The 56,688-nt window shown below is 44.3% G+C and carries 58 protein-coding genes and 1 pseudogene (1 of these 59 running past the window's edge); 19 read left to right on the forward strand and 40 right to left on the reverse strand.

Annotated features, from left to right (window positions below; all coding sequences use genetic code 11):
• Positions 1-593, forward strand: partial view of a hypothetical protein gene (locus tag ACFGVS_RS10565; RefSeq protein ID WP_090648804.1) — the 3' portion only. It extends 22 nt beyond the left edge of the window; the window shows 593 of its 615 coding nt (coding positions 23-615); its start codon lies beyond the left edge, outside the window; its stop codon occupies positions 591-593.
• Positions 594-600: 7 nt separating this feature from the next.
• A complete protein-coding gene (locus tag ACFGVS_RS10570) occupies positions 601-999 on the forward strand; it encodes a hypothetical protein (protein ID WP_439698583.1) in 399 nt (132 codons plus the stop codon).
• A 226-nt stretch (positions 1,000-1,225) separates the two neighbouring features.
• Here the strand turns inward: ACFGVS_RS10570 and ACFGVS_RS10575 are convergent, their stop codons facing one another.
• Positions 1,226-2,053, reverse strand: coding sequence for an SDR family oxidoreductase (locus tag ACFGVS_RS10575; protein ID WP_439698584.1), 828 nt, complete (start codon positions 2,051-2,053; stop codon positions 1,226-1,228).
• Positions 2,054-2,196: 143 nt separating this feature from the next.
• On the reverse strand, positions 2,197-2,592 hold the full coding sequence (locus ACFGVS_RS10580) for a hypothetical protein (protein ID WP_439698585.1): 396 nt from the start codon (positions 2,590-2,592) through the stop codon (positions 2,197-2,199).
• 504 nt (positions 2,593-3,096) lie between these two features.
• Here ACFGVS_RS10580 and ACFGVS_RS10585 point away from each other — a divergent pair.
• Both ACFGVS_RS10585 and ACFGVS_RS10590 read left to right on the forward strand, forming a co-directional pair.
• Positions 3,097-4,161 carry an alpha/beta hydrolase family protein gene (locus tag ACFGVS_RS10585; protein WP_439698586.1) on the forward strand — a complete coding sequence of 355 codons (1,065 nt, stop codon included), beginning with the start codon at positions 3,097-3,099 and terminating at the stop codon, positions 4,159-4,161.
• A gap of 73 nt (positions 4,162-4,234) precedes the next feature.
• Entirely contained in the window at positions 4,235-4,789 is a 555-nt protein-coding gene (locus tag ACFGVS_RS10590) for a hypothetical protein (protein WP_439698587.1), read from the forward strand.
• A 210-nt stretch (positions 4,790-4,999) separates the two neighbouring features.
• Here the strand turns inward: ACFGVS_RS10590 and ACFGVS_RS10595 are convergent, their stop codons facing one another.
• From ACFGVS_RS10595 to ACFGVS_RS10620, 6 genes are all read right to left on the reverse strand, one after another.
• Positions 5,000-5,596, reverse strand: coding sequence for a hypothetical protein (locus tag ACFGVS_RS10595; protein ID WP_439698588.1), 597 nt, complete (start codon positions 5,594-5,596; stop codon positions 5,000-5,002).
• Entirely contained in the window at positions 5,597-5,767 is a 171-nt protein-coding gene (locus ACFGVS_RS10600) for a hypothetical protein (RefSeq protein WP_274212464.1), read from the reverse strand. It abuts the gene before it with no gap.
• Positions 5,768-5,982: 215 nt separating this feature from the next.
• Positions 5,983-8,697 (reverse strand): DUF5686 family protein, encoded by a 2,715-nt coding sequence (locus ACFGVS_RS10605; protein ID WP_439698589.1) that lies wholly within the window; start codon positions 8,695-8,697, stop codon positions 5,983-5,985.
• A gap of 55 nt (positions 8,698-8,752) precedes the next feature.
• Positions 8,753-10,567, reverse strand: coding sequence for a hypothetical protein (locus ACFGVS_RS10610; protein ID WP_439698590.1), 1,815 nt, complete (start codon positions 10,565-10,567; stop codon positions 8,753-8,755).
• Between the two features lie 212 nt (positions 10,568-10,779).
• Positions 10,780-10,971, reverse strand: coding sequence for a cold-shock protein (locus ACFGVS_RS10615; RefSeq protein ID WP_090648758.1), 192 nt, complete (start codon positions 10,969-10,971; stop codon positions 10,780-10,782).
• Positions 10,972-11,081: 110 nt separating this feature from the next.
• On the reverse strand, positions 11,082-11,609 hold the full coding sequence (locus tag ACFGVS_RS10620; RefSeq protein ID WP_090648753.1) for a hypothetical protein: 528 nt from the start codon (positions 11,607-11,609) through the stop codon (positions 11,082-11,084).
• Positions 11,610-11,779: 170 nt separating this feature from the next.
• Here ACFGVS_RS10620 and ACFGVS_RS10625 point away from each other — a divergent pair, with 170 nt between their 5' ends.
• Together ACFGVS_RS10625 and ACFGVS_RS10630 are read left to right on the forward strand one after the other, a co-directional pair.
• On the forward strand, positions 11,780-12,235 hold the full coding sequence (locus ACFGVS_RS10625; RefSeq protein WP_439698591.1) for a GNAT family N-acetyltransferase: 456 nt from the start codon (positions 11,780-11,782) through the stop codon (positions 12,233-12,235).
• A 21-nt stretch (positions 12,236-12,256) separates the two neighbouring features.
• Positions 12,257-13,057, forward strand: a complete 801-nt coding sequence (locus ACFGVS_RS10630) for a GNAT family N-acetyltransferase (protein WP_439698592.1) — start codon at positions 12,257-12,259, stop codon at positions 13,055-13,057.
• A 164-nt stretch (positions 13,058-13,221) separates the two neighbouring features.
• On the opposite strand, the gene ACFGVS_RS10635 is transcribed toward ACFGVS_RS10630, so the two are convergent.
• The 3 genes from ACFGVS_RS10635 to ACFGVS_RS10645 form a co-directional block, all read right to left on the reverse strand.
• Positions 13,222-14,046, reverse strand: a complete 825-nt coding sequence (locus tag ACFGVS_RS10635) for an energy transducer TonB (RefSeq protein WP_439698593.1) — start codon at positions 14,044-14,046, stop codon at positions 13,222-13,224.
• Positions 14,047-14,372: 326 nt separating this feature from the next.
• A complete protein-coding gene (locus tag ACFGVS_RS10640) occupies positions 14,373-15,203 on the reverse strand; it encodes an energy transducer TonB (protein WP_439698594.1) in 831 nt (276 codons plus the stop codon).
• 205 nt (positions 15,204-15,408) lie between these two features.
• On the reverse strand, positions 15,409-16,275 hold the full coding sequence (locus ACFGVS_RS10645; protein ID WP_439698595.1) for an energy transducer TonB: 867 nt from the start codon (positions 16,273-16,275) through the stop codon (positions 15,409-15,411).
• A 297-nt stretch (positions 16,276-16,572) separates the two neighbouring features.
• Here ACFGVS_RS10645 and ACFGVS_RS10650 point away from each other — a divergent pair, with 297 nt between their 5' ends.
• Together ACFGVS_RS10650 and ACFGVS_RS10655 are read left to right on the forward strand one after the other, a co-directional pair.
• Positions 16,573-16,929 carry a hypothetical protein gene (locus ACFGVS_RS10650; protein ID WP_090648727.1) on the forward strand — a complete coding sequence of 119 codons (357 nt, stop codon included), beginning with the start codon at positions 16,573-16,575 and terminating at the stop codon, positions 16,927-16,929.
• A 372-nt stretch (positions 16,930-17,301) separates the two neighbouring features.
• Complete coding sequence (locus ACFGVS_RS10655; RefSeq protein ID WP_090648721.1) at positions 17,302-18,609, forward strand: ammonium transporter; 1,308 nt, start codon at positions 17,302-17,304, stop codon at positions 18,607-18,609.
• A gap of 524 nt (positions 18,610-19,133) precedes the next feature.
• On the opposite strand, the gene ACFGVS_RS10660 is transcribed toward ACFGVS_RS10655, so the two are convergent.
• From ACFGVS_RS10660 to ACFGVS_RS10670, 3 genes are all read right to left on the reverse strand, one after another.
• Positions 19,134-19,727, reverse strand: coding sequence for a DUF4468 domain-containing protein (locus ACFGVS_RS10660; protein ID WP_439698596.1), 594 nt, complete (start codon positions 19,725-19,727; stop codon positions 19,134-19,136).
• Positions 19,728-19,950: 223 nt separating this feature from the next.
• A complete protein-coding gene (locus ACFGVS_RS10665; RefSeq protein ID WP_090648712.1) occupies positions 19,951-21,018 on the reverse strand; it encodes a porin in 1,068 nt (355 codons plus the stop codon).
• 184 nt (positions 21,019-21,202) lie between these two features.
• The gene (locus tag ACFGVS_RS10670; protein WP_439698597.1) at positions 21,203-22,825 is read right to left on the reverse strand and encodes an ammonium transporter; all 1,623 of its coding nucleotides are present in this window, start codon (positions 22,823-22,825) and stop codon (positions 21,203-21,205) included.
• A gap of 624 nt (positions 22,826-23,449) precedes the next feature.
• Between ACFGVS_RS10670 and ACFGVS_RS10675 the strand changes: the two genes are divergently transcribed.
• The gene (locus tag ACFGVS_RS10675) at positions 23,450-25,624 is read left to right on the forward strand and encodes a glutamine synthetase III family protein (protein WP_439698598.1); all 2,175 of its coding nucleotides are present in this window, start codon (positions 23,450-23,452) and stop codon (positions 25,622-25,624) included.
• Positions 25,625-25,968: 344 nt separating this feature from the next.
• Here ACFGVS_RS10675 and ACFGVS_RS10680 read toward each other — a convergent pair whose 3' ends face one another.
• Positions 25,969-26,187, reverse strand: a complete 219-nt coding sequence (locus tag ACFGVS_RS10680) for a hypothetical protein (protein ID WP_439698599.1) — start codon at positions 26,185-26,187, stop codon at positions 25,969-25,971.
• Positions 26,188-26,637: 450 nt separating this feature from the next.
• Between ACFGVS_RS10680 and ACFGVS_RS10685 the strand changes: the two genes are divergently transcribed.
• Positions 26,638-26,892 carry a DUF4974 domain-containing protein gene (locus ACFGVS_RS10685; RefSeq protein ID WP_439698600.1) on the forward strand — a complete coding sequence of 85 codons (255 nt, stop codon included), beginning with the start codon at positions 26,638-26,640 and terminating at the stop codon, positions 26,890-26,892.
• A gap of 721 nt (positions 26,893-27,613) precedes the next feature.
• Here ACFGVS_RS10685 and ACFGVS_RS10690 read toward each other — a convergent pair.
• The 6 genes and pseudogenes from ACFGVS_RS10690 to ACFGVS_RS10715 all read right to left on the reverse strand — a co-directional run bounded on the left by ACFGVS_RS10690 (position 27,614) and on the right by ACFGVS_RS10715 (position 30,899).
• Positions 27,614-28,018 carry a cupin domain-containing protein gene (locus ACFGVS_RS10690; RefSeq protein WP_439698601.1) on the reverse strand — a complete coding sequence of 135 codons (405 nt, stop codon included), beginning with the start codon at positions 28,016-28,018 and terminating at the stop codon, positions 27,614-27,616.
• Positions 28,019-28,090: 72 nt separating this feature from the next.
• Positions 28,091-28,483, reverse strand: a complete 393-nt coding sequence (locus tag ACFGVS_RS10695; protein WP_439698602.1) for a DUF2255 family protein — start codon at positions 28,481-28,483, stop codon at positions 28,091-28,093.
• Between the two features lie 23 nt (positions 28,484-28,506).
• Positions 28,507-28,743, reverse strand: a pseudogene (locus ACFGVS_RS10700) (putative quinol monooxygenase); the annotation flags it as partial.
• 170 nt (positions 28,744-28,913) lie between these two features.
• On the reverse strand, positions 28,914-29,639 hold the full coding sequence (locus ACFGVS_RS10705; RefSeq protein WP_439698603.1) for a carboxymuconolactone decarboxylase family protein: 726 nt from the start codon (positions 29,637-29,639) through the stop codon (positions 28,914-28,916).
• A gap of 10 nt (positions 29,640-29,649) precedes the next feature.
• Complete coding sequence (locus tag ACFGVS_RS10710; RefSeq protein WP_439698604.1) at positions 29,650-30,126, reverse strand: (R)-mandelonitrile lyase; 477 nt, start codon at positions 30,124-30,126, stop codon at positions 29,650-29,652.
• Positions 30,127-30,149: 23 nt separating this feature from the next.
• Complete coding sequence (locus ACFGVS_RS10715; RefSeq protein ID WP_439698605.1) at positions 30,150-30,899, reverse strand: glucose 1-dehydrogenase; 750 nt, start codon at positions 30,897-30,899, stop codon at positions 30,150-30,152.
• A gap of 169 nt (positions 30,900-31,068) precedes the next feature.
• Here ACFGVS_RS10715 and ACFGVS_RS10720 point away from each other — a divergent pair, with 169 nt between their 5' ends.
• The gene (locus ACFGVS_RS10720; RefSeq protein ID WP_090648651.1) at positions 31,069-31,965 is read left to right on the forward strand and encodes a helix-turn-helix domain-containing protein; all 897 of its coding nucleotides are present in this window, start codon (positions 31,069-31,071) and stop codon (positions 31,963-31,965) included.
• Positions 31,966-32,554: 589 nt separating this feature from the next.
• On the opposite strand, the gene ACFGVS_RS10725 is transcribed toward ACFGVS_RS10720, so the two are convergent.
• Entirely contained in the window at positions 32,555-33,949 is a 1,395-nt protein-coding gene (locus ACFGVS_RS10725) for a sensor histidine kinase (protein ID WP_439698606.1), read from the reverse strand.
• 232 nt (positions 33,950-34,181) lie between these two features.
• On the opposite strand from ACFGVS_RS10725, the gene ACFGVS_RS10730 reads away from it, so the two are divergent.
• Positions 34,182-34,412, forward strand: a complete 231-nt coding sequence (locus ACFGVS_RS10730) for a hypothetical protein (protein ID WP_439698607.1) — start codon at positions 34,182-34,184, stop codon at positions 34,410-34,412.
• 46 nt (positions 34,413-34,458) lie between these two features.
• Positions 34,459-34,896 carry a helix-turn-helix domain-containing protein gene (locus ACFGVS_RS10735; RefSeq protein WP_439698608.1) on the forward strand — a complete coding sequence of 146 codons (438 nt, stop codon included), beginning with the start codon at positions 34,459-34,461 and terminating at the stop codon, positions 34,894-34,896.
• Positions 34,897-35,126: 230 nt separating this feature from the next.
• Here ACFGVS_RS10735 and ACFGVS_RS10740 read toward each other — a convergent pair whose 3' ends face one another.
• From ACFGVS_RS10740 to ACFGVS_RS10820, 17 genes are all read right to left on the reverse strand, one after another.
• The gene (locus tag ACFGVS_RS10740; protein WP_274212444.1) at positions 35,127-35,501 is read right to left on the reverse strand and encodes a response regulator transcription factor; all 375 of its coding nucleotides are present in this window, start codon (positions 35,499-35,501) and stop codon (positions 35,127-35,129) included.
• Positions 35,498-36,652 (reverse strand): PAS domain-containing sensor histidine kinase, encoded by a 1,155-nt coding sequence (locus ACFGVS_RS10745; RefSeq protein WP_439698609.1) that lies wholly within the window; start codon positions 36,650-36,652, stop codon positions 35,498-35,500. The genes ACFGVS_RS10740 and ACFGVS_RS10745 overlap by 4 nt, the downstream gene beginning before the upstream one ends.
• 665 nt (positions 36,653-37,317) lie before the next feature.
• A complete protein-coding gene (locus tag ACFGVS_RS10750; protein WP_439698610.1) occupies positions 37,318-37,827 on the reverse strand; it encodes a hypothetical protein in 510 nt (169 codons plus the stop codon).
• Positions 37,828-37,845: 18 nt separating this feature from the next.
• Entirely contained in the window at positions 37,846-38,514 is a 669-nt protein-coding gene (locus tag ACFGVS_RS10755) for a BON domain-containing protein (RefSeq protein WP_439698611.1), read from the reverse strand.
• A gap of 304 nt (positions 38,515-38,818) precedes the next feature.
• Complete coding sequence (locus ACFGVS_RS10760; RefSeq protein ID WP_439698612.1) at positions 38,819-39,451, reverse strand: phosphoribosyltransferase; 633 nt, start codon at positions 39,449-39,451, stop codon at positions 38,819-38,821.
• Positions 39,452-39,474: 23 nt separating this feature from the next.
• On the reverse strand, positions 39,475-40,188 hold the full coding sequence (locus tag ACFGVS_RS10765) for a dienelactone hydrolase family protein (RefSeq protein ID WP_439698613.1): 714 nt from the start codon (positions 40,186-40,188) through the stop codon (positions 39,475-39,477).
• A 361-nt stretch (positions 40,189-40,549) separates the two neighbouring features.
• Positions 40,550-41,233 carry a DUF998 domain-containing protein gene (locus ACFGVS_RS10770; protein WP_439698614.1) on the reverse strand — a complete coding sequence of 228 codons (684 nt, stop codon included), beginning with the start codon at positions 41,231-41,233 and terminating at the stop codon, positions 40,550-40,552.
• A 78-nt stretch (positions 41,234-41,311) separates the two neighbouring features.
• Positions 41,312-41,776 (reverse strand): Hsp20/alpha crystallin family protein, encoded by a 465-nt coding sequence (locus ACFGVS_RS10775; RefSeq protein WP_274212438.1) that lies wholly within the window; start codon positions 41,774-41,776, stop codon positions 41,312-41,314.
• A gap of 98 nt (positions 41,777-41,874) precedes the next feature.
• Entirely contained in the window at positions 41,875-42,975 is a 1,101-nt protein-coding gene (locus ACFGVS_RS10780) for a baeRF3 domain-containing protein (protein WP_439698615.1), read from the reverse strand.
• A gap of 27 nt (positions 42,976-43,002) precedes the next feature.
• Entirely contained in the window at positions 43,003-43,524 is a 522-nt protein-coding gene (locus ACFGVS_RS10785) for a YciE/YciF ferroxidase family protein (RefSeq protein ID WP_439698616.1), read from the reverse strand.
• Positions 43,525-43,970: 446 nt separating this feature from the next.
• On the reverse strand, positions 43,971-44,978 hold the full coding sequence (locus ACFGVS_RS10790; protein ID WP_439698617.1) for a hypothetical protein: 1,008 nt from the start codon (positions 44,976-44,978) through the stop codon (positions 43,971-43,973).
• Complete coding sequence (locus ACFGVS_RS10795; RefSeq protein ID WP_274212434.1) at positions 44,965-45,468, reverse strand: AAA family ATPase; 504 nt, start codon at positions 45,466-45,468, stop codon at positions 44,965-44,967. Before ACFGVS_RS10795 ends, ACFGVS_RS10790 begins: the two co-directional genes overlap by 14 nt.
• Entirely contained in the window at positions 45,465-46,322 is an 858-nt protein-coding gene (locus ACFGVS_RS10800) for a universal stress protein (RefSeq protein ID WP_439698618.1), read from the reverse strand. The genes ACFGVS_RS10795 and ACFGVS_RS10800 overlap by 4 nt, the downstream gene beginning before the upstream one ends.
• Positions 46,323-46,410: 88 nt before the next feature.
• Positions 46,411-47,421, reverse strand: a complete 1,011-nt coding sequence (locus ACFGVS_RS10805; RefSeq protein WP_439698619.1) for a lysylphosphatidylglycerol synthase transmembrane domain-containing protein — start codon at positions 47,419-47,421, stop codon at positions 46,411-46,413.
• Positions 47,422-47,441: 20 nt separating this feature from the next.
• Complete coding sequence (locus tag ACFGVS_RS10810; RefSeq protein WP_439698620.1) at positions 47,442-48,194, reverse strand: SDR family NAD(P)-dependent oxidoreductase; 753 nt, start codon at positions 48,192-48,194, stop codon at positions 47,442-47,444.
• Between the two features lie 450 nt (positions 48,195-48,644).
• Complete coding sequence (locus tag ACFGVS_RS10815; protein WP_439698621.1) at positions 48,645-48,884, reverse strand: hypothetical protein; 240 nt, start codon at positions 48,882-48,884, stop codon at positions 48,645-48,647.
• Complete coding sequence (locus ACFGVS_RS10820; RefSeq protein WP_439699243.1) at positions 48,791-49,228, reverse strand: hypothetical protein; 438 nt, start codon at positions 49,226-49,228, stop codon at positions 48,791-48,793. The genes ACFGVS_RS10815 and ACFGVS_RS10820 overlap by 94 nt, the downstream gene beginning before the upstream one ends.
• Before the next feature lie 347 nt (positions 49,229-49,575).
• On the opposite strand from ACFGVS_RS10820, the gene ACFGVS_RS10825 reads away from it, so the two are divergent.
• A complete protein-coding gene (locus ACFGVS_RS10825; protein ID WP_439698622.1) occupies positions 49,576-51,282 on the forward strand; it encodes an HAD family hydrolase in 1,707 nt (568 codons plus the stop codon).
• A gap of 12 nt (positions 51,283-51,294) precedes the next feature.
• Here the strand turns inward: ACFGVS_RS10825 and ACFGVS_RS10830 are convergent, their stop codons facing one another.
• Entirely contained in the window at positions 51,295-51,930 is a 636-nt protein-coding gene (locus tag ACFGVS_RS10830) for a nitroreductase (RefSeq protein ID WP_439698623.1), read from the reverse strand.
• Between the two features lie 367 nt (positions 51,931-52,297).
• On the opposite strand from ACFGVS_RS10830, the gene ACFGVS_RS10835 reads away from it, so the two are divergent.
• From ACFGVS_RS10835 to ACFGVS_RS10855, 5 genes are all read left to right on the forward strand, one after another.
• Positions 52,298-52,819, forward strand: coding sequence for a YciE/YciF ferroxidase family protein (locus tag ACFGVS_RS10835; protein ID WP_439698624.1), 522 nt, complete (start codon positions 52,298-52,300; stop codon positions 52,817-52,819).
• Between the two features lie 4 nt (positions 52,820-52,823).
• The gene (gene ftsH / locus ACFGVS_RS10840; protein ID WP_439698625.1) at positions 52,824-54,794 is read left to right on the forward strand and encodes an ATP-dependent zinc metalloprotease FtsH; all 1,971 of its coding nucleotides are present in this window, start codon (positions 52,824-52,826) and stop codon (positions 54,792-54,794) included.
• Positions 54,791-55,426 (forward strand): hypothetical protein, encoded by a 636-nt coding sequence (locus ACFGVS_RS10845; RefSeq protein ID WP_439698626.1) that lies wholly within the window; start codon positions 54,791-54,793, stop codon positions 55,424-55,426. The genes ftsH and ACFGVS_RS10845 overlap by 4 nt, the downstream gene beginning before the upstream one ends.
• Entirely contained in the window at positions 55,419-55,742 is a 324-nt protein-coding gene (locus ACFGVS_RS10850; protein ID WP_439698627.1) for a carboxymuconolactone decarboxylase family protein, read from the forward strand. Before ACFGVS_RS10845 ends, ACFGVS_RS10850 begins: the two co-directional genes overlap by 8 nt.
• A gap of 204 nt (positions 55,743-55,946) precedes the next feature.
• Entirely contained in the window at positions 55,947-56,636 is a 690-nt protein-coding gene (locus ACFGVS_RS10855; RefSeq protein ID WP_439698628.1) for a DUF6629 family protein, read from the forward strand.
• Positions 56,637-56,688: the final 52 nt, after the last annotated feature.

Consider the following 56,688-nt stretch of genomic DNA (forward strand, 5'->3'; position numbering starts at 1 on the left):
ACACAATACTGCCAATATTTGGGATGATCATCATTTTGCTATGCATGGCTATGTACCGGTGGGGAAACCAGGCAAAACTGATAGAAAAGCAACACTTTGGGGGCTATGGCCTGCAACTCGACATTTCGGTGATAACGTTATTTATATTAATTGCGGTCCTCTCCATCGCTGTTAGTGTTTTCTTTTATTATAAATCAACAGACAGCAAATTAACAGCTTATGAAACAATGATTAAAAGAATGCAGCTGGACAGTATAAATACTAAACAAAACACCTACGAAACCATCACCATTTTAAAATCAAATTTTTTCTGCTACCGGTTTAAATTAAAGGACCTTCCAAACGGCGTGCCCCCGGAGGTTTCTTCATTAAAGTTTACTTTTTATAAAAACTATAATGACGTTCAAAATGGCGTTGAGCTACCTGTTAAACCATCGGGGCAAGGTTATAAAGTAACTTTTTATTATACTAACGAAGATTTTCAGGATGCCTACCCTAAAGTAGTGCTGGAAGATACGAAAACAAAAAAAAGATGGGTGTCGCCTACATTTAACCCAATAACTCCTACTGTTGAACTGATCCCAGAAAATTGATTGCGCCATGAAAATTGTATCAATTTTGTTTCTCCTATTATTAACCTTGCCCGAATGTTGGGGACAATCTCAGCCCGGACACTTTGACAATGAGTACAAAGAGTATAGTACCAACAGAACCGATTATAAAAGCTGGAAGGTTTTTGTGATAGGCAACCCGCAATTTATAAAATCAATAAAACAAATTGATTATACCCTGGATGGCACTTATGGGCAGCAACATATTGTGGTAATAAACAACGGTGATAATCCTTTTTTTACCATGTGTAATAAAGGTTGGGGAGAAATTTATATAAAAATAAGAATCAGCTACAATAACGGCTTAGCAGATACATTTGAATCGTACCGGGTAGATTTGACGTCGCCTAATAAGCGAAATATCAATTTAATTTGCAATGACAGGTAATTTCTGTACTTGAGTGCCGCGCCCCAAGATTTGTACACCAGTATGTTTTTATATGGTTATAAAACGCAAACTCCCGGACGTAGTTAAACACGCGGGAGTTGGGTATTTATTACGCTGCATGGTGTTTACTTATCAACGGGTTATCCCCATAGTTATAACAGCCGCAGAAAAAAGGCGTTCCTTTGCCGGGAGGATATACGGATCACGGGGTTCCCGGCCAATATCGCTATTTCGGAGCAAGGTCGCCGTACCAATAAGCAGCTGTTACACCGCCATCCATCAAAATGTCGCTGCCGGTAATGAAGGCTCCGTCTTGCCCCATAAGCAAAGCGCCTACGTTTCCAACCTCGTCGGGAGTCCCGGCTCTTCCTACAGCGGAGATATCGATCATTTTGCGATAACCTTCGCCGCGGGGGCCGCTTAGTTCATCCTTAGCCAGTGGCGTAATAATAATTCCGGGGCTAATCGCGTTGATCCGCGCACCACGTTTGCCCCAAGTTACAGCTTCGGCCATTACGCGCAGTGAATTCCCTCTTTTGGATAATTGGTAAGCATGTAATGAATCTTTAACCTGGGCAGGTTGTAAAAAATCTAAAGAAAGTAATTCGTCTGCAGGTGTGGTTGCCAACGCCTTATCCTGTTCAGGAGTTAATGCCGGCAAGCGGTGCCCCGACTGGGAAGCGATGACTACGCCGGATCCGCCGCTGGCTATCACTTTGCCAAATTCTTCCAATACGACAGCGTTGCCATAAAGATCGACATGCAGTATCGTTGAAGGCGATGCCTGTGACGGCGAAACACCGGCGGCTTGTATCAATCCGGTTATGCTGCCGATTAATGTCGCTTTTTCAACCAACGCCTGGATAGACATACGCGACGAAATATCGACCGTTGTGGTGCTTACCTCAAAACCTGCCTCGCTCAACACTTTGGCGGCAGCATCTCCATTCTCTTGCTTCAAATCGGCCAGCAAAATATGCTTTCCGGCACTAACCCTGCGTGCAATAGCCTGCCCTATGGAGCCTGCGCCAATTACTACAATTACATTCTTCATAAATATATGCTTGTTTATGTTAATTATTACGACACAAAATTCCTACCTTTTTTTATTGAATGTTATACGAATCATCATCTCCGGCTTCTAACCACCTCCCTTTGTTAACGTTGATCCATTGCTTGCCGGCGTACGGCAATGGGTTACAATGCAGGCGCGCCATATATGCCATATGCATGTTTTTCCCAAACCTTTAACGGGACAAGTTTATCATGCTCAAAATCGTCGTAATAAATGGCGTAAGTACCTGCATTCACCCTAAACCTATAGTGGGCAAACAAATGATCATTAGCATCGTCGCACACCGAAACATTGTAATACTTTTTGCTTAAAGTAGGCGTGCTTTCTATATAAGCTTTTAACGTTCGCTTCTCTTTAGCATGTTCTGCCATATATATCCTGGCCCTTACAATCTCAGGTAACGAGTTTATCAGTTTTAAAACCTTCTTTTCACGCTTACTTGTGCCGATAGCGTCCTGGGCTTCTACCCCGGTTATAAACAACGTTAAAATGAAAAGGGATACCAGTAAACGTTTCATCAATATTTTTTGATTAAAAATAGCTTTTTGTTTCAGTATGTGATGAGAATTTTGATTCCCGGACAGAGAAATCCCTTTTACACTTTTTCATCTACAAACGGTTAACCTTTAAACGATAATACACTTCCAAGCTGCCTCGTGGAGGCTATCTGTTTGTAGAAAACAAATAGTCAACCCTTTTTTGCTCCTTAAGAGTTATCTTTCTTCAGGGTCAACTTTTAAAAGTGATTTCCCTGAATTCCCGGCACCTCGTTTTTATTTTGCGTGAATTTCACCCCCGCTTTTTACAGCTTCGCCCTTTTTACACTTTGCTGCTGCCCCTAAAAAAACATCTTTGCATCATATAAACAGGTATAAAGCTTAATAAGACTGGAAAATGGAACAGGAACCCAACATACCGCCGGTTCGCATCCCTTTTTCGGAAGTTTAGCGCTATTTGTAAAACTCAGGCCTTGTTTTAAGGCTATGCATCTGAAAAAAGGTTTAACATTTAACAACCAGCCGATGAAAGCGATCCAAAAAATGAAAAACATTTTATTTAAAACCATGCTGCTGCTTGTGATATTGCCGGCGTGTTCAAAAAGCGGTGACACTACCAAGACCCCGCCGCCGGATGACGACCTGCAGGGACCTATTTCCCGGCCGGCATCAGGATACGGCGCTGACGGCACCTACCAGGTTGCCGAAATCAGTTTCGCCAATCCCGAATACGCGGGCACCAGTGTAACCATCTTTTACCCGGCCGGTATCAGCACGCCCAGGCCAACCATATTTTACTCGCATCCCTATGGCGGCGAAAATAAGGAATACAACCGCGGCCTGTTTGAATTCATTGCCAAAAAAGGCTATGTAGTAGTGTTTGTTCCGTATGCAACAAACGATATCAGCGTCGATCATCGCTACTATACCCTGTGGGCTGGCTTTACCAAAGCAGCGGCAGATTACCCTAATATTATAGATACCAAAAAAGTGGGCTTTATGGGGCATTCCTTCGGCGGCGGAGCCTCCATAGGCCTGGGCTATAAAGCTTTTACCCAAAACGGTTGGGGACAAAACGGGCGTTTCCTGTTTACGATGGCGCCCTGGTACAGCTACCAGATTACCCAGGCCCAATTGCAAAGCTTTCCGGCCAATACTAAAATGATAAGCCAGGTTTATGATGAAGATGTGATTAACGACCACCGGCTGGCCATCGATATTTTTAAAAACATCAATATAGCCAATAGTGAAAAGGATTTCTATTACCTGAAACCATCTACAGTTGCCGGTTACAATTATACCACGTACCACACGCTGCCCAATTCAAGAAACGCGTATGATGCTTATGATTACTATGGGGTATACAGGCTACTGGATGCGCTGATTGATTACAGTTTTAACGGCAGCACTGCCGGCAAAAACGTGGCGTTGGGTAATGGCTCAGCCGAACAGGTAACCATGCCGGGCTATAATGGTCAATTTATGGTCCCGCTTGAGGTTACCGATAACCCTAGCCCCAAATACAGCCAAAGTAAATATGAGTTCTCTTGCGGAAGCTCAACCAACCCAAGAATCACTAACTGTAATTAGCAGACAACCACCAAAAACACCATACCCACAAAAAAACTAAAATCAATATATTATCAACTACAATAAAATCACTATGAAAACAAAATCGTTATTCGCCATGCTCTCTGTTTCACTGCTTGTATTTGCCTGTAAGCCCAAAAACGGCGCCGGTGAAGCTAATGGCAAAACTGATAGTACAGTTAAACAAGATACCCCGAAAGAGACTGTGGCCCACGCTGATGCGCCGGCCGGTAACAGCCCCAAAACGTACACCATATCGTTTACGCCCGATAGCGCCCTACTTGGCAAACAAAAAGAAGCAAGCATAAAAATAAGCCCGGTAAGCGCAACCGACCTAAGCGACCCCGACGGCAAATCGGAAGGAATTGAAATGACATTTAAGATTACGATTACCAATAAAAATAAAATTGGCAGTAGCAGCGTTGGTGTTTCACCATCAGATTTTAGGTTGGTGCTTGATAATAATACCTCCATATCGCAAACATCCGGAGGTTATGTTTCCGCCGAGGCCGAATCTACAAAAGAATCAAACGAGATAACTTACCGTTTGCCAAACGGCACTAAACCCAAAACATTGAATTTGTTTTATGACGAAACAAGGGCAGCGGTAGGTGTGAGTTTAAAGTAACACGGGCGTTATAAATGCGCATGCTTTTAATATCGAACACTGAAAGTAATTTTCGGTGTTGGACATTCGAAATTCAGTGTTCGATATTATTGGTGCTTCGTTTTTGGGATAGGGTTGCAAAAGCCAAAGAGTTTTTACGCAAACTCCCTCTTCCAGACAATTTAACAAAGAAAGAAGCATCCATAAAAACGATAAAGAAAAGAAGTTGGCTCAAAAGCACATCCTACCTTTTAAAAACGGTTTCAGGTTTTTACTAAACCAATCCGGACTATCATCATGAATAATAAATTGGTTGGTTTCTTTCTCGTAGTTAGCCACCAATATCAATTCACCATGATTATTTGAATCCAGCAAAACCAATTCATCAATCATATAAAAATTGCTTTTCAATAAGGGAATTGTATTGGCGTACATCTCACGGATAACTTCGGGCTTTACCAGGTGCCGGCCACTTTCATACCGTTCCTTAGCTCTTGTCAGGCATAAATTTATATCGTCGGTAAAAAACAATATTACGTGAAGTTTATTTTCGTGCCGGAAGTTTTTTATTGAAAGTATATATTGATATTGATGGCTATATCCAAGATTTAGCTCGAGTGCAAAATCCTCATTCCGAATCAGTTTTTGACGTATCGTGTTTCTCACACGATGAATAGAATATTCGTTATAGTCGACATATCCTTGTGCTTTGTATTTAAAGCGCATTTCATCCTCGTTCAAAATATCCAATTCAGGATCAATGAACTCATCACCGCTGGTGCTTTTGCCTATCCCTGGCGGACCGGCAATAATATAAATAGCCGACATTTATCTTAAAACCTTGGTGCTCCCATCGGCATACTCCGCTATAAAATCCCCTCCTTTTTTATAAACCATAGGTTGGCCTATTGAAAAAAGATAAGCTTTTGCTCCCTTTTGCATACTGCTAAGCCACTCCCCGCGCTCGGCAGGAGTCATCAACCAGGGCTTCTTTGTCATTTTGCCCTTTTTAACCATTAATTCTAAAGGAATATCCTGCTCCATCGCAAATTCAGTATATTCAAAAATACAAAATAACCCGATAGGTTTTTGTATTTTTTTATAACTCTGATATCTAATGACCTGCCAGTAAAACCCCTCCCTGTTGTCCTTGCGTACATTGCCACCACGCCCCCCCCAAGGACGAAATTAAAAAAAAGCCGAAGCTCCTCCCCCTAAAAATCGGGGTTAATACTAAACTTAATGCCGTACTGGTTTACGCCGGGATGGTCGAGGTAGTTGAAGCGTTTGATAACATCAACCCGCAGCAATTTAAATATATTGCCTATACCAACACCGGCCTCGACGTAAGGAGTGCTACCCAGGGGGTAGGTGCCGTTGGCGTTGCCCAGTGCCGGGGGCAGGTTATACAGGTTGGCAGAGTACAGCGGATTGTTTTCATTACGTAAACCGCCATATATGGCTTTAAACGAAATAAATTCGCGCCATTTAAGGTGTTCTATCAAAGGTATCTTATTCAGGAAAAAGCCGTTGAAGGCATGGGTTATATTAATACCGGCGTAATGGTCGGTCACAAATTCCAGGTAATTCATGTTGTTATAACCATCGGGATTGTACCTTAACGACTGATTGGCCGATGGAATATTGAGCAAAGGAAACGGCACTTTACCTGTAATAAGGGCACCCAACAGCGTGACATCCGTGTAACCTAATTGCGAAAGGTAAAAGCGCTTATAAATATTTGCCGATATGTTATTGTAATCATAAGCCCCATTGAGCAGGCCGGCAAAGCCATGGTTAATTTGTAAGTTAAAAATTGGGTATTTGCTATAAATGGTATGGCGTTCGCGCGGGCCTTGTATTATTTGCTCGTGGGGCGCATACCGCAGGCCAAGGGCAACTTCGCTGGTTGTGAGGCTGTTGATAAGGCTATTATCGTTGTTTGATTGAAACAGCAACGTTCCGGCAGGTTGCTGGTTCCAGTTGCGGAAGGCCAGGTTGTACGAGAAATGATTTTCGAAATCCTTAACATAGGCCACCGTAAAAATGCGGTTATACAGCCAGTAATTGGTGGTACCGGTATGAAACGATGTAAGCGCGGCCTGTTGGCTACTTACGGCAAAGCTTTGCCCTGGCAAGTCGACATCATACCGGTAGCTTATTTTAAAATAGTCGTTAGGGTAAACGTATGGTGCTATTTTATTTAAAGAAAAATAGGTTACCAAATTGTATTTGGCTTTTTCATCTTTTATGCCGTAAGCTGTATAGCCTTCCAGAAAAATGAACCTGCTGAGTTGCGGCGTTGTGCGCCCGCCCACCTGGAAACGGGCACCCTCCTGGTTATCATATGCAAAAAAAGATCCTATTGGCCCCAGCTGAGTAGGCCCCACAGCTGCAAACCCGCTGGTAAGGGTTCCTGCTATCCAGGTTAGTTTTTTAAAAGATGGCATACCCTCCAGCCGGTTGATATTTGCGTATAGGTGCGCTTGCTGGGCGGTAAGGCTATCGGTGCGGTGCTGCGCCCAGTAAACGGTATCGGGCTTGTTTGAATTTTCCGCAGTTTGCTCGCTTTTACCTTCGTAAAACAACGCTGTCATCGGCTGATTTAGCTTGTAGTTATCATAACTCACGGTACGCCGGCCATATACGGCGGTGCCTTTATTTTTCAGGATGCCAAAATCGGCCACCACATCACTCTTTTTAAGGTAATAGCGTCCATCGGCGTGCGGTTCAAAATCAAGATTGATTTTGAGGCTGCGCATAAAGTTGATATTAATTTGCTTGTTAACATTCAGTTCGCACGATTCTACGGCGTAACGCCCATCCATCGTGATCAGGATACGGCCTTCAAAAAGGAGATCGCCTTTGTTGCGTGGCATAAAGCTGAGCTCGATAAGTTTGCCTTTTTCGGCTTGTATGGTGTCGGTAATAAAAAATTTGTAATACTGCGGCGAATGGTTGGCAATAGGGCTTAGGAACTGGTTGGTAATTATAAATATATTATTTTCGTAAATATCAATATTATTACCGTACAGGCGGTTAAAGTAAATGGCCAGCCCAACAGTATCAGTAAATTTTATAATATTAACTTCTTTTTGGGCAGTTAAAACCCTGATGGATTTGGGCGGGCTTTTACGGTAATAGTTTTGAAATAGCTTCTCGCTAAAATAAACCGGCAGGGAAGTTTCCTTTTGCCCGTTTATTTGCAGTGTAGTATCAATCATGAACTTATACTTGCCAAAAAACTTGCCATTGATAAGCTTTGGCGACAGGTGAAAAAGAGACATGCCGATGCGCTCGTACTGGTCGTACTGTAGGTAATCGGAGCTTTCCATCCGGTTTTGATCCTTATGGTCTATCACCTGCTGAATGAGTTCGACCGCGGGATTGTCCTTATTGCGGTAACGCTGCTTTCTACCCGATTTAATGGCCACCTCCTTTAGCTCGGTTTGGCGGCTGTGCATCCGTATTTGCAAATTGGTGGCCTGTCCCGGCTTTACAGCCCTGGTAACCGACTGATAACCCACGTACGAAAACGTAACCAGGGTAAAAGCGCCCGGCGCCTTTAGCAGAAAATTACCCTGTTGATTGGAGGTGGTACCAAAACTACTGCCATTAAAAACAATGCTGATGTAAGCCAGTGGCAAACCCGAAGCATCATCCACAATGCGGCCACTTACTGTAGTAGTACGGCTTACTTTCGCGGTATCTGTTTGCTGTGCAGCCGCGTGTAACGAAAATAAAAGAAAAAAAATCAAGCCACCTTTAATTGGCTTACCGGTAACCAGGCTCCCAAAAAAATGGCCTATGCGCTGTGGCAGCAAAATTAGCTTAATGGCGGGGTTACAAAAAGTTAGTAGCAAAAAAGTAAATAGCAAATTAAACAATTTAACGTTAAGAACAGGTTTGAAGTATTTATGTTTCCACATAATTATTAAAATATGCGCTGCTCCATCAGGCCAAAACACTACGCTCTGACGTTTATCAACTTGATTTTTCTTTACCCTTCAGCTTCTCTTTAAATTTTTGGTCTTCTTTATCCTTTTTTTCCTGTGCCTTTTTCAGCGCTTCGGCCTTTTCTTTTTGTTCGTTTTGGGTAAGCGGCTGATTTTTTGCCTTTTCGTCGGCCTTTCCTATGCCGGCGCAGCCTTTAAGACCGCCGAGCAGGGTAAGCCAGATGGTTTTAAAGTAAGGAAAGTTTTTGGGCCGAATAAAAGCGACATCGGCCACGCGGGGTATAGTTTTGCCGTTATCGGGGTTATCGCTTTTAAGTATCAGTGCGTTTGCCAATAGCGATTTGATTCCTTTTGTGGCGTAACCTTTTTGTTCGTCGGGTTTCAGCACATCAACCTTTAGGTTGTTATATAAAAGTGTAACCTTGCCCGTAGATAAATGCTGATTGCCGTGGATATTAAAGTCAAGACTGGTTACCCTGCCGGATGTAAAGCGCACCAACCCAAGCGGCATTACAGCGGTATTAACATCGGCCAGTTCCATGGCGCCCATGTGGCCTTTGTAGCTGTAACTATAGCCGGCATCGGCAAGGTTAAAGCCAAAGCTTAGGTTTAACCTGCCCTTGCCCATAAACAATGTGCTAAGGCTTACAGTAGCCAGGGGCTGTTTTTGCAGCAGGGCTGTTTTATTGGTAAGGTTAAGAAACCTGCCTGTTACAGCGTTAAACTTTACGGTACCGGTTTTGTGCGATTTATCTTTCTTGAATTCGCTGTAATTTACATCAAGGTTTTTAATATCAAGGGTATCAATCTGCAGCTTCATTTTTAACCGGCGAATGGCCCAGTTAGGAAAAGTGACTAACCTATCGGCAGTTTTAAGCGGCCCATTGGGGTTGCTGAAAATGCTGAACTCGCCGCTGCTTAGCACCATTCGGTTTACATCCAAACTTTGGCCCCGGCTATAGTTCCGGTAGTTAAAATGGTGCAGTATAATGGCGTCCAGGTGCAGGCCAAAACGGTCGGTTCGGCTTTTGGCCAGGTATTCACTCAGGGCAAGCGGCTGCACATCTACCCCGGCCATATCAAGCCGCGAGGTTTTGGTGGACAGTTTCATTGAATTTATTTTATAGGTATACAGCCCATTTGCCGATTTACCTGTATAATGGTTAAGGCGGGCAACAATATCACGGCAATAAAGCGTTCGGGTGGTATCTGCCTGCGTTGTGGAATCAATAAGGAGGCCGGTAGCGTGCATATCCACTTCTTTTAATACATGGACGGATGGTTTCGGGCCCGATTTATCCCGGTAGGTAAAGCTGATGCCGTCCAGGCGGATATCGCCTACATGGATTAGATTAAAACTTGCAGAAATCTTTTGATAAAGGGTGCGCCCGTCTGCCGGCTTTTTAGGCTGATGCTTATATTCGTTTTTGCTAACGTATATTTCTGGATTGTTGAGGTCGATCAATGCTACTTCTATCTTTTTATGCAGCCAGATATCTAAGGGATGCGCGCCCGAAGCTTCCAGTCGCTTTACTTTCAGTTCCATTAAATGGCCGGGGGCATCACCAGCCTGTTGCAGGCGGTGATATACAGCGGTATCGGGGGTAAAAGTGATATCGTGCAATACGGCGCTGCCATTAAATACGTTCAGATCAAGTTTGCTAAAATTTACCCGGTACAGGCTGTCGGTGCCTTTAAGCACAACCTCTTTAAATTTCGACGAGAGGGTTCTGCTTAAAAAACTATTTAAAAAAAGCACCACTGCGATCAGGATAACGACCAATATGGCCACACCTATTGCCGCTGTTTTTCGCCACCTATTTTTAAAAACCCAAGCCGTCATAATTCATTTGCTTTTGCATTCAGCAACCACAACGGCGGCTTTTATTGCTTATTTAACAAGAGAATGGAGAAATTGATTTTATAAATTCAAAAGTTAAAATTCAAAAGTCAAATTTGATTTACGTAAGCGATAGAAAACAACCTTACGACCAAAGCCCACAAAAAAGCCCGCTCCTTTGCAGGAACGGGCTTTACAAATGATTATATAGAGTATTAAACTATTTTAACATTTACTGCATTTGGGCCTTTACGACCTTCTTCTACGTCATAGCTAACTGAGTTATTCTCGCGAATGTTGTCAATTAAACCAGATGAGTGTACGAAAATTTCGCTTCCGCCATTTGCCGGGGTAATAAATCCGAAACCTTTTTCGTCATTAAAAAATTTTACTGTTCCTTGTTGCATTATATTGTATATTAATAAGTTGCAAACATACACTAAATAATTGACATTTTTACTATTGGTAAAATAGTTTAATTTTTGGTAAAAAATAAGCTTTATTAAAAAACAGGCAATTAATCTTTGTCTTTATGGCCATGCCCCTTGCCGTGTCCATTACCATGGTCATCATCGCCCCCTTCATTCTTTTGCTTCTTATATTTTTGCTTGTCCCAACCCTTGTGCTTTCCATTATCCCAATGGTCACGATATTTTTCGTCACGGCTATCGCGGATAATAACCTGGTCATGACGGCCCTTGTAAGTGGCGTACTTTGTACGGTAAACGTTGTTCCTTAACCACGGGTCCCTTTCGTTTATTACAACTTTGTAGCTTTGATAAGGATCAAAATTACCGTATCTGCCGGGTAGTACACTTGCCTTTATCCAGGCATTGTTTTGGTAGTAAACATACTGATGTGTTGGCACGGAGTAATATACATCAATATCGGGCATATAATAGTAACGGGCATAATCGTAACCAACGGGCCCCCATGCTGGCTGACTTCCGATGTTGATACCAAGACTTACACTTACCTGGGCATCGGCTGCCTTAAAGCTAAAAAAGCTTAACAGTGCCATTACGGCGAAAATTATTTTTTTCATATAAAGTTAATTTGTAAGTACGACAATGTATTATCAAAAAGGTTTGATTAACGCATTTATTACTTTATTAAAATGCGTGGTTTCCGCAATTCAAAGCTGATAAAATTCCATTCCTTAAAATTATCTTACCTCAAACCCAACTTTTCTGTATCTTCTGTTATTTTTACAACATGAACACCCTCCGTATCACCCGCACCACCAGCAACAATCCCGATTTCCGCACGCTGGTAACCCAACTTGATGCTGATTTGCGCAACCGAAATGGCGACATGATGGACATTTACGATCAGCACAACGTGATCGAAAAAAATGATACCGCGGTGGTAGCTTATCTTAATAATCAACCTGCCGGGTGCGGCTGCTTTAAATTATACGATGCTGACGCGGTGGAAGTAAAACGGATGTTTGTACACCCCAACGCACGCGGCAATGGTATAAGCAAATTGATTTTAAATGAACTGGAAACCTGGGCGCATAGCTTAGGCTACAAATACACCGTGCTTGAAACCGGCAAAAAGCAAGTGGAGGCGTTGAGTTTGTATCCAAAATCAGGCTACTTACCCATTCCTCAATATGGGCCATATGTTGATTTGCCGGATAGCATCTGCTTCCGGAAGGTGTTGTAGTTACTAATATTCTTCCCCTGTATGGAAACCTCAATATTTACTCAACCAGACATCGGCCTGCTTAATCAGTTACAACCAGCCGACTGGCCCGATATTGTGCCTAATTTTTACTTTTATGTTGACTCGCCTTTCTGCTTTCCGATTAAAGTAGTTATTAATGGCGCCATAGCCGGCATCGGCGCGGCCATCATACATGCCGATGTAGCATGGCTGGGCCACATCATTGTACACCCCGAACATAGAAGCAAAGGTATTGGCTTTTACATTACGCAAAACCTGGTTGATATTGCCCACCAACATCGTTGCCAAACCATCAATTTAATTGCTACCGCGATGGGTGCGCCTGTTTATGAAAAAGCCGGTTTTATCACCGAAACAGAATACCTGTTCTTTAAAGATATACAGATACAACTACCAGGATTACCCACAACAAACATCAAAACGTACCAGGAAAAATTCCTGCAACAAATTCTGGCTATCGACCAAACAAACTCGCAGGAAAACAGGGAACCATTACTCCGCGATCATGTTGAAACAGGATTGATATACTGCAACGATGATACCGTTGAAGGCTACTATTTGCCAGGCCTTGGTGAGGGTTTGATAATTGCCAACACCGCGTGCGCAGGTATTGAGCTGATGAAACTACATTTACGCACCAATGATAAAATTGCATTCCCTAAAAATAACAGCAATGCTGTAAACTTTTTGTATGAAAAGGGGTATAAAGAAATACGCACCGCCAAAAGAATGCGCCTGGGCAAAGCCCGGAATGTAATATTTTCCAGCATTTACAACCGGATAGCGGGCAATATTGGCTAAAAAAAGCCCCCGGACAAGCTCCGGAGGCCAAACACAATCACCATTCTACACACACTGCTCACTCATTACTCACCATTCACTCAACTCACCATTCATTCACTCAACTCACTGCTCAACATTCACTACTCACCACTCACTACTCACCACTCACTACTCACCATTCACTATTCGGCTAATTGAAAATTCATTGGTATTACATATTTAACCCGCACGGGCTGGCCGTTTTGCATGCCGGGTTTCCAGGCCTTGGCCAGCTTTAGTACCCGGGCGGCTTCTTCATCAAACCCGTAACCGGCGCCACGTTCAACCTTTATATTTGACAGCGAGCCATCTTTTTCTATCACAAAACTCATCAACACTCTGCCAGATACACCCTGCTCCTGCGCTACCGCCGGAAACCTCAAATTCTTTTGCAAAAATTTACTCCACGCCGCTGCACCACCTACCGGTTCGGGCATTGCTTCAAGGGTGCCATCCATATCATGTATGGCATTATCAACCGCAGGGCCGGTACCTGTTGTGCCCTTATTTGTATTAACATCCATGGCATTGCCAGGTTTATCAGCTCCTTTACTATCTGTGGCTCCAATTGTACTTGCCATCAATTCGGCATTAGTATGCGGTTGCACAATGGGATCATTAGGTACCACAACGGGTGGCAGGCTTGCAACTGTTTTTACCGGCTCAACAGGCTTAGGTGGTTCGGTAGATTTTAGAGGTTCGGCCTTTTTTGGCGGCGCAACCGGGGGTTGAATCAGAACGGTAGTCAGATCAACAGGAGTCATTTTAACCATTGCCGCAGGTTTGCCTTTAAAAACAAAGGCCGATACTATGATAACCGCGATACCTGCAAAAGTTAAACCCATTGCCTTACTCATGGTTCGGCCATAGTGTTGTCTTAATTCATAAGCTCCGTATTCTTTGTTACGATGGTCAAATACAAGGTCGAGCCACTCGGCATTGTACAAATCAAATTTCGTGATAGGCATATTTTAAAGAATTAAATTTCCACTATAACGAATAGGCATTTATTATATTTTACAAAACATGAAAAAATATCATATTGTCAAAAAAATAAATTTCATCAAAATTTCATTTTCTTATGGGTTGCGTGTTACGATTTGCGAGGCTCGGGTTGCGTGTTACGAGGTTCGGGTAAGGCGCATCAATTAATTTGCCTGGCTCCTATTCTGCCCGAACTTAGCAACCCGCAACCCGAACCTTTTAGCTTGTCCTCGCAACCCGTAACCCGACCCTGACATCCCCAACCTTGTAACACGCAACCCGAACCCGGTCCCCCCAACCCAACCCATCACTAATTCTCCTCTGCCAGCTGAAAAGCAAACGGAATGCTGTAAGCTACGCGAACCGGGTGTCCATTCTGGATGCCAGGCTTCCATGGTTTGGCCAGTTTTAACACGCGCACCGACTCTTCATCTAAACCGTAACCCAGGCCACGGCTTACCGTTATATTTGATAACTGGCCATCTTTTTCAACAATAAAGCTGATGTACACCTTGCCCGATATATTGCTTTCTCGCGCCAAAGCCGGATACCGCAGGTTGTTTTGTAAAAACCTGGCCCAACCGGCCATTCCGCCATCGGGCTGTGGTAATACTTCTACCTCAGTAAAAGGCCTTACCTTTTCATCCTCGGTAATAGGGTTAGCCGTACCAGCGCCCCCTTTTGCGCCAGAAGTCTCCAAAATATTTTCGGGTACATCTTCACCACTATGATCGGTACTGGCTATGGTTGACTTTTGAAGATCGGCGACGGTATGCGGGTCGACCGTTTGCTCGGCCGGCACCACAACAGGCGGCGGAAAGCGCAGTGTTTTTGAAAGTGTTTTGGGTTGAGGCAGATCCTCCGATTTTGGGGGCAAAATTTTGTGCTCTTTTTCCGTTGTTGGCGGTGGCAAAGGCAGCGGCATTGGATACTCATGAACCACTATTGTATCAACTTTATGCCTTAACGCCACACTTGCCACCGCCCAAACTGTAATGGCGGCAAAGGTTAACGCCATGGCTTTACCCATGGTACGGCTATAATGCTGCCGCAGTTCGTAAGCACCGTAGGTTTTGTTACGGTGATTAAATACAAGGTCGAGCCACTCGGCATTGTACAAATTAAATTTTGTTGCTGACATAGTTTAAAGAATTTTATTCTAAAAATAACGACAAATCAAAACAAATAGTATATTTTATTTTGATTTAATCGATATTTACCAAATAAAATTCCGCGAGATGACAAAAACCTTCGTATTGGGATAGCAAAAGGCCCCGCGTTGTGCGGGGCCAATCGCCCACTCCTGCCCATCATAATACGGGGCCCGGCAACCTAAAGACTCACAACTAATTACTCTCGGCCAATTGAAACTTAATTGGTATTACATATTTAACACGCACCGGCTGGCCGTTCTGCATGCCCGGTTTCCAGGGCTTAGCCAGTTTAAGTACCCGCAACGCCTCATCATCAAGCCCAAACCCTACGCCGCGCTCAACTGTTATGTTTGATAAGCGGCCATCTTTTTCGATAACAAAACTCATGATCACCCGCCCGGATACACCTTGTTCCTGCGCCACAACAGGAAACCGCAGGTTTTTCTGCAAAAAGCTGCTCCATGCTACTGCGCCGCCGGCAGGTTCGGGCATAGCCTCAAGAGCGTTAAAATCATGTATGGTATTATCCACTACAGGAACAACCACCGGCTTTGTACCGGCGCCATCCCTGGCGCCCGACTTATCAGCTACATCAAGTACGTTTTCAACATTTTCGCCACCTGCAACCTTAACATCAGCATTACCAATAGCACCTTGAATTTTACTAATTACCGGCGGCTCAACAGTTGGCTCGGTACTCACAACCACCGGGGTAACAAACCTGGTGGTTGATACCTTTTGCGTTGCTTTAACCGGCGCTACCGGTTTTGGTGGTTCAGCCGGCTTTACCGGTTCGGCTGGTTTCAATGGCGCAGCAGGTTTTACAAGCTGCGGGGTTAAATCAACAAGGGTTATTTTTAAATTATCGGGCGATTTTGGTTTAAAAATCAGGCTTAGCACTACAAAAACAGCCACACCGGCCAAAGTAATGGCCAGTGCTTTTGCCAAAGTACGCCCATAATGCTGCCTTAATTCGTAGGCACCGTACACTTTGTTACGATGATCAAATACAAAGTCGAGCCACTCGGCTTTGTACAAACTAAATTTGGCCGATTGCATCTTTCAAAGAATTATTTATACATAAATAACGATTTTAAAGACATTATATTTCACAAAACCTCAATAATACATCTATAAATTATAGCAAACCAGGCCAAAACCTACCGCTTAATAAAAAACTTGTAAAATTTTATTTTCGACGATTATTTCTTGCAAAAGCCACATTATCACGCGCTTTTTCCTGTATTCAGTGAATTAAAAAAACAATATCTATACATATTTTTCACATAAATGCACAAAAAGTTAAAAAACTTGTAAAAAAAATGCAATTATTTTATTTTTTTACTACTTTTAGACATGTTCAACAGCCTTTATCGGTTTACTGCGGTAATTTTCCTTTTGTTTTCCGGGTTTTCAGCCTCGGCAAGGGGAGGATTGTATCATGCCAGCCATAAAGACGATAAAAAAACTTCCGTATCGGCCACAACCAACCATCATAGTCCTTACAGCTATGATTACAGCCTTAACAACGTACCGGTACAAATTATAAATCTCCAGCAGCATCGGGGTTCGCATTCGCTGCCATTCCTTTACACAAGCCCCAATTTTTACACCATACACGTAAAGTATCTCAATTTTATTTGCGGCAGGGGTACAAGCGAGCTATCGCGGTTCCGCAAACTCATTCTTTTTCCGTTCCACGCTTTTTGGTAATAGTTAAACAATTTCATGCGGCTGTGCTGATTACACAACCGTGTTTATTGTTTTTTAAAACTTAGTTTAAATACTTACAGGCATTTTGATTGGGTGCCTGCAGGTACAGTTGTTGAACTGCCCGGTATTTTGATTGGGTACCGGGCAGTTTCTTCACCCGTCATTAAACTAAAAGTATTAACCAACCTCGTTTATACAGCGTTATGCATGCTCACATAAGGGCCAGGCGTTAGCAATTGGTTGTCATTGCAATAAAGTTAGTTATTGTAGTCACCATCAATATTTTATAAACCGGGCTTTTTGAAAACCTGGCTTTTTGCTTTAGACATGAAGCTATCAGCTTTTTATTAACTATTCCCTAAAACCCTAAGCATGAAAAAATTCATACCATTTGGCATACTACTACTTATTATAGTACTTGCCCTTATATTTCCTTCGGTTACATTAACAACCGTTAAAGACAGCAAAATTGATACCGGCGATACTGCCTGGCTATTGGTTAGCACGGCCCTTGTATTGATCATGACACCCGGACTTGCCTTTTTTTATGGCGGTATGGTAAGCAAAAAAAACGTACTATCAACCATGCTGCAAAGCTTTGTTTGTATGGGCGTTATCACCGTTATCTGGGTTATTTTTGGTTTTAGCCTTGCATTTGGCGATACTATTGGCGGCTTCATTGGCGATCCGCGCACCTTTTTTATGATGAAGGGCACATTGGGCAACGCTACCTGGAAACTTGCACCCACTATTCCGTTGGTATTGTTTGCTATGTTCCAGTTAAAATTCGCGGTTATTACCCCGGCCCTTATTACCGGCGCATTTGCCGAGCGTATTCGCTTTAACTCATACGTTATTTTCCTTTGCCTGTTCATGGTATTTATATATGCGCCTTTGGCCCACTCTACCTGGCATCCTGACGGTTTCTTGTTTGGCAAAGGCGTACTTGATTTTGCCGGAGGCACTGTTGTACACATGAGCGCCGGCTGGGCAGCCCTTGCGTCGGCATTATATTTAAAAGGCCGCAACGAAACATCGCATAATCCTGCCCGCATCAGCTACGTATTATTGGGTACAGGTTTATTATGGTTTGGCTGGTTTGGCTTTAACGCCGGCTCTGCTTTAGGTTCGGGTACGCTTGCAGCTACCGCTTTGGCTACCACAACAACGGCATCTGCAGCAGCGGCAATGGCCTGGATGTTTTTTGATATCCTGCGCGGCAAAAAGCCGGGTGTACTGGGTGCCTGTATTGGTGCCGTAGTTGGCCTGGTTGCTATTACGCCTGCAGCAGGTTTTGTAACCATTCCCCACTCATTAATAATTGGTATTGTTGCAGCTGTAGTAAGTAACCTTGTGGTTATCTGGAGAAGCAAAACCAGCATTGACGACACACTTGATGTATTCCCCTGCCATGGCGTAGGCGGTATGGTTGGTATGTTGCTAACCGGTGTATTTGCGCATCAAAATGTAAATAGCGCCAACACTACAGGTAATGGCTTATTTTATGGCGAAACCCATTTGTTTTTCCTTCACCTGGTAACTTTAGTTGGCGTATCGGCCTTTGCTTTCTTTGGCTCATTATTACTGTTAAAAATAACCGACATGATAAGTACATTACGTGTTACACCTGAAGAGGAATTAGCAGGTTTGGATATTAGCCAGCACGATGAAGAATTGTAATTACGCGATTTGATTTACACTAATTTCACGAATTGATTCACACGAATTTCACGAATTCGGTCGCATTTCGCTAATAAGGTTTTAAGTTCTTATACAAAAGGAGGTGTTTACGAATTATCGGTATCAAAAAAACAACAACAATCAAACATAACAATCAATTAACAAAATAGAATTAACGTTTTTACTATTGTCTCGCCAAGGCTAACTAAAAACTAAAGCCGCCCTCCAGTTTTGAGGGGCGGCTTTTTTGATTCAAACGAATTGATTCACACGAATTGGATCGAATTTCACCAATCCACTTCAAAGCATGTTAACTTCAAAGTATGTTAATAAAGAGAACGGTGCGTAAGAGCTATTTTATCGAAAAAAAAATAAAACAGTCAGTTGGTAACAATGGCTAAAAATCAACTATTTAAAACAGAATCGCTACCGCAGTTTGAACCATTGGACTAACACAATGAACCAGCAGATAAGTAATAAAGCGACACCAATGAACCAGTGAACCAATGAACTAACACAACGAACTACCAATCCTTGGTTGATATCTTTTTCAATTCCTGGATTGTTTTTTTCGCCGGCGCTGTTTTTAGCATATACGATTTTAAAACCGCACCGTTTTGCCGGCTATAATTGAGTATCTTATCCAAATAAACGGCTACGTCTCTTTTCTCCAGCTTACTTTTTGCCTCTTCCATTGGAAATGTAATGCCAGGATCCAAAATCTCCATGCCATACCTGTCGCGCTTATAAGGGGTAAACTTAAAATCGGTAAACCAATAACGGTATTTTGAATCTTTAACTTCTATCCTTAATGAATAGCTTATTTCGCCGCCAGGGCTGCCCGATAATAACGACCGTTTCGACACCACGAAGCTACCCTCTCCGCTCAACACGCCCTGGGTTTCATCAGTTTTGGTAATTTTGAGTTTCCCCTTTGGATAGGCCTTGTGCATAAAATACAATCCCCGGCCATACAAGGTATCCTTGCTTAAACCTGGTTGATCAACCGTTTGATAGTAAATGTATTTATTACGTTCATCAAAGGCCAGCGTGTCTTTTTGCGCAATAACGTTCTTTGCGGAAAGGATACAAATGAGAGCAATAAAAATGTTTTTCATTTAAAAAGAGTAAAAAAGAGTCAAGAGTTAAGAGTCAAGATAAAAAGCATACCAGCTTTATTATTAGAGATCAGCAAACCAAGGCAAGGGCTTCAAATCTATTCAACTTTGAAGTCCTTTTCTTAATTCTTGGCTCTTAATTCTTGACTCTCACTGGGTATAAAGATAAAAAGCCTCCCGGTTATATCAGGAGGCTTTTTGTAAAATAATGTTTTAATTTAAATTAGAACGCGTATACAGCGGCTAACAAAAACTGACCAGCTGATTTTGAAGGAGTGCCGTCACTCTTCCAGAAAACATCACCGGTTTTTGTATGATCTAACCTAAACTCAGGGATGAAAGTTAAAGGACCTGATTTGATGCTGCAAGTTAAGGTTGAAGCAAACACCGAGTTGCCAGGAGTAATGCCAATATCAGCACCACCATTTGTTGCTTTAGCTTTGAAATACTCCTCCCTTAAACCAAAAGTAACTGCTTTTGAAACAGCCAACTGAGGATATAGGGCATAACCAAAGTAGTTATAAGCACCCATACCTGTTTTACGGGCAGCATTTAAACCTAATTTAAACGCATCGGTTATCTGGTAGGCGGTGGTTAAATCCAATATAGTACCAGAGTATTTGCCGCTTGCAAAGTTAATGTAAGCTGTCCATCCTTTAACAGGTGCCAAAAACAACTGCGAGCCAAAGGTTGATACTTCTGGTGTAGCCGAATTTGATTTGTAAGTATTCCAGTTGTCGTTAAAAATACCAGCCATCAAACTTACTTTATCAGAGAAAGCATAAGTTGCTTTAAAGCCTGCATTTTGGAACGGGCCTGCACTGAATAAATAAGAAGTTGAATAGTTAAAGTTACCTACCGGGCTAATTACCTCGTAACCAACAAATGTAGCCATGTAACCTGCTGTTAAGTTAAACTTATCGGTTACATCATAAGAAACGTATAAGTTTTGAATGTGGTAGCTTGAAGTACCAGCCGGCAGCGACCCATAAATAGCATCAGGAATTGACTGCTCCTGGCCACGCGGACCAAATGACATTTCGCCAACAAACGATGCTTTGCCTACCTTTTTCTTTAAACCCAGATCGATCATACCAATTGATACTGAATTATTATCAGATCCGAAAGAGGTTTGAATGTTTGGCTTATTAGCAAAATCTTTTTTGAAGTAGGTATCTACCGACCCATAGATAACCAAAGGGGCATCTGCAGTGGTTTTAACGGTATCCTGCGCTTTAACAACGAAGGAACCGGCAACAAGAGCTGATAAAAGTAAAAGTGTTTTTTTCATGATAACGATTTAATTGATTTGAATTTGATTTGGGTTGAAATAAAGCTTTCCCATTAAGCTAATGCACAACAATAGCCTTTAGTAAAAGCGGTTAAATTTTATAAGATTGATAAAAATACCTGTGCGGTTGGTTGTAAAAGATTGTCGGCATTAAACCAACCGCACAAGGCATTAAAGAATTTTATTATACTGCAGATGGAGATGTTACACCTTTATCAAAAAGGCCGCTTAAGCTGATCTCGTCATCCTGGGCAGGGTAAACTTCGATACCGTGATCGAATACATCGATACCGCCTGGCCCTGTTTCACCTTCCTCTTCAAGACGCAGTTTCCATGGATTAGGCAATTTATTGATAACAAACATCATCACATAAGTTACTACAAACACTGCAACCGTAATTGTAAAGCTACCGATAAACTGTGCTTTAAGTACAGCACCGCCACCACCGTAAAATAAACCTGCAACAGGAGCTGAATTATCGGCACCGGTTGGGCCGGTAGCACCATATTGGCCAGATGCAAATAAACCTAACGATAAAGTACCCCAGATACCACCTAAACCGTGTACAGAAAATGCACCGATAGGATCATCAATACGGAACCATTCTATTATGTAAATACCAGCAAAAATTACGAAACCGGCAACACCACCTAACATTACCGCGCCAAAAGGGCTTACCCAGTAACATGGGCAGGTAATTGCAACAAGGCCGCCAAGGAAACCGTTAATGGTAAAACCAAGATCGAATTTACCTTTGGTTGGCCCCCACCATAAAGCAGCAAGCATAGCAGTAAAACCACCGGCACAGGCAGCAAGCGTAGTGTTGGCAGCAACACGACCAATACCTTGCATATCCATTGCCGATAATGTTGAACCAGGGTTAAAACCATACCAGCCAAACCACAGGATAAAACCACCCACAGCGGCTACCAATAAGTTATGACCCGATGGTAATCCACCTTTTTCTTTATCATCGCGGGCAAATATTCTGCCCAACCGTGGGCCTAATACCATTGCACCAGCTATAGATGCTACACCACCAATGGTGTGTACCACTGTTGAACCTGCGAAGTCGCGGAAAGGCTGAGCGCTTATTGATTGGAAAATACCAGAAGTACCCATCAATGCTAAGAAACCATCCGGACCCCAGGCCCAGTGGCCGATAATTGGGTAAATAAAACCTGTAATACCTATACTGTAAAGGATATCGCCACGGAAGCTGGTACGACCAATCATTGCACCAGATACAATAGTTGAGCAAGTATCAGCAAAAGCGTACTGGAATATCCAGTGTGCCAAAACAGGGATACCTGTTGAACCATAAGTTTCGGGTGTATTTTGCAGGAAAAACCAGTTGGTGATGGTTTTGCCATCAGCACCTAAGCCGCCCCAGCCAATAAAGCCATTACCATTACCAAACATAAACGCATAACCTACAGCGTAAAATAACAAACCACAAAGGCAAGTATCAAAAATACACTCCATTAAAACGTTCACGGTTTCGCGTTTGCGGGCAAAGCCTGCTTCAAGCATAACAAAACCCGCTTGCATACCAAATACTAAAAAGGCAGCAACCAGTGTCCAAACAGTGTTAACTGTATTAATTAACGATGTTTCATGAGCGGTGTAGGTTTCGGCAGCATGCGCAGACGTGCCAAGTACACCAGGTAAAACCATCATTGCGGCAAAAACCAGCAATAGGCCAATCATTTTTCCTGTAAAAATGGTAGCTCCCAGCGCCCATTTCTCACGTGTCAGCTGTCGGACTGAACTTAGGAGGTTTAATTTTGTAGAACTTACTTTCATTTGTCTTTTAATTTAGTTTGATTGTTTTTTAATAGTTTAATTTTAGTTTGATTGTTGTATTATATTAAATAGTTTGATTGCACAGCATTAATTCTTCAAAAAACAACCTTAAAAAAACACTCTTTAGGTTTTGACCAATAAACACTACACTTTTTTATAAAAAATATAATATTTATAGGGTTTATGTAAATTATTTCATGAAATTAGGTAGTTATTTTAACAATAACAAATTTTTAACAAAAAAAACATGATAAAAATTATATAAATTATCAAAACCTCAATTCAAAACCCAAAAACGGGTTAATTTTTAACGAATTTCAAATTACAAAAAGCCATAAATACCGATAAAATAGATTTACAAATACAAAAAAGTCATTTCACAGCATAAAACGCCAAAAAACATCTGTTTTTTGTAAAAAAAATTAAAAAAAATAGCGTAAAAAGCAAATTTTAACTCCATCTGCTTCCAAAATACCTATTTAACTTTCAAAAGACTTTGCATTTATATGGCCGGATATCAGCTCAAATCATTTTATTTCATCAAATTTTGATGAATATTTTAAAGGATAGTTCTATTTTTGAATTTGTCTTTATTTAAAACCGTATATAAACCTATATATAAAAATGCCTAACATTCGATTTAAAGCGCTTCAGGACGTTCTGAACAGGACCATCCCCGAAGTTAAACCGCCTGCCGCCAAAATTTCAGATTATTTTGGCGCCAATGTTTTCGATAAAAAGAAAATGAAGGAATACCTTTCTACAGAAGCGTACCAGGGTATCGTTAATTCCATAGAAAAAGGTGAAGCCATCCCCCGCGACCTGGCCGAACAAATAGCCTCGGCCATGAAATCATGGGCTTTGGGCAAAGGGGCTACCCACTATACACACTGGTTTCAGCCGCTTACCGGCACAACTGCCGAAAAGCACGATGCTTTTTTTGAATCGACAGCCGATGGCGGCGCTATTGAGCGCTTTAGCGGTGATGCTTTATCGCAACAGGAGCCTGATGCTTCCAGCTTCCCGAGCGGTGGCATCCGTAATACCTTTGAAGCCCGCGGTTATACCGCATGGGACCCGTCCTCACCCGCCTTTTTAATGGCGCGTACCTTATGTATACCTACTGTATTTGTTTCCTATACCGGCGAGGCATTGGATTATAAGGTACCTTTATTAAAGGCATTAAGTGTGCTTGATAAAGCGGCGGTTGACGTTTGCCATTACTTTGACAAAGGTATCGAGAAGGTAAATGCATCGTTAGGATTGGAGCAGGAATACTTTTTAGTTGATATTGCCTTATTTAATGCACGTCCCGACCTTTATTTAACAGGTCGCACGCTTTTTGGCCATATATCTGCCAAAAACCAGCAGTTAGAAGATCATTACTTTGGCTCGATACCGGAGCGGGTGTACGCTTACATGCAGGATATGGAGGCCGAGGCCTTATTATTAGGTATACCATTAAAAACGCGTCACAATGAGGTTGCGCCATCGCAATTTGAATGCGCCCCTATATATGAGGAAATAAACCTGGCCATTGACCATAACCAACTGCTGATGGATTTGATGGACCGTGTGGCCCGCCGTCATAACTTTAAAGTATTACTGCATGAAAAACCATACGCCGGCATAAACGGATCTGGCAAGCACAATAACTGGTCGTTGATAACCAATACGGGAAAAAACCTGTTGTCACCGGGCAAAACGCCTAAAAACAACCTGATGTTCCTTGCCTTTTTTGTAAATACAATCAAAGCAGTTCATGAACATGCCGACTTGTTAAGGGCATCCATAGCGTCAGTTAACAATGACCATCGCCTGGGTGCGAATGAAGCCCCCCCGGCTATTATATCTATTTTCCTGGGCAGCCAGCTAAACGATGTGCTGGATGAGATAGAAACTTCGCGCATCAGCAAAAAAATAAAAGAGGATAACCTGTTATGGCAGGGCATTCCGAAAATTCCGCAGATACTGCCCGATAATACCGACCGTAACCGTACTTCGCCTTTTGCATTTACCGGTAATAAATTTGAATTAAGGGCAGTAGGCTCATCGGCCAATTCGGCCAGCCCGATGACAATCCTTAATCTGATTGTGGCCGAGCAGCTCAGGAAATTCAAATACGATGTAGATAAACTGATTAAAAAGGGTGAAAAGAAAGATCTTGCACTCTTGATCGTTATTAAAAAATACATCAAAGAATCAAAAAACATCCGTTTTGAAGGCAATGGGTACAGCGAGGAGTGGGAAAAAGAAGCCGAAAGGCGCGGTTTGGCCAATATTAAAACCACTCCAAAAGCGCTGGACGCATTTTTGGCCGAAAAGGCTGAGATCCTGTTTGCCGAAACCGGTGTTTTTACTCCCCGTGAGGCACACGCCCGTCATGAAATACTTTTAGATAGCTTTTATAAAAAGTTACAGATAGAAGCCCGCGTAATGGGCGAACTGGTGCAAAATGTTATTATCCCTGCTGCAATAGCTTATCAAACCAAACTGATAAACAATGTAAAAGGCTTAAAAGATTTAGGTCTTCCGGCATCAACCTATGAGGCCCAGCTTGATATAATCACAAAAATTGCCGAACACGTAAACTTCATTAAAACCAATGTTGACCAAATGGTTGATGCACGTAAAACAGCAAACGCGGTAGAAGACATTCGCCAGCGCGCCATTGACTATGATGATAAGGTGAAATCATTTTTTGCCCCTATCCGCTACCGGGTTGATAAGCTGGAGCAGCTGGTAGACGATGGCATGTGGCCATTGCCTAAGTTTAGGGAACTGTTGTTTCTTAAATAGTAACACACGAATCTATCGGATTTATTCGAATTTCACGAATTCTCCTTTTTAAAATGCCACTAATTTTTGAATTAGTGGCGTTTTAAATTTATATAGGCGTGGGATGAATTTCACCTAAACCCTCATCGGCTTCAAAAAGATGCTGCGTTGTCGGGTTGCCACTGCAGTGCTGTACCCCATGCCGGCGGGCCTTCCATCAACACGCATGCGGATGTAGCTAAACACCTTTTCAGAAAAGTTTTTTGCATAAACCAATTTTTTTGAGCGATAATTGTATTACCATCATCCAATTACTTATTTAAATGACTGTTGATGACAGTAGCAAGCGGCTTTGTGCCTCGTTTTTACTTTTTATAACTTATCCGTTCCAATATCTTTTTAAACTGCAAACGGGTGGTGTTTTCGTCCTGCTCGTCCTCCTCATCCCACCAATCAAAAAGCATTCTCAACGAATTATGGGCAATTGGATTTTGTTTAAGCAAGTTGCGTAATTCATCTAACTCTTCCCCTGTAGCCTCATTTGCCATTTTTTTGGTAACAAGCATCCAAATATGATCTTCCATATAATTCGGGGCTATTGGTTATTTTTCAATGCGGGTAGTATGTAGTTGTATAAATACCTATGTAAACGGCGTATTATATATTAAATTATCCAATAATACATAAGCGTTATATTATGTGACGCTTGCATTTAGCAAAAGGTTGCACCATAGCCTGTGAATTGCCAAAAAAAATATTTTCGCCTATACCCCCCCCGACTATCAGTCTTTAGGATATATACAAACGATTATGGATCCTAAAAAGAATTACCAACACCTGCTGAACAAGTTGCCTATGACGATGAAGATACGCTAAAAACCACGCTATTGGAAGGCTCGGTTAAGCTAACCAGTAACAGCGGACAAGTAATGCTGGAACCCGGGCAGCAAGGAAGCTTTAATAAATAAGCTGGTAATTTTCGCGTAGCCAAAGCGGATGTTGATGAGGCCGTAGCATGGAAAAACGGCAATTTCATGTTTGCCAGCGAGAATATCCGAAGTATATTGAGAAAAGTGTCCAGTTGGTACAATGATGATATTGTTTACCAGGACAAAGCTCCAAAAAAAGCAATATGGGGTACGGTATCAAAATTTGATAATGTATCTGAAGTGCTAAAAGTGATTGAATTAACAGGAGTTGCTCACTTTACAATTGAAGGAAGGAAGTGGTTGCAACACTCCTGGACAATTAAATTGCTGTTGGCAATAGCCCGGGTTACCCTTATATAAATCTTGACAAACCATATTCAGTTATAAACCCAAACTATTCAAAATCATGATTTTTTTTCCTCATTATTTATGCCGTAAACCAAGCGGCATCTATACTAAGATATTGCTAATAATGAAGCTAACTTTAGTTAGTCGTCCCTCAAAAAGTCGTTTTTAATTTTTGAGGGACGACTACTTATGCTATTGGGCCTGGTATCTAAAAGTGCTATCCTGAAGGAATTGATATGGTAAATCAGGCCGGACATTCATGAATGTTTCAGGCGTTACGTGGAATGCGGGCTGTGCTCTGCTTCAAAAAGGGATAATTAGTGCATATCAAAACATAGTATTGTCTTTCGCCGAACTCACATTAATCCTAATCATCTTTCACTACGGTGCTAAAAGTGTACCAACATGCCGTCTTCAGCCATTGTTTCCCGAACCATTTCATCAATGATTAAAGCTTTATCATCAACATACATGAACCAAACCTCCAATTGAATATTTAAAATCAGTTCAGAGGATCATATCTCAGCTTTTTATATAACAAATCCCAGTGAGCGAGATGCCGAGTTTGTAAACGTAACCCGATCAACTTTTTCAATTCTTCAATACAGACTGTACTATTAGCTTCATTTACACCAATTGAATCTATCACCGCAGGGGCAATGGACTCAGCCAGTTTTGCTTTTCTTCTTCGGTTTTACCTACTATCTTAACATGAATATATGGTATCCCGGGTTTATTTACAACTGAAATATTGTTCGTCAGTTACAGGTTCCAGCCAATCTACTATTCCTTTTTCAGTGTTAATACTTACTGCATAATGTGTAAATCTGCCATTTGGCGTTGCTCCATGCCAGTGCTTGATGCCGGGTAATACGTTAACAACATCGCCAACTTTGATTTCACGAATAGGTGAACCTTCTTCCTGGTAATAACCCACGCCTTGTGTAACGATCAGGATCTGGTTACTGGGATGCGTATGCCAGTTATTTCTGCAACCAGGTTCGAAGATTACCTCGCCAATACCGCAATTGGTAATTTCATCGGGCACTACACGCATTTTTAACCAGGCAGTGCCTGTGAAGTATTGGGCAGCAACCGGGCCGAATCCTTCTGGTGCTGTGTCTTGTTGCTCTTGCATTTTATAAAGGTTTTTTAGTTTGAAATTTTGAGAATTTTACATTGTGGCCCTATCGATAACGTAACGATTTATTTAGACATCTTTCAATGTGATCTTCACTGTTGCGGATTTTGCGCGGCTGCCGATCATATGCGCCGTGTACGGGCTATTACTGTATTTTTTTTTGTAAGCCTTGTCAATTTGCGCGTTGATATCATTTCCTTCAATGGGCTCAAACGCTACTTCTTTTATCATACCCGCAGCATGAATCCGTCCGGCTCTTTGTTTTATGGCCGACTGGTACCAGCGCGATGAGGCTCCATTATACGCACGTACATATAAATCGCCTTCTACTACCACTTCCCAGATCCATGTAGGTGTACCATATGTTACGCCGTCTTCCCGGAAAGGCGAAATTTTCAAATCGTTGGCTTTGTCGATATGATTTAATTCGTTGGAAGTAAATTTTTTATTTGATGTACTCATGATTTATTACTTTTTGTCCCTAATCAATTCCGGTTTAATTTCCAACGCGATAGGTCTACTTCGACCAGTTCCAATGATTTTACCATTTTTTGTGTCCCGGTTTTATATTTCAGAAAATGCGGCGTTTTTAAATGTGCCTGGTAAGCGCTATCACTGGCATAAACTTCAAATACCGTCACCTGTGTGGGATACGCCTTATCGTAAACCGCCTGCAAAGCCAATACGCCGCGTTCAACCTGCACGGCCGCTTTAGCGTGCTCAGCAAGTGCCGCTTTGTACTATTCAAGGAAAGCAGGGTATATTTCTATTTTCGCAATCCGGTTTTTCCTATGATCCTGCTGTCCGAAGACTTCGTTCGAGAATATTGTAACCATAATAATGGAGAAAAATAATGTTTGAAATAAATGCCTTGCTTTCATATCCGATAAGATTATTGTTTTTTTGCTGCTATTACTTTTTCCAGTGTTGACCTTGCATTATCACCCTGGCTTTTACCCACGATTTGATCGATGATCCGAAAAGCCTCTGACAACTGTGGTTCAGTGAGCCCTGTGTTCATACCGATAAAAATGTGCGCCTGTAATTGTGAGGCGACACCGTTCATAGCAGCCAAAGCCGATACAGTTATAAGTTCCCGCTCTTTGAAAGTCAGAACATCCCGGTTGAATATATCCGCGAATAAATGTTCTTTTAGGAAAGTATCGATCGCCGGGGCGAATGCATTGGCACCTGTGAGATTTTTTTCTTCACGTCCAGTCAGTGTTTGCAGGGTCTTTTTCCCGGTTTGATATTTATCGGGATCGTTGGCCGGCGATGCGGCCTTACCTTCCGCATCGGTTATGCTTTTAGCTTTACGCTCTTCCATAACGGCCATAAACGTGGTAATGCCATTCAAACTTCGCGGGAAGCCGCAATAAGCGTAAAGTTGTACCAGTATTTCTTTGATCTCATTGATAGTTAGGCCATTATCCAGTCCCTTACTAAGCCGAGTTTTCAGTTGTTCGATATCGCCGGTAGCGGTCAATGCCGATATGTAGACTATGCTTTGCTGTTTAATATCTAATTTTTGATTGCGTTGCATTTTGTTTTGTGCTTTTACGCCTGTGTGAAAACAGGTAAAAATAAATATCAGTGTGATTAACAATAAGCGTTTCATCGGTTTAGTTTTAATTATTAACTTTTTGGCCATTGTATTCCTGATCGGTCACCGGCCTTAACCAGTTAACTACGCCTTTATCCGCGTTCGGAATGATTGAAATATGCGTCATTGAACTGCCTGGCGCAGCACCATGCCAGTGCTCCACGTTTGGCGGGCAAATGATAGTATCGCCTTTATGAACGACTCTTATCGGCTTACCCTTTTGCTGTGTATATCCTGTACCATCAGTCACCAGCAATATCTGCCCGGCATTATGCGTATGCCAATAGCTGCGGGCACCCGGCTCAAATGTTACTGTACCTACAACGCAATGAAAGGTACTATCAAGGGATACCAGCGTTTTTACCCATACTGTGCCCGTGAAGTTGGCGGTTGCCTTAGTGGATTTTGAGAAAATAATAGGCCCTGAAGGAGTATTTTGTGCCCGGCTGTCCAGATGAAACAGAAAAATAGAAACAATAGCTATGATGACTATTCTTTTCATAAGAATGTGATTAATCGTATTTATTATAGAGTAATACCGCCATCTACAACCAGGTTGTGACCGACCACCATACTCGCGGCATCACTGCATAGGAACAGCACAGCACTGGCAATTTCTTCAGGGCGACCTAAACGCCCGGCTGGTACCATTGCCAGCATGCCATCCAATGCGTCTTTCTGGCCATTGGCAATCATCTGATCCGACATTGCAGTTTGAAAAAGCCCTGGACTAACGCTGTTGATTCGGATACCGCGTCCGGCATATTCAACAGCAGCGCTTACAGTTAATCCGATCACGCCATGCTTAGCGCCATGATAAACACCGCGCTGCGCACCCGCCCGGATGCCACCAATTGAAGAGCAGTTTACTATCGCACCGCTGCCTTGCCTGCGCATTTGCTGCAATTCATATTTCATACAGATCCAAACACCCCGATAATTAATACTGGTAACTTTGTCAAAGTCTTCCCTGGTTTGATCTGCTGCTTCTGCAAGTTCGTTTTGTACGCCAGCATTGTTATACGCGTAATCCAATCGTCCAAATTCGGCAACCGTCTTATTCACCATTTCTTCTACCTGTTTGTCATCAGATACATCACATTTTATAGTCAGGGTTTTGTGTCCATCTGCTGCCAGCTTTTCCGACGCTGCCTTAACTGCTTCTTCATTCCAATCAGCCATTGCTACAGCTGCCCCGGCTTCTGCAAATGCCTTTGCGGTTGCCAATCCTAAACCTGATGCTGCACCCGTAACCAATGCTACTCTACCTTCCATTATTTTCATGATCGTTGTTTTATTTTTGTAATACAAAGGTCAGGTGCTTGGAAGAAATAATGCTAACATACAATACAGGTTTACCTACCATTTTTACAGGTTCGGCCATAAGAATAGAATCCGGCGGGAAATACTTTTAAATTTGAGTCAGTTCAAAAATTAAGAAGTGATGGAAAATATACTAAGGATAGATACTGTAAGTGAACATGATAAATTTTACCACCAGGAAAGCCTACACCCATTGGTGAGCATAATCGATTTTACGGGTACGGCTCCCGAGATTTATGCCTCAAAAATGAACTTTGGGTTTTATGCTGTATACCTGAAAGATGTGCAATGTGGGGATATTAAATATGGACGGGGTACCTATGATTACCAGGACAGAACTTTAGTATTTGTCGCACCCGGTCAGATCATTAATGTCAACATCAACAAAGACTACCAACCGCAGGGTTATGCCTTGCTTTTTCACCCTGACCTGATACATGGTACGCATTTGGGTAAACATATTGACGACTATACTTTCTTTTCCTATCAATCGCGCGAGGCGTTGCACCTGTCAGAGAAGGAAAGAAAGATCGTGCTGGATTGCTTTGAGAAGATCAAATATGAGCTTGAACAAAGAATGGACAATCATAGTAAAACCATTATTGCCGCTAATATTGAATTGTTTCTCAATTACTGTGTGCGTTTCTACGAGCGGCAATTCATTACCCGTGGTGATATCAATCGCAGTAATATTGAAAAATTTGAGAGCCTGTTAAAAAACTATTTCCATTCGGATAAACCACAAACCATAGGTTTACCTGCAGTTAGTTATTGTGCCGACCAATTGCATTTATCGCCTAATTATTTCGGCGATATGGTTAAGAAGGAAACTGGTAAAACGGCAATGGAATATATACATCTGAAGGTAATGGATATGGCTAAAGATCGCATTTTAGACACCAGCAGGTCAATAAGTGAAATAGCTTATGATTTGGGTTTTAAGTATCCGCATCATTTCACAAGGGCATTCAAAAAGAGTACTGGTTTTACTCCGAATGAGTACAGGTCACTTAACTGATACACGATCTTCAAAGACATTGACCCTAAATGTGTCTCATTTGGTTGTTGCTATTTTAATTTCACTAAAAAGCACATTAATATTGCGTACTACTGTGCTTTGCGCGGAGAGGGAGGGAACAACCACCGGTTGCTTTCCATCTATAAATCAGTAAGTTATAATTTTAAAAGTCCTCAAAGGTCACCTAATAGATCACCTCCAAATTCAACTAAATAACGCGAATGGCTCATAATGTAAAATTATAAAATTTGGAAGTATATCGCAATAGGAAATAAGATAAGGTGCCAATTAATTAAATGGCCGGCATTCTGATGTTTTCACAAACGTCCATAATATACACCTCTTAGTGGTTTTGAATTGAAGAAGCTAGTTTTCTGTTAGTCGAATTATATCTGCTTTATAGTGTATTCCATGGTCACCTTCCATACTTAAAATTAGTTGTGAATTTTTGGGCTGCCGATTAATGATAAAATTTAACAAAGTAGCAAGATTGTCTTTGTCCTGGGCTTGTTGATTTGGTGAGTCTACAACAATCACTTCTGGATGCTTGTTAGTAAATAAACTGATGGCATTCGCTGTGCTACGAATGTTACTGTTCATTAACAGGGAACGACATTTCAAAACAAGTTTCATGATAAGGTTCGCTGGTAAAACTGATGGCCCCCTTCATCAGCTGTACATAGCGCATAACGATGTTTAAACCCAGCCCCGTTCCGGGTATACACCCCGACTCATCTACCCGGAAAAAAAGAGTGAACAGTTTATCCTGATATTTTTGCGGCACACCTACCCCATTGTCCTTTATACTTATTCTGATTCTTTCGTTAGTCACTTCTGAGATCAGACTGATCCTGGCGTCGTGCCCGGCATACTTTAAAGCATTGGTCAATAAGTTTATGATTGCGTTCCGTATCAGGTTCTCGTCGAGCAGGGCTTCGTGGCCTTCACCCATATGCTCATAGTTCAGTTCGCGTTCGGGATTACCTTCTTTCAACTGATCTATGATTTCCTGGCATAGATCAGGCAGATCAAAAGCTTTAAAATGCGGAATAACCTTACCGTTGTCTAATTTTTCAAGCGATAAAAAGTCTTCCAGGATGGTCTTTAGATTGTTAACTATTCCTTTTATTTTCAGGGCATGCTTGATAATGCCGGGATTGCTTTCTTTTTCCGCGTACTTCTCGATCAACGAGGATGAAAGCAATATGGCACTTAAAGGCGTGCGGAATTCGTGGGATGCCAGGGTAACAAAACTGCTCTTTAGCATACTGAGCTCATGTTCCCGCTGATAAGCATCGTAGCGGTTACGCAATTCCTTTACAATCATGTAAATGAGAAAAGCGACGATAGTAAGTACCAGCGTAGTACCAACTACGCCGATTATTTTTTGCAGTGTCAGTGAGGCGGCGTAACCTTGCTCCCGCTTTCGCAGCAAAGCATTTTCCGTTTCTCTGATGCCATCAATACTTTGCTTAACCTTAGGATTTATCGCGTCCAGCGGGCTGCCGGACATCATATTCGCCTTTATGAGCGGCGCTATTGCCTGAAGTTTTAAGCCGGCCTTGAGCTGGCTTGTGAGTTTGCCAGTTTGCTGCTTTACCTGGTTGTTTTTCGCGAGCTGTGTCAGTGTTATTAACTGCCTGAATAATTGACTGGTATCCCGGTTATATTGTTGACTTAACGCTCCACCGACATCAGGTATTGTACCCTTCCGAAGGAAAGCAATTATATTGATCAATAGCTCGATAGAGTCGACCTTTCTGATTACCGTATATGAATGTCCAACCAATTTTTGTGTGCGCTGTTCGTTATTTAAGGTGATATAGGAGGCAATACCCAGAGAAAGGACGAGCATGACCGACGTTGCACAGCCGGCGTAAAACAGCCAATTGAATTTGCCCGGTAAAATCCTGAACCCATTTTTTAGGAGTTTCGGAACCGCTTTATTCATTGCCGTTTTAGCGTTTTGTACTCGTGTTCTCATTTTCGTAATTAAACATCAAGGGTAAGCTTCTTTGACGGTAAAAAAAATGACCATGCACATCCTTCGCCGCGATCCTTATCATCGGTCGGCGCTCACCGATCTGTCAACCTGTTTGTTCTGCTGGTGATGGCGTGACGCATGGGACGGTAAGGATATAGCAAAAAAATTTGATTTTGAGTGTTTCCGATCATCAGGGCACATCCGTTACGGTTTTTCAGATCTTTATTACATTTTGAAGTGGATCTTCACCAGTGCAGGCCAGCATAAAGACTTTTTCATTTCTGTCGGGGGTGGTGTTTATCAACGACATGGTGTAGCTGGTAAAATTTTGCCGAAAAATGAACTCACCCAAAGGAGCATTACATCCAGACATCCAAATCCTGCCCCGGCGTTTGGCGAACCTATCTTTTCAGCGATGGCAATGACACATCCACCGGATTTTAGTGATCATAAACATTTTTAGGAATTATTTGTTAGTTAGTTTTAGTCTACTGTTAATTGTTAGCGCAATGAAGGATTTTTCCGAACAAAGACTTGATCAATCCCGTCTAATTAAGGATAGCCCATCCATAGACGGGACGTTAAACCGACATCGTGGCAAGGTTGTCGAATGTGTCGTTCGTCGTCACCCGATGGGACTGAGTGAGATCGCACGCAGAGTGGGCATCAGCAGGCGGACGCTATATAACTGGTTTGAAAATGAGATGCTGGCCTGCGACCTGATCGGGCAGCTTGGAAATGTTATTGAACATGATTTTACGGCAGAATTTCCCGGGGAAGGTGACAAAATAAAAATGGCCCGGAATGAACAGCTAACCGGAGCCACCCGCAATGGTTCGGTAGAGAGTCCGGTTCATTACTGGATGAATAAATATATCGAGCTGCTGGAGAGATATAACCAAATCTTGCAGGCCAAAAAAGGAAATGGCGCTCAAAATCCAGCTTAAGTTACTGATAAACAGGCCAAATTTCTGCTGCGACCGTTAAATTTATACCATAGAGATAGCCGCAAAATTAGTTTAAAGCATTTTCATGCTTGACAAATTAGCTGACAAGTTCTTGCTGGCCATCAACTTTAGCAGCGGCAACAGGCAGTCGATAGCCGGCAATTATAACAACAACCTATTTGCGATTATTTTTTATTGACTAACGTTTTGATACCGGTATTTCAGGTTTGTTAAACGGTAGGCTTATCAAAACACAGTTTAATCGCTTCGAAAAGTTCTTCGGGCTCAAAAGGCTTGCGGATGTACCCGCTGGCACCCATTTGCAGCCCTGCCGCCACGTCTTTTTTTTCAGCACTGGCTGTTAAAAAAATGAAGGGGATATGCCCGGTAGAAGGATTGGACTGCAGTTCGCCAAAGACCTCATAGCCATCTGCGCCGGGCATCATGATATCGCAAAGTATCAGGTCAGGCAGGTGCTCAGCCGCCAGTAACAGACCGGTTTTGCCATTTAACGCCAGGATGACCTTATAGCCTTCCAGTTCGAGCAGTTCACAGGTATTTTCGCGGATATCATCGTTATCCTCGATCAACAGAATCGTTTTCATAACCCTTGATTTAATGGAAATTCAATAATAAAAGTGGTTCCCTGGCCCGCTAAACTTACAAAATTGATACTGCCGTCTAATAATTCGACGTAGCGTTTAACAATATTTAAGCCGAGCCCGGTACCCTGAATATTAGTTGCATTTTTTGCCCTGTAAAATTTTGTGAATAAATTCTTTTGTTCGTCTGCTGGAATACCGATACCTTCATCGCGTACTTTGATGATTGCCAGCTGCGTCTCAGCATCGATATCCAGGTGCACGACCTGCTGTTGACCGGAATATTTGATGGCATTGGTTAATAAATTAAGAAAGATATTTCTCAAAATCTTTTTATCCTGAAAAATACCGCGCCGACCTTTATAGCCAAAATCAATATACTGCCCTGGTTTCAGCATACCGTTAACCTCTTCGATCATGTCTTCGGCAAATGCATATAGATCGAAATCTTCCTTCAGCAATTCTACTTTGCCCTGCTCCACCTTGTCCAGCGAGAGGAAATCATCGAGGATGATGGTCAGGTTTTTCACGGATGCCCTGATCCGCTGAATATGCCTGTGTCTTTTATCTTCCTGATCAGCCTTGCCATAGGATTCGGCCAGCGATAAGCTGGACAGTATCGCGCTCAGCGGGGTCCGGAATTCATGAGAAGCCATGGCCACAAATCGGGATTTCATTTCGTTCAATTCTTTTTCCCTGACCAGCGATTGCGTAAGTTCCAGGGTTCGTTCACGGACTTTCGCCTCCAGTTCTTCACTTGATCGTTTCCGCTCCGTAATATCGGTAATAAAGGCCACCGCCAGTTGCTCATCTCCTAACTGGTAATGCCCAAGACTGATCTCAACCGGGAATTCTTCCCCGTCTTTTCTTCGGGCCGACAGGCTGAGCCCGTACCCCATCGGCCGGGCTTTTGGGCGGATAAAATAGCCTTCCCGGTGCTGAATATGGTTTTTGCGGAAGCCGGCCGGCATCAACATTTCGACAAACTGCCCGTTTAGCTCCTCCTTTTCGTAACCAAATAGCTTTTCTGCACAGGGGTTACACAAAGCTATTCTTCCATCCCCGCTGATGACCAGGATACCAATAGTAGCATATTGAAATAAAGCCTTGAATCCGGCTTCACTTTCAAGCGACAGCGTTTCTTGCCCATTCATTATGCTGGGGTTTATATAAGTTATTGATTTTCAATTGGCGCTTCGTAAAGTTAAGTATTATATTCCTATTAAGAGTAATTATAAAAGAAAGGGGCGGGATAGAAAATTAGCTCAGTAAAGCAGCTGTCATTTATACCGGAATTGCCTCTAAAGGTTGACCATTTAAGATGTGCCTGCGGTGTCCTGCTCGTATATCAATTGTCGCAGGGCTGTAGACGCCGCAACTTTGGATGCTTACTTCAGGCGTAAAGTATCCCGGCCGACTTGCTGGCTGGAAGGGCTATTTGAAAGTTCGAATGGGGGATGCTTTCGGAAGTTCTTGTGAGAACTCCAATAATAAAATACCCGGATTGCTATTCCAGAGCTATAAAAATATCGTCATAACCTGATGCCGTTTAAGGCTGATGTAGCGGTGCTATTGGAGCGATCAGCAGTTGAGCCGTACTGATTTTTAACAGAAGTTGTGGCCCACCCCTCCAAAAAAGCGGGGCGATCAGCCGGAACCGGGTCAACCGGGCAAGGTAACAGCCGAACACCAAACTTTGCTGGCCGGTTTTTTCGGGGGCCGGGCGCGACCATAAGCTTATTCATAACTATAAAAGAAAGCCTCCGCAAATGGTGTTCACGAAAGCTTCCCTGTTGTTGTGAATTGATTTAGTGGAATATTAAATAAACTTTCCTTCTTCATTTAGTTTTACCTTCATCCGCTTATCGCCGTTCTGCAGCAGCAGCTTAAAGGTCTTATCCGCTTTTTCTTTATGATCATAATAATGTACCTGGTAAATGTCCTGCGCAATCGTCCAATTCGGAAAGCGCTGCATGACTGCATCTCTGATAACCGCCGGCAGTTTGGTATTCTTGAATTTCTCAGCCGTGCGCAGCAGTTTGCCATCTTTATCATAGGCGGCCAGTATCTCGCCGTCGGGAATGTAGAAAGATATGTAATACCCGTCATAGTCGTCATCGTAATATTCAGACTTTTTCACATCGTAAACCGCTGCTTTGCGTTCCAGCATCCTCACAGGCTGGGCCATCTCGCGGTTATCCGCTGCATTAAGATATTTATAAGTCGAGACAATGATCCGCACCTCTGGTAAATTGATCTGTGCGGCTGACCTTGTTGCCAAGCCGGCGATAAGCATCGCCGGCATGAGTACAAATTTTAACTTTTTCATGGTTCTGTTTCAAAGAAATTAATACACCAGTTCCGGTTCTTCGATGGTCAGCTTGTTCTCCACATGATAAACACCCGGCGCCGCCCAGGCTACATCTTCGGCATCTTCGCTTTCGGCGAACGAGCGTACTTTGCCGGTCAGGATCACCTTGTTGCCGCTCGTGCTGACATTTACCTTCAGGGCATCAACCGTTGCATTTCTTTTAAATGCTGCCATGATCTTTTGTTCGAGTTCGAAGGGGTTCAGCCTGGGTTTGATCGTGATCAGGTTGATTACCGAACGAACACCCGAAAGATTTTGAATAGCCGTCCTGGCATTCACCCGCTGGTACTCCCATTCCAGTTCACCTTCCAGGGTAACCACACCGTCCTCCACTTTTATCTTGATCTTTTCTTCCGGAACGGCAGAGTGCCATTTCAGGGCATTAAAAACCGCATCGGCAACTTCCGCGTCGGTTTTCCGGTAGCTGGGAGATACGCCGATCTGAATGTCTTCCGCAATGGCTCTCACGCCTGCCACTTTTTTGGCCGCTTTCTCGGCACTTAATTTCTTGGAATAGGAATCTACTATTCCTGATAGCGTAACGATGCCGTTTTTAACGGCAACACCAATTTCAGATGAATTCAGAAATGGCTCCCATTTCAATTCATCCATTACATCTTTTTGGATTTGAATGTCTGTTTTCATAATAGTAATTTTTAATGGTTAATAATTGTTTATGAACACAAAGGACCGGAAACCGGGGAAGAAACCAAATGACACTCATCATCTATTAGTCTGATATGCATTACATTACGAAGAAAAGATATGAGTACGACTATTAAATTACGTTTGCAGAAGCGGTAAAATTACAGAGGTTGGCATAACACTGATAACGCAGCGCGGCAGCCATAAGGACAGCAATTTGAACCAAGGGTCCCCAGCGTATGCGGTAAATTGAGGCTTATTGGCAGTACGGACAATTATTCACGTTTATCACCATACACATAAGTCATCCCGCTTTACGTAACCGGCTAAACTTATCCAGGTAAAACGTTACCTCTTCGTCGCTCACCTCGCTGAAATTTTCATAAAAAGCACCCACGCCATAAAACACTTCGGGGATCTGCAAAGCAACGATCTCATCTGCCTCATTAGCCAATTTTTGAATGGACTCTTTGGATGCTACGGGAACGCCGACCACGATTTTACCCGGCTGGCCCTTTCGGAGCAGTTTGACTGTGGCTTTGATGGTATTGCCGGTAGCCATGCCGTCGTCGATGACGAACACGGTTTTGCCTGAGATATCTTCCGGTGTCTTGCCATCCATAAATTTTTGATACATCTCCTGTAGCCGGGCACGGATGGCCACCAACTCGCGCTGAATATATACGTCCGGGACATCGCGATGCGGTACCACAAAATGATCTGAAAGACTGGCAGCGCCGATGGCGTACTCTTTATTGCCGGGGTGTCCGATCTTTTTGGTCAGGACGATATCCAGTGGAAAGCCTAACTGCCGGGCAACCGTATAAGCAATGGGAACGCCCCCCCGGGGTACCGCTAAAACGATCCCGCTGTCGTTTTGATATTTTTTTAATTGAGCGGCCAACAGGCGGCCGACTTCGATTCTGTCGTGAAACATATTTTTGTGATTTAATGTAAAGTTTAAACCATAATGGCCGGCACATGGTACTTAAACCAGGCCGCGGCCAGTTCCCCAACCTTTTCCAGTTTGCCGGGTTCTTCAAATAAATGGGTCGCATCTTCCACAATCTCCAAATGTTTTTCAAACTGCAATTCCCGGTAAGCTTCCCGATTAAATTCAAGCACCTGCGGATCTAAACTACCTACGATCAAAAGCGTGGGCGCTTCCACCACAGGCAGGTCTTCCATTGCCAGGTCGGGCCGGCCACCGCGGCATACAACGGCAAATATCCTGTCATGTAATTGGCTGGCAGCCCTGAGCGCGCAGGCTGCGCCTGTACTTGCACCAAAATAACCGATACTGGCATCTTTTGTCGCAGGCAGCTTTGCGAGCCAAATAGTTGCCGACACCAGCCGCTCTTTAAGCAAATCAATGGCAAAACGGTTATAATAGTTTTGATCTTCCTCTGGGGTCAATAGGTCAAATAAAAGCGTACCAAAGCTATGTCCCCGCAGATAGGTAGCCACGTACTGGTTGCGTTTGCTAAACCGGCTCCTGCCGCTGCCATGCGAAAAAACAATGATGGCTTTTGCAGCTTTCATTATAAATAATTCGCCTTTTAGCCTTACGTTACCCGCGGGTATACTGACTTCGCCCTGATATTTTATTTCCATCACCTTAACAGTAAGATCAACAAAAGCTTCGCCGTCAATATTTGACGGTAGTTGTAACAAACTTAATCGTATTTACTTTCAGCAGACATGATTTCGATCATCTAAATAACTGATTGTCATCAGGTAACACCAAATGGAAATATCTTTACTTTATCAGGTGAATACAAAAAGGAAACGTTAACCTGCTTATTAAATTTAAAGATGGCATACCTGAAAGAACGACATAAGCTGCCCGATTGGATCGGAAGAGAGTGCAGCGTTACGCTGATATTCTGGCTGGTTGTATTTCCGGCGGCGGCCATTATGGAAATCATAGGCTGACGGGCTCCCGGACAAAAAAAGCATAGCAGATGAAACATTAAAAAGGGCTCAATTTAATTGCCGTGGAAGGCAACTGGACTTCCAGCTATGATAAGTGAAATTAAATAGTGTAATTATTAGGCCCGATGCTTCTGCCATTATAGGTGTAAATGGCAGTTATGTTATTTGGCTTACGCAAGAGTACGACGGCGAGCACCACTACCCAAATCAGGAAAACGCCGATATTTATCCGCTCCCATATTCCGATGAACGGCGTAGGCTGGTTCCTGCCGACAAGCGGGGCCTCCAGGAACGTCAATATCCCGAAAACGAGCAGCACCACAAAAGTGATGATGGAATAGATCCGGAATGCCCGGCCAAAAGCCGCCGCCGCAAAACCCAGCGCCAGCAGAAACAGGACTTCGGTTACAACGCCCAGGGCAATATGTAGCGTGTCAGAATAGGTGGCACCGCCGGCGGCCAGTGTTTCCCTAAGGTGCATTGGTGCAAAAGGCCAGAGCAGGCCGAGCCCGCCATAGACAATCAGCAGTCCGCCGGCTGTACGCAACGGACGGTTATCTTCTGCAGTTCTCCAAACCCCATAAGCAAATGCCATAACGAGGATAGTATAAGGCGCGCAAAGCCATTCCCACAACGTCCTGGTCGGTGCGCCGATGGCGGAGAGTTCACTCACCGTCTGCGAAGCTGAATGGTAGGCCGACCATTGCAACGGCACAATAACATTCAGCGCTGCATACAACAGCGAAGAAAGGATGCCGCATATCAGTAAAACTTTTCGGGACATATCAGGGCGGATTTACCTGGATAAATAATAGACCCCGCCGCCTTTTGGGGCGGGGCATAGGCCATTGGTTAAAGCGGCTTAATTTACAGCAATATGCTTCGCTGAAGGGCTTTTGACGGCGTGGTTATGCGGCACCGTAATTTTCAATATTCCGTTCTCGTATTTGGCCGCAACCTTTTCCTTATCAGTTCCTTCTGGAAGCGTAAAGCTGCGGCTGAAAGACGAATAGTTATACTCCTTACGGGTATACTTTTCGTCTTTTTCTTCCTTGCTTTCTTCCTTTTCGCTGCTGATGGTCAACACGTCGCCGTCCACATCGATCTTAAAGTCATCTTTTTTTAATCCGGGGGCCGACATCGATAAAATGTATTGGTTCTTGTGGTCAGTAATATTTACCGCCGGGACATTCAGCTCCCTTCTCAAAAAGTGGCCGTCGAATAATTCATTCCAGGGCCTGAAAAAATCTTCAAATAATGCAGGCATCCTGTCGGTAAACAGTGAAGGAGCTTTTTCTGCTAATTTTGTTACTGCGTGTGTTTTCATAATGGTGAATATTTAATGGTTAATATTTGTTCAAATGTAAACCCTGGTAATGGGCCGATAAAAGGATGGCGGTCACCTTCATACATGACCTACATCAGCTATTCGTAATATTTGATCAGGGCAACCTGACCAAACCGCCCGAGAGCACCATCTTCGGTAAATACCACATCCCCGCCGCTTCCCAATACCTTTTCCAGTACATCATCCACAGCATCGCGGATATACGAAAAATGATTATAGGGTTCGGTAAGCGCTTCGATAGTGCCGGGCTCCACACCATGCTGGGCGGGGAACCCGTAGCTCTTTTCCACGATCAGCAGCTTGCCTTTGCCTTCACTGGCCGCCTGCCATACCTCCCGGATACCAACCGCAAGCCGAAACTGGTCAGCGGCTTCCCCAACTTGCTCGATCCATTGCTGCTGACGGGTGATTTTCCAGGCGTCCAAATGAGGTTCGATCAGCTCAGTCAACGCTGCCAGGGAAGTACTATCGTAATTACCACTTAAATAGCCAATTACCGAAGCAGTATACTTACTCTGCTTTCTAAACTCGCCAATTATTCCCTCGGTACCCAGTACAAGCACCGGCAGCTGATGTTCGCCAACCAGATCTCCCAGTTCATGGTCGATATGCGCCAGGAATTTCCTGGCCGTAACCTGTTTATGCTCGGTCATATCGGAGAAATTACTTATCCTTTCCGGCATGTCCCGCTCCTCCGTTTCAATTGATCCGGCCATGCGTGCTGGTAACGGGGTTAACCCGACAGCGTCTCCCAGGAAAAACCTGCTTTCCTGTGCGGTTAACAGCAACAGCAGAAATTTAATGTCCTGTTTTGCATTGTAAAGCAGGTCCCTGATCTCAAAAGATTCATCTACGATGATCTGCTGGGTAACCGGGCAATCCAGGTAAAGTACTTTCTCAAATACCGGCGATATGTAAATGGCCATGCCTTTCTTTTTGGCCGGAATGTCCAGGTCAGCGGTTAGCGATTGAAGTTTTCGCATAATCAGCTGGCATTGCTCTTCGGGATAATACCGGCGCATCTCGCGTTCTGCATTATCCGCGGCAATTTTGACTATGTGGGCAGTTTCCGTTTTCAAACTGATATGAGGTTCAAGCGGCAGTATCAGCGATAAAGCCGGGCGGTAGTGTACCGCATCAATGACCTCATGTATTTCTGGGCTAAGGGTCGTATCCATAGTATTAATATTTGATCGTTGCTTTATTTATGAAGCCAGCGCAAACGGCGCTATAGCCTTTTTGTTCAATTCATGTTCGGCCAGGTACGAAAGCCGCTCATCCATGTCCTTTTCATCCAGCTCGGCCTGGTGAAACAGCAGTCCCGCCTTCTGAAGCCTGAGCGCGCCGGCAAAGGCGGCAGCTGTGCCATAAACGCTGATTTTATAATGGTTGATCTGTTGAACAGCTGCCAGCAAACAAGCATCTTTAATCTCGGGGCATGAACAACAGGCCAGCTTTTCGGCCGCCTCGGCGATATAAGTTTTCATAACGCCGTTGGAAAGGTCATAGGCACTAATCTTCTCTTCTTTACAAAAGATCTCCAGCAGGCGGATATGTTTCTCGACAACATCCAGGTAGTCATTCATCAACAACCTGAGCGGCATAGAATTTTCGTTACTGACCCAGCTGATGATAGTGTTTTTTAGCTGAAGTTCAGCACTTTTCATCCGGCTGATATCCACGTCCAAAAGCTGGCGGAGGCAAGAAATAGAGGGGATCGTTTCCATGGTTATAAGTTTAAAGGCAAAACTAACCGGCTGCTCACGGCCTCGCAATGATTTGCATCATGACCGCTCCTGATCGTTGTCACAATAAACTGACGATGAACCTGTCTATGATCAGTTATTACGGTGCCGGCAATCATTCTTCACCATTTGTATACCCGGTAACTTTGGGTCTGTCAAATTCATTGTGATGTCAAAAAAGAGCAATATGCATAAGGGCCTCAGTGCCCGGTTTCTGATAAAAACAGATCTCCCGCTCTGCGAAAAAGATGAGCAGGCAAAGTGCATGGAACAGGCGCGGAAACTGCAAAAGGAAGCACTTAAGTTATGGCGCGCATTAAAAAAGAAATATAAATGAAAAAGGTGCCGGTTCTCACAGGCTTTTCAGCCAATTGAGCCCCATACAGAGACGGCTGCGCTGGACATTTATAACATATGATACGGGGAAACTAAGCTTCCATGTAATTGGCTAACAGTTGGAGATAACCCCTGGCCGAATGGATGCTTGCAGCAAAAACTTGCCGGTCTTTGGTTTCAGTTGCGCGCAAAAGCAGCACCTTTGCCCGGACATTGGCCCGGTAACATTTATAATAGACGTAAAGTGCAATTGTCCCCTGGTTTTGATCTATACCCAACATCCTGTGGTATTCGTTATAAAGCAGGTCGCTCAGGTCTTTTCTCCCGTAAGCTTCGATATCCATCCCCAGGAAGGCCAATTCATCCAAAATATCCAGTTCCCGCATCGCGTCATTAAATTCAATGCAGTCGAAGATCACCGGGTCATCATATAAGAAAATATTCGCGGTATGCAGGTCGCCATGCAGATCGCGGACAAATCCCTTAACAGACCGTTCCATAATAGCGGAACGGTATTTATCCAGGAAACGGTTCGAGTATTGAACGGCACCGGTGATGAGCGTAGAAAAAGATGAGCCTAAATGCCGCCCTGCAAAAGCCCGCGCCGACAACAGATCATTAAAACGCTCCCCGAGGGCAGAGATATCCAGCGGTTGTGAAATAACTGTCGCTGCGCGGTGAAATGCGGCAAGTTTGGCTGCTAAAGAGAAAATCGTCTCCTCGCGTACCTGACCCGCCAGTAGCATTTTGTTCATTTCTTTTGCAGAATCCATACGTACCATCTGCAGGGCATAATCCACTATCTGCCCGTTTTTCTGGTTTACAGAAAAGTCCACCCCGTTTTGACAAACCGGAATGACCCGTAAATACATTTGCGCTGCCAGTCGCCGGTTTAAAACGAGTTCCCGTTCGCAGTAGTATTTCCTTTTTTCTGATGTTGTAAAATCCAGGAAGGAGAAGAGTACCGGCTTTTTGATTTTATAAGCGAAGCCGCCCGCCAGGATGATCCAGGAGATATGCGTCTCGATCAAAACTGGTTCTTCCGACTGAGCCGGCTCATCCAGCGCATCAGCCAGTCGCTTAATTTCACTTGTCTTCATGGTCATACAGGTAGGCTGTCGCGGTCTCCAGCATCTGATGCAATGAGCGCCGATCGGAAAACAACACCAGGTGAGGGCCCGTTAATGCCTCAAACTCCTGTTTTACATTTTGGTAAGCGGCAAAACCCGCTTCGCTATCCGGCCGCCGTTGTGCCACCCTTTTTTTGATCGTTGCTTCAGCAGCGCGCACCTCAATAAAGTATATCGGCAAGCTCAGTTCTTCTGCTTTTTCCATGAATAAAATTCGCAGGTTTGCTTTGTAAAAGGTAGCGTCCAGCACTACGCTTTGCTCATCGGCGATACCGGACTCCATTAGCGAAATCATCTCGAGGTAAACCGCTTTCTTAGCCAGGTCATCGTACCTCCCGTTTTGATTCATTTGCCGGCGAACCGTATCGCTGCTAATCAGCCGGGCGTTCAACCGGGCTGCCAATGCCGCTGCAAAGTAAGTTTTGCCGCTGCCGGGAAGTCCCAAAACCGCAACAATCATGACCTGTAATTTATTGGAAAGATCAGTAAGGGTATGCGCTGATGCGCAAGTTCTTGTTTGGCGATGCTATCACTAAAGAGCTTTTTAAAAAAGGAATATTGGTGATGGGTCATGGCCAACATATCGGCACCTGTTTGTTTACTGATCCGGTTAAGGCGACTAACCACTTCTTTTCCCCGAATCTCCTTATAGGTAACGGGGCGTTTCAGATCAGCGAGCTTTTCATTAAACGCCGCTGCTTTTTCCATCATCGCCTTGTCCATATCACCATTGACCGTAACATGGACAATCTCGGTCCGGAAATCCAGTGTGTTGCTTAATGCCTCCAGGTACAATATTGCTTCCAGATCGCCAGTTTCAAAATCTGTAGCGAAAACTACCTTGTTCAATTGGTCCAGGCCCGCTTTTGGCGGCACGATGAGTATCGGGCAATTAGCAGTTTCGATGATCTTCCAGGTATCGCTGCCAAAAAAAACATGATCGGCTACGCAATCGGTGGAGGCACCAATTACAATCAACTCGAATGCATTTTTCGCAATTTCCGAGCGAAGTTCATCCTTAAGGCTTCCTTCGCAATAATGTGCGCGGAGCGTTGGTTTATATTTGCCGTCTGTACCTGTTATATAATCTTCGAGTTCCACCAACGCATGGTGAAGGGCTTCTTCGCCCTCAACAGGCCCTACCATTGCCCGGGCAATCATCGCTCCGCCGGCATAGCCGGGCATCACTGGTATTTTTGGGTAACAATGCCACAATACCAACCCGGCATGCAGTTGTTCGGCGAGCCAGGCAGCAGATTCGGCAGCGTGGCCGGCATTTTTGGAAAGATCCGTTAATACAAGGATAGTTTTCATAGCTATACATTAACTAATTACACCTGCAAATTATCAATTGTTAAGGGGCTGATAAATGACGGCGGGCATTTTGGAATATGACCCTGAGCTATGTTTGCCGCCGCCGGAGGTCCCGGTAAAGAAACAGACCCGCCGGCATTGGTAGCCAAAAGGTAAAAAAACGAAAAAGCAGGGTCACGATCAGTGCCGCGTGTACCGGCACACCAAGCAGCGTAAAAAAAAAGGTCATCGCACTTTCGTAAGCGATCAGCGCACCGGGCGAAACAGGTAATGAACCAATTGCCAGGGTTAACAGTAATCCAAACATAACCTTGCAGGGATTAAGCATAACATGGAAACCCTGCAGGATCGCAAAGACCGTTATGGCATCCAATGTGATGATACCCATCTGTAAGAGTACCGCCATGGCGACCGGCTTTTTAGGTTCATGAAGCGCGCGCCAGTTTTTCTGTTTACTTTTGGTTAAATACAAGGGGCTGGCTTTCGCAATAAACCGCCTGAGCCATTTAAACTGATTGAGTTTACGAAGGATAAATGCAAGTGCCCGCCTGTCGGAGATGATCAGCATCAATATGCCCAATGCCGTAAAAAATACAAACCCGGTGATGACGGTATAATTTATAACGGAGCTTACGTGTACTGTATGATCGGCATACCATGCGTAAAAAGAGCCTGACAGCACCAAAAAAGCGATATAATAGCAAATAGATTCCAGTACCAGAGCCTTAAATGCCGCCAGTGCCGGTACTTTCCTTTTTACCAGCTGCCCGAAAATATAGCCATTGCCGCTGATGCCGCCTGTCGGCAGCGCCTGGTTAACAAACATAATCACTACTGACAGTTTAAACAGGGTTAGGAAGCTGGCGCTCCCGGTTTGGCCGTTCAGGAGAGTGCGCAGTATCAGCACGTTGAACATGTAAGTCGCAAGTTGAGCCGTAAGGGCAAGCAAAAGCCAAACCGTGCTCATCTGCTGCAGCAGTTCGCGGATGTTCTTCAGCTTGCCGACATAGTGAACGGCAAGATAAAATATTACTATCGACGGCGTGTAAAACAAAATACGCGCAGGGCTGAATAGCTGTTGTTTTTTGGGGTCAACCATGATCATGGTGTTTTATCAGGTCATTGTGCTAAATAACCCCCATCAACGTTATAGTATGAACCCGTAACGAAGGATGCTTTGTCAGAATTAAGCCAAAGTGCCAGCTCGGCTACTTCTTCCGGCTTGCCCAGCCGGCCCATCGGGTGCAATCCCTTGAGCAGATTGATGGTTGTATCGTCCAGGATGTCAAGCAACGGGGTTTGAATATAGCCCGGTCCTATGGCGTTAATGCGTATCCCCTGATCAGCGTATTCCAATGCCGCAGCTTCGGTTAAGCCGATTACGCCATGTTTAGCCGCTACATAAGCCGGTGAGCCCTTGGTGCCTACCTTACCCAAAATAGAGGCCATATTCACTATACTGCCCCCACCAGAATGGATCATGACCGGAATCTGGTAGTGCATCCCATAAAATACGCCGGATAAATTGATTGAAATGACTTTGTTCCAGCCTTCGATGGGATACTCACTGACGGTATTTAATGGACCACCGATACCGGCGTTGTTCACTGCTATATGCAGGCCACCGAATTGCTGAACGGTTTGATCAACGAGTTTTTTGTGTTCATCCGGGATAGCGGTATCAGCTTTAATGAAAATAGCCTGGCCTCCGTTAGCTTTGATAGTTGACAGGGTTTCGTTGCCGCCTTTTTCATCGATATCGGATACCACTACTTTTGCGCCGGCAAACGCATATAAAATGGCAATGGCTTTACCAATACCTGAACCTGCACCGGTAATCAGGGCCACCTTATGCTCTAAATTGCTCATCATTTTTTCAATTAAGTGCCGTAAAGGTACCTCGCCTGGTCCAACCGGGGGATGTCACCGGTCACGTTCTGTCATGATCTGGCTCACCTTCTGATCAAAGATCAAAGCTGTATCGGGCCGATAGCCGGAGATACGGACAGGTTTTGTCGATGTCCGCCTCCTTTTTGTAATCCACCCGTTTAAAGTGAAATAACCAGGCTCCGCGCATACCGAAAAGTCTTGCACAAATCTGTACCTGAACTCTCTGGCAACGGCATGCAAAAAACATTCGGAACAATTACCGTTGCTGCCGCAACTAATATTATTTTAATATTTTTAACGTGATATGTGCCCAGACCGCTTTTACCACATATTGTTGGAAAGAGCTGCTCCAATGACCATAACAGCACGGCGTATCCAAAACGATTGTCAGGCAAACTGCCTGTACCAGTCTCAGCCCGGCTATCATTTAAATTACCTTCCAAAGCGATAACTGTAACCGATGGTAACCGCTGCAGCCCCGGTTTCATTTTTACCATTTACCGCATTTTTCTGGATATTTAGCAAACCATAGTTGCCGCAGCCTTCAATAAACAGCCGGCTTAGACCCAATCGATAGCTCAGGCCGATATTTCCCTCGATGCCGGCATTAAATTTATGCAGGCTATCTTTGACGTTCTCGGTGTTGTCAAATGATTGTGATCCGCCGGGCACAGGCTGTTGACCGCGGCATCCACATAGAAAGGGCTTTGTCCGCTGGTTACCTGATGGGCCGAAACCAGAAGGCCCAAGAATGGGCCTGCATCCACATAAAACTTAAGAGGCGACCTTTTCAGATCCCAGCCCAATTTAGCCAGGATGGGCAGCAGCAGGTAATTCAACTTAGCTTCACTGTTATAATTGGCATGTAAGTACAGCGGCGCCTGGCCTGCCGGGTACATCGCCGCCAGTTCATCTGGCGTCGTAAATGCCTGGAGGCCGCTCTTTTTGCCGCCCTGGGAAGAGTATTCAGCATGGGTTGTAAGGAAAAACGTTTGGACAAGCTGAACTCGGCAAATAAACCGAAGTCAGGGCCCAACCTGGAACTATAACCCGTGTTCAGTGGGTCTTGGTTACCGCTTCCTGCGGTGAGGTTGGGTATACTGAAGCCGCCGCGAACGCCCAAAACAAACTGTTGCCCCCAGGCGCTGCAACCAAACAGCAGCGTGGCCGAAAAGAACATGACTAATAGTTTCTTCATGGCTGGTTTAATGAGTGCCCTCAAAGGACATTTAAGGTTCCCGTTTAAAGATTGACACCCATTAGATATTTAAGTAACTGAAATACATTGACTTATATTATAACTTTTAGTGATCGGCATCATTATTTGTAACTCTGAAAAAAAGAACTTAGTTGGTAAATTCAAATGGATATGCGCTATCATGGCTTCATTACGGATTATGATGGTACCCTGGCCAATAATGACCGGGTCATACCGGAAGCGGTTCAGGCTCTTGTGCAATTAAAAGCAACCGGCCGGAAAATGATATTGGTAACCGGTCGGCAGCTGGAGGAACTCAAAGCGGTATTCCCCGAATACGCGCTGTTCGACCGCATTGTCGCAGAGAATGGCGCAGTGCTATACCGTCCTTCGATGCTCGAAATACAACTTTTAGGTGTTCCCCTACCCGAATCATTTAAACAGCTTTTAAAAAAACAGGATGTCCCCTTCGTGGCCGGGCACGTCATTGTTGCCAGCTGGGAACCCTACCAGGATGCCGTACTCGATGCGATCAGGTCGACAGGTTTAGAATACCAACTGATCTTCAATAAAGGTGCCGTTATGGTTTTGCCACCGGGAGTCAATAAAGCTACCGGCCTTCACCAGGCGCTCCGGGAATTGCAGCTTTCCGAACATAATGTCGTGGCTATCGGGGATGCTGAAAATGATCATGCCATGCTATTGGCAGTAGAATGCGCGGTGGCAGTGCAAAATGCACTACCTCAGGTGAGCGGTATAGCGGACTGGACGACCGGCAAATCTTTCGGGGAGGGCGTGGTCCAGCTGATTGGCCGCCTGATCGACGACGACCTGCAGAGTCTCGATCAGTGCCTGAAGCGGCATTACCTGACATTGGGCCAGGAAATGGATGGCACCCCATTTCAGATCTGCCCCTATGATGAGCACATTCTGCTGGCAGGAACCTCGGGGTTTGGAAAAACCACGCTGGCAGCCGCATTTATTGAGAAACTGGTTGCTAAGGGTTACCAATTTTGCCTGGTTGATCCCGAGGGTGATTACCAGGAACTTCCCGGTGTACTGACGATAGGCGACGGGATCCAGCCACCGTTGATTGGCGAAGTGACCAATCTGCTGAACAAAGCAGAGGAAAATGTGGTTGTTTGTATCCTGGCGATACCATTAAGTGACCGACCCCTATATTTTAAAAAGCTATGGCATGCGCTAGCAGAACTGCGCCGCACAATAGGCCACCCGCATTTTTTGATCATGGATGAGGCGCATCATTTAATGCCCCGGGCAAACAGAACGGGACCGGTGGAATTCCTGGAAAACCTTAATAGTTTTATAGCTATCACTACGCGCCCGGAACTCCTGGATCACCAATTGGTTAAAATGGTCAATACGGCACTGGTCATGGGTGAGATGCCTGCCGAGACTATGCGCTCGTTCGCCAGCATGCTTCCGGAAGAAATGGTATTACCTGCTCACCTTATGTTTCAAAAAGGTGATGTCCTGGTCTGGCAAAAAAGCCAGCCTCAACCCCGGCTGATCCGAAGTGATATGCCGGTTCCATTGTTACTGCGGCATAAACGCAAATACGCTACCGGCGATATGGGTTACAATAGTTTTTATTTTAACGGCCCTGCTCACCGTATGAACCTGAAAGCCAGCAACCTGATAATGTTCATCCAAATGGGCAGCGGTGTCGACGACGAAACATGGTCGTATCACCTCGGCAGGCACGATTATTCCAACTGGTTCCGAAATTCGGTCAAAGACGAAAAACTGGCGCTATGCGCTGAAAAAATAGAGGGTGAAGCGCTCAATGCCGGTGCTTCGCGCAAGGCCATATTTAAGGCAATAGAGGAAAGATACACTTTACCCGCCTGATCAAACAACTACTTAACAGCATTCCATCCGATCAATAAATATCACATTGTTTTTTGTCCTGGGATGCGGCTGCGGTTTCTCGGCGGCATACCCCATGACGATGGCCAAAACCACCGTTTCATCAACCGGCACTTCCAACCTATTGTATACGACTGTTTGTTCCATATACTTTGCAAAGCCAACCGGGCATGTATCCAGGCCAAGTGACCTGGCCGCGAGCATCATATTTTGCGCACACATCCCAATGTCCAGACCGGCCCATTCATTGTCCCTGGGCGAAGTGATAAAAATAACCACCGGCGCACCGTGAAAGATCGGGTCTTCGCGCTCAAGGCCCACCGGCCCGGGTGAAAAATGCAAAAACGTTTTGAGCGCCGTAAGCGGATGCCGGAGGGTAGCTTTCCGTATGGCTTTTTCAGCAACCCTTGCAATCTCCTTTGAGAAAACAGCTATAGTATCTTGATGAGTCGCAATATAAAATTTCCAGGGCTGCCTGTTCATGGCCGAGGGTGCCATCAGTCCTGCCCCGATTATCTTATTAATAACATCGTCCTCAGGCATTTCCGGAAGAAATTTCCGCACCGCTCTTCTTTCAAAGATGGTTCTTAACGTTTCGTTGCTGGCTAAAATCTGTGCTGTTTTCATCATGCTATCGGTCGTTCGTTATCCTGGGCTCAGAAAAATCCGGGGTGAAAGCCTTCACCCGGCGGGGGAACATCCCCGGGGGTTGATTTTTGCCGGATCGTTCCTGAGGCTGTACCTTCGGGTTCTCCACCGGTGCCGGCGCGGCTACCGGTTCAACCGTGGGATTTATCTCGGGCTGCGGCGCTACAACAGGGGTTTCCTCGGGCATCGTTTCTTTGCTATTACTTTACGGGCATTAGCTTAAAATTTCATAACAAAGTAAAACGACCAAAGACCGCTGATCTATGATAACAATCAGTATTCCTCATGACGCTCATCATCTGCAAGTAGAGTACCGTGGCTTAAATTTGAGTGTTAAAATGCAAAGACCATGGAAACCACTTCAACCATTGCCACCTTACGTCAGCTGCTGGATCATCAAACCGGAAAATTCACCAACGGAGAGCTTCAGCTGCAAAAGAACTTGCCAGTATGGATCAATGACACAGGATCTGTTCAACTCAGGCAAGTGCTGCAAAAGTACCTTGACCAGCTGAATGTGCATATCCAGCAAATGGATGCATTTATTTTGGAAGCGCAGATTATCTCTGCAAACCGTGCTGATCCGGTTATGCAAAGCTTAACGGATGAAACGAACGAAATATTGGGTATTTGCAGAGACATCCAGGTTCGTGACGCCTGCCTGCTCGCCTGCATACAGGTGATTAATCATTATAAAATAAGCGCATACGGCACTGCCGCGGCATTTGCCGGGGACTTGGACCTGGAAAAGGCCGCAGCTATTTTCTACCAGATGGAGATCAATGAAAAAAACATCGACGATCGTTTGACGCAGCTGGCCAAATATGAAATAAATAAAGAAGCTAAATCACCGATCCAGATACCGGAATAACGCCATGAAAAATAATCAGCAGGTGAAACCCGGCAGGCCGGTAAAAAGAAAAACCAGGCCAGCATTCAGCTGGGTTTGGGTATATGTGATCATATTTCTTTATGTGATCCTATCGCCCTTGTGGAGCGGTTCGTATAATGTAAAGGAAACCACCTGGCAGCAATTTTCAACCACGATATTGAGCCGCAAAGCGGTAGAAAGACTGGAGGTTGTTAACAAAGAGAAAGTTAATGTTTATCTCAAAAGAGCTTTTGCAAAGGATCCGGCATTCAAAGAAGTTTTTACGACCGCCTTTGGCAAGGGGATCAGTACCGGGCCGCATTATACCTTTACAATCGGCTCGGTGGAATCTTTTGAGCATAACATGGAGGACGCTGAGAAAAACTTTGCAGCGAACGAAAAGATCCCGGTGAGTTATTCCTATCAAAGTAACTGGTTGCTGAACATCCTCAGTTGGTTGGTGCCGTTTATCCTGCTGTTGGTCATCTGGAATTTCCTGATGCGCCGGGCTGGTGGCGGAATGGCCGGAACAGGCGGTTCTTCGATCTTTAATTTTGGAAAATCTACCGCCACTCTGATTGAAAAAGAAAACAGCACAGTAACTTTTGCAGACGTTGCCGGTTTGGACGAGGCTAAAGTTGAGGTGCTGGAGATTGTTGACTTTTTAAAAAAACCGGCCTCTTTTACCAAACTGGGCGCCAAGATCCCTAAAGGTGTGATCCTCGTCGGGCCGCCCGGGACGGGCAAAACCTTATTAGCTAAAGCTGTTGCCGGCGAAGCACAGGTTCCATTCTTCTCTATTTCAGGTGCCGCATTTGTAGAGATGTTTGTCGGCGTCGGGGCTTCCCGCGTGCGTGATCTGTTCCAGCAGGCCAAGGAAAAAGCACCCTGCATTATTTTTATTGATGAGATTGACGCCATTGGGCGCTCAAGGGGCAAAGGCGCTTTTTTAGGTGGCGCCAACGACGAACGGGAAAGTACGCTTAACCAGCTCTTGACCGAAATGGATGGTTTTGGCACCAATACCGGTGTGATAGTGCTGGCAGCAACCAACCGGGCCGACATGCTGGATCCGGCCCTGATTCGTCCGGGCAGGTTCGACCGCCATATTTACCTGGAATTGCCCAATATGAATGAGCGCGCCGCGATTTTCAAAGTGCATATGGCGGGGCTAATCCTGGCAAATGGTATTAACCTGGTAGCCCTGGCCGGACAGACGCCCGGCTTTTCGGGTGCGGACATTGCCAATATTTGCAACGAAGCCGCATTGATCGCGGCCCGGCGAAAAGCGGTACAAGTAGAAAAAGCGGATTTTATGGATGCAATTGACCGGATAGTTGCCGGCCTGGAGAAGAAAAGCAAGATCATTTCGCCCGAAGAAAAAAGAACGATCGCCTTTCATGAAGCGGGCCACGCGGTGACCAGCTGGCTCTTGAAAACGGTAGACCCGCTGGTAAAAGTTTCGATTATTCCGCGGGGAAAATCGCTGGGCGCAGCCTGGTACTTACCGGAAGAAAAACAATTGCGCAGCGAAACCGCTTTCCACGAGCATTTATGTGCGACGCTGGGAGGACGGGCCGCCGAGGAAATCGTTTTCGGCGAGGTATCGTCCGGCGCTTTGGATGACCTCGAAAAGGTTACCAAAGAGGCTTATGCCATGGTTGTGTATTACGGCTTCAATGAAAAACTGGGCAATATCAGTTACTTTGACTCTACCGATCAACGCGATCTGGCTATTCAAAAACCATTCAGCGAAGCGACTGGCGAATTGATCGACCAGGAGATCCGCAAGCTGGTGGCGCAAGCGTATCTGGACGCGAAAACCATCCTGGCGGAAAATAAAGCCTCGCTGGAGCAGGTGGCCAACCTGCTGTTAAAAAAGGAAGTGATCTACAAGGATGACCTGGAAAATATTTTAGGAAAGCGCGGTACAGCGTTTCCGGCTATTGATCTTAAAGTGGAAACCCTGTCATGAAAAAAGATATCGCCACCATCGGCCTTTACGGGGCTATAGTCGCATTCATTGCCATGATGGGTTACGGCATCGTGCAGATCCTGCAGGTCGCCGGTGTCACCGGCTATCCTTTGGATGACATCCTGATCTATGGCTTTTCGCTGGCCATTGCCCCGCCATTTTTGATCTCGATATTGGCATTACATCATATCGTGCCCGGCGACCGGAGAATTTGGAGCCATGCAGCTTTGTTATTTGCCCTGCTCTATACAGTTTATGTTGTGCTGATATATTCGGTCCAGCTGGCAACTGTTATACCTTTATCCTTGCGCGATGCTTCGGTTAGTATCCTTAGGGTAACACCGCATTCTTTTTTCTGGACGCTGGACGCGCTGGGTTATATATGCATGGGCTTGTCCACCTTATTCGCTGCTTTCGTGTTCAAAAAAGACGGCGCGCAAAAATGGCTCAGGAGGTTCATGATCGCCAACGGACTGGTAATACCCCTAATCGGTTTTGCCTATTTTTACCCGCATTTTTCCACCTGGGTGTTGTTTATAGGCGCGCCCTGGCTGGTTACTGCGCCGGGATCGGTGCTTTTACTGGCTATTTTCTTCAGGAATTTTCACCATAAACCAGGAAATCATGAATAGTAACCCATTAGCAGCTTTTGAACAGGAGGCTCCCAAAGTAGCCATAGCTTTTAACCAATTAGTCGAAGCGTTAAAACAGACAAATGGCCTTGATGCAAAAACCAAGCAGCTTGTCTATATCGGCATCAAGTCCGCGTTAGGCGATCCGAAGGCGATCTACTACCATGTGGCCATGGCAAAGGAGTTGGGCGCTTCCCGGGCAGAAATCGTGGATGCCATCCTTATTACCTTAACTGTTTGCGGCTTAAATGGTGTCGCCGGTTGTTTACCCGTTGCTTTATCGGTTTACGATAAACCTGATGGCGACGGACTTTAAACGATTCTCAAACGTTATCTGCGGCATTCCGTTTTCGCCGATCGAAGCTGCTGCCCGGTACGGCGTTATTAAATGTAAGGCGCAATATTGAATTTAGTGCTATATTTAAAACAATACTAATGCGTTGCCAAATCAGGAAAACGGCCCGTTCGTCTCAACTCCTTTGGAATTTTAACACTCATCAAATCAAAAGGAGAAAGAAAAATGTGTTTTTCAGCAGGTGCAAGTTTTGGAGCCAGCGCCGTCCTTTCTGTAATAGGCGTCGCTACGCTCAGTAGATGTGGTAAGCGGCAGCAAATGGTCTTTGCCGGGATCCCGCTCATCTTTGCCGTGCAGCAGGTATCAGAAGGATTGATATGGCTCGCACTCCTAAATCCGGGTTATGCCCTATGGCTAAAACCGGCAACTTATACTTTCCTGGCATTTGCGCAGGTGGTCTGGCCATCCTGGGTGCCTTTCGCTATTTTATTATTGGAAACTTCTACGCCGAGAAAAAAGATATTGTATATAGCAACCGGAATTGGCCTGCTGGTATCCGGCTACCTGGCTTACCGGCTGATGACCCAGCCCATTCACGCAGAGATAGCGGGTATGCATATTTTTTATAGCCTGGGCTCGATGAATTCGGCGCTCCACGATTCCGCGATATTATATTTCCTGGCCATCGTTGTTCCCCCGTTTATTTCGAGCGTAAAAGGAATGTGGCTGTTTGGACTTTCCATAGGCATAGCTTACATCATAACCCATCTCTTTTTCGAGGATTATGAGCTTTCGGTGTGGTGCTTTTTCGCCGCGATTATCAGTATCGTCGTTTTCATCGTTTTATTCCGGCTACAGCAAACTTTAGCTGGTATTATCGGGCCGAAAGCCTTGAACCCGGCTGTGAAGTTCTAATAAATGCAAAGCAACCTGACGGTTGTCTGCTTCAGAGCTGCGCAGGATCATT

Source organism: Mucilaginibacter sediminis (genome assembly GCF_051903035.1).
Classification (GTDB): Bacteria; Bacteroidota; Bacteroidia; order Sphingobacteriales; family Sphingobacteriaceae; genus Mucilaginibacter.

What these genes read in the sequence shown, in the direction of transcription:
- ACFGVS_RS10570 (WP_439698583.1), top strand. Translation starts at nt 601, where the DNA reads ATGAAAATTGTATCAATTTTGTTTCTCCTATTATTAACCTTGCCCGAA.
- ACFGVS_RS10575 (WP_439698584.1), bottom strand. Translation starts at nt 2,053, where the DNA reads ATGAAGAATGTAATTGTAGTAATTGGCGCAGGCTCCATAGGGCAGGCT.
- ACFGVS_RS10580 (WP_439698585.1), bottom strand. Translation starts at nt 2,592, where the DNA reads ATGAAACGTTTACTGGTATCCCTTTTCATTTTAACGTTGTTTATAACC.
- ACFGVS_RS10585 (WP_439698586.1), top strand. Translation starts at nt 3,097, where the DNA reads ATGAAAGCGATCCAAAAAATGAAAAACATTTTATTTAAAACCATGCTG.
- ACFGVS_RS10590 (WP_439698587.1), top strand. Translation starts at nt 4,235, where the DNA reads ATGAAAACAAAATCGTTATTCGCCATGCTCTCTGTTTCACTGCTTGTA.
- ACFGVS_RS10595 (WP_439698588.1), bottom strand. Translation starts at nt 5,596, where the DNA reads ATGTCGGCTATTTATATTATTGCCGGTCCGCCAGGGATAGGCAAAAGC.
- ACFGVS_RS10600 (WP_274212464.1), bottom strand. Translation starts at nt 5,767, where the DNA reads ATGACAAAGAAGCCCTGGTTGATGACTCCTGCCGAGCGCGGGGAGTGG.
- ACFGVS_RS10605 (WP_439698589.1), bottom strand. Translation starts at nt 8,697, where the DNA reads ATGTGGAAACATAAATACTTCAAACCTGTTCTTAACGTTAAATTGTTT.
- ACFGVS_RS10610 (WP_439698590.1), bottom strand. Translation starts at nt 10,567, where the DNA reads ATGACGGCTTGGGTTTTTAAAAATAGGTGGCGAAAAACAGCGGCAATA.
- ACFGVS_RS10615 (WP_090648758.1), bottom strand. Translation starts at nt 10,971, where the DNA reads ATGCAACAAGGAACAGTAAAATTTTTTAATGACGAAAAAGGTTTCGGA.
- ACFGVS_RS10620 (WP_090648753.1), bottom strand. Translation starts at nt 11,609, where the DNA reads ATGAAAAAAATAATTTTCGCCGTAATGGCACTGTTAAGCTTTTTTAGC.
- ACFGVS_RS10625 (WP_439698591.1), top strand. Translation starts at nt 11,780, where the DNA reads ATGAACACCCTCCGTATCACCCGCACCACCAGCAACAATCCCGATTTC.
- ACFGVS_RS10630 (WP_439698592.1), top strand. Translation starts at nt 12,257, where the DNA reads ATGGAAACCTCAATATTTACTCAACCAGACATCGGCCTGCTTAATCAG.
- ACFGVS_RS10635 (WP_439698593.1), bottom strand. Translation starts at nt 14,046, where the DNA reads ATGCCTATCACGAAATTTGATTTGTACAATGCCGAGTGGCTCGACCTT.
- ACFGVS_RS10640 (WP_439698594.1), bottom strand. Translation starts at nt 15,203, where the DNA reads ATGTCAGCAACAAAATTTAATTTGTACAATGCCGAGTGGCTCGACCTT.
- ACFGVS_RS10645 (WP_439698595.1), bottom strand. Translation starts at nt 16,275, where the DNA reads ATGCAATCGGCCAAATTTAGTTTGTACAAAGCCGAGTGGCTCGACTTT.
- ACFGVS_RS10650 (WP_090648727.1), top strand. Translation starts at nt 16,573, where the DNA reads ATGTTCAACAGCCTTTATCGGTTTACTGCGGTAATTTTCCTTTTGTTT.
- ACFGVS_RS10655 (WP_090648721.1), top strand. Translation starts at nt 17,302, where the DNA reads ATGAAAAAATTCATACCATTTGGCATACTACTACTTATTATAGTACTT.
- ACFGVS_RS10660 (WP_439698596.1), bottom strand. Translation starts at nt 19,727, where the DNA reads ATGAAAAACATTTTTATTGCTCTCATTTGTATCCTTTCCGCAAAGAAC.
- ACFGVS_RS10665 (WP_090648712.1), bottom strand. Translation starts at nt 21,018, where the DNA reads ATGAAAAAAACACTTTTACTTTTATCAGCTCTTGTTGCCGGTTCCTTC.
- ACFGVS_RS10670 (WP_439698597.1), bottom strand. Translation starts at nt 22,825, where the DNA reads ATGAAAGTAAGTTCTACAAAATTAAACCTCCTAAGTTCAGTCCGACAG.
- ACFGVS_RS10675 (WP_439698598.1), top strand. Translation starts at nt 23,450, where the DNA reads ATGCCTAACATTCGATTTAAAGCGCTTCAGGACGTTCTGAACAGGACC.
- ACFGVS_RS10680 (WP_439698599.1), bottom strand. Translation starts at nt 26,187, where the DNA reads ATGGAAGATCATATTTGGATGCTTGTTACCAAAAAAATGGCAAATGAG.
- ACFGVS_RS10685 (WP_439698600.1), top strand. Translation starts at nt 26,638, where the DNA reads ATGTTTGCCAGCGAGAATATCCGAAGTATATTGAGAAAAGTGTCCAGT.
- ACFGVS_RS10690 (WP_439698601.1), bottom strand. Translation starts at nt 28,018, where the DNA reads ATGCAAGAGCAACAAGACACAGCACCAGAAGGATTCGGCCCGGTTGCT.
- ACFGVS_RS10695 (WP_439698602.1), bottom strand. Translation starts at nt 28,483, where the DNA reads ATGAGTACATCAAATAAAAAATTTACTTCCAACGAATTAAATCATATC.
- ACFGVS_RS10705 (WP_439698603.1), bottom strand. Translation starts at nt 29,639, where the DNA reads ATGAAACGCTTATTGTTAATCACACTGATATTTATTTTTACCTGTTTT.
- ACFGVS_RS10710 (WP_439698604.1), bottom strand. Translation starts at nt 30,126, where the DNA reads ATGAAAAGAATAGTCATCATAGCTATTGTTTCTATTTTTCTGTTTCAT.
- ACFGVS_RS10715 (WP_439698605.1), bottom strand. Translation starts at nt 30,899, where the DNA reads ATGGAAGGTAGAGTAGCATTGGTTACGGGTGCAGCATCAGGTTTAGGA.
- ACFGVS_RS10720 (WP_090648651.1), top strand. Translation starts at nt 31,069, where the DNA reads ATGGAAAATATACTAAGGATAGATACTGTAAGTGAACATGATAAATTT.
- ACFGVS_RS10725 (WP_439698606.1), bottom strand. Translation starts at nt 33,949, where the DNA reads ATGAGAACACGAGTACAAAACGCTAAAACGGCAATGAATAAAGCGGTT.
- ACFGVS_RS10735 (WP_439698608.1), top strand. Translation starts at nt 34,459, where the DNA reads ATGAAGGATTTTTCCGAACAAAGACTTGATCAATCCCGTCTAATTAAG.
- ACFGVS_RS10740 (WP_274212444.1), bottom strand. Translation starts at nt 35,501, where the DNA reads ATGAAAACGATTCTGTTGATCGAGGATAACGATGATATCCGCGAAAAT.
- ACFGVS_RS10745 (WP_439698609.1), bottom strand. Translation starts at nt 36,652, where the DNA reads ATGAATGGGCAAGAAACGCTGTCGCTTGAAAGTGAAGCCGGATTCAAG.
- ACFGVS_RS10750 (WP_439698610.1), bottom strand. Translation starts at nt 37,827, where the DNA reads ATGAAAAAGTTAAAATTTGTACTCATGCCGGCGATGCTTATCGCCGGC.
- ACFGVS_RS10755 (WP_439698611.1), bottom strand. Translation starts at nt 38,514, where the DNA reads ATGAAAACAGACATTCAAATCCAAAAAGATGTAATGGATGAATTGAAA.
- ACFGVS_RS10760 (WP_439698612.1), bottom strand. Translation starts at nt 39,451, where the DNA reads ATGTTTCACGACAGAATCGAAGTCGGCCGCCTGTTGGCCGCTCAATTA.
- ACFGVS_RS10770 (WP_439698614.1), bottom strand. Translation starts at nt 41,233, where the DNA reads ATGTCCCGAAAAGTTTTACTGATATGCGGCATCCTTTCTTCGCTGTTG.
- ACFGVS_RS10775 (WP_274212438.1), bottom strand. Translation starts at nt 41,776, where the DNA reads ATGAAAACACACGCAGTAACAAAATTAGCAGAAAAAGCTCCTTCACTG.
- ACFGVS_RS10780 (WP_439698615.1), bottom strand. Translation starts at nt 42,975, where the DNA reads ATGGATACGACCCTTAGCCCAGAAATACATGAGGTCATTGATGCGGTA.
- ACFGVS_RS10785 (WP_439698616.1), bottom strand. Translation starts at nt 43,524, where the DNA reads ATGGAAACGATCCCCTCTATTTCTTGCCTCCGCCAGCTTTTGGACGTG.
- ACFGVS_RS10790 (WP_439698617.1), bottom strand. Translation starts at nt 44,978, where the DNA reads ATGAAGACAAGTGAAATTAAGCGACTGGCTGATGCGCTGGATGAGCCG.
- ACFGVS_RS10795 (WP_274212434.1), bottom strand. Translation starts at nt 45,468, where the DNA reads ATGATTGTTGCGGTTTTGGGACTTCCCGGCAGCGGCAAAACTTACTTT.
- ACFGVS_RS10800 (WP_439698618.1), bottom strand. Translation starts at nt 46,322, where the DNA reads ATGAAAACTATCCTTGTATTAACGGATCTTTCCAAAAATGCCGGCCAC.
- ACFGVS_RS10805 (WP_439698619.1), bottom strand. Translation starts at nt 47,421, where the DNA reads ATGGTTGACCCCAAAAAACAACAGCTATTCAGCCCTGCGCGTATTTTG.
- ACFGVS_RS10810 (WP_439698620.1), bottom strand. Translation starts at nt 48,194, where the DNA reads ATGATGAGCAATTTAGAGCATAAGGTGGCCCTGATTACCGGTGCAGGT.
- ACFGVS_RS10825 (WP_439698622.1), top strand. Translation starts at nt 49,576, where the DNA reads ATGGATATGCGCTATCATGGCTTCATTACGGATTATGATGGTACCCTG.
- ACFGVS_RS10830 (WP_439698623.1), bottom strand. Translation starts at nt 51,930, where the DNA reads ATGATGAAAACAGCACAGATTTTAGCCAGCAACGAAACGTTAAGAACC.
- ACFGVS_RS10835 (WP_439698624.1), top strand. Translation starts at nt 52,298, where the DNA reads ATGGAAACCACTTCAACCATTGCCACCTTACGTCAGCTGCTGGATCAT.
- ftsH (WP_439698625.1), top strand. Translation starts at nt 52,824, where the DNA reads ATGAAAAATAATCAGCAGGTGAAACCCGGCAGGCCGGTAAAAAGAAAA.
- ACFGVS_RS10845 (WP_439698626.1), top strand. Translation starts at nt 54,791, where the DNA reads ATGAAAAAAGATATCGCCACCATCGGCCTTTACGGGGCTATAGTCGCA.
- ACFGVS_RS10850 (WP_439698627.1), top strand. Translation starts at nt 55,419, where the DNA reads ATGAATAGTAACCCATTAGCAGCTTTTGAACAGGAGGCTCCCAAAGTA.
- ACFGVS_RS10855 (WP_439698628.1), top strand. Translation starts at nt 55,947, where the DNA reads ATGTGTTTTTCAGCAGGTGCAAGTTTTGGAGCCAGCGCCGTCCTTTCT.